The organism is Paenibacillus validus NBRC 15382, from assembly GCF_004000985.1.
In the GTDB taxonomy this organism is placed as follows: Bacteria; Bacillota; Bacilli; order Paenibacillales; family NBRC-103111; genus Paenibacillus_G; species Paenibacillus_G validus.
The window spans coordinates 1-40,465 of the sequence record NZ_BIMH01000042.1 but is presented as its reverse complement, the minus strand read 5'-3'; the positions used below and the strand labels follow the sequence as shown (position 1 = coordinate 40,465).

36 protein-coding genes and 2 pseudogenes are annotated in these 40,465 nt (G+C 45.7%); 6 read left to right on the top strand and 32 right to left on the bottom strand.

Features of this window, described 5'->3' with window-relative positions; translation table 11 throughout:
• Positions 1-43: 43 nt before the first annotated feature.
• Entirely contained in the window at positions 44-1,564 is a 1,521-nt protein-coding gene (locus PVA01S_RS20970; RefSeq protein WP_280531826.1) for a carboxypeptidase M32, read from the bottom strand.
• A 112-nt stretch (positions 1,565-1,676) separates the two neighbouring features.
• Between PVA01S_RS20970 and PVA01S_RS20965 the strand changes: the two genes are divergently transcribed.
• Complete coding sequence (locus tag PVA01S_RS20965; RefSeq protein WP_054797646.1) at positions 1,677-2,006, top strand: iron-sulfur cluster biosynthesis family protein; 330 nt, start codon at positions 1,677-1,679, stop codon at positions 2,004-2,006.
• Between the two features lies 1 nt (position 2,007).
• Here PVA01S_RS20965 and PVA01S_RS20960 read toward each other — a convergent pair whose 3' ends face one another.
• A complete protein-coding gene (locus PVA01S_RS20960) occupies positions 2,008-2,562 on the bottom strand; it encodes a beta-class carbonic anhydrase (protein WP_054797645.1) in 555 nt (184 codons plus the stop codon).
• A gap of 101 nt (positions 2,563-2,663) precedes the next feature.
• The gene (locus PVA01S_RS20955) at positions 2,664-3,200 is read right to left on the bottom strand and encodes a DUF309 domain-containing protein (RefSeq protein ID WP_127609259.1); all 537 of its coding nucleotides are present in this window, start codon (positions 3,198-3,200) and stop codon (positions 2,664-2,666) included.
• Positions 3,201-3,342: 142 nt separating this feature from the next.
• Between PVA01S_RS20955 and PVA01S_RS20950 the strand changes: the two genes are divergently transcribed.
• The 3 genes from PVA01S_RS20950 to PVA01S_RS20940 all read left to right on the top strand — a co-directional run bounded on the left by PVA01S_RS20950 (position 3,343) and on the right by PVA01S_RS20940 (position 6,173).
• The gene (locus PVA01S_RS20950) at positions 3,343-3,795 is read left to right on the top strand and encodes a hypothetical protein (protein WP_054797643.1); all 453 of its coding nucleotides are present in this window, start codon (positions 3,343-3,345) and stop codon (positions 3,793-3,795) included.
• 24 nt (positions 3,796-3,819) lie between these two features.
• On the top strand, positions 3,820-4,095 hold the full coding sequence (locus PVA01S_RS20945; protein WP_054800019.1) for a YxcD family protein: 276 nt from the start codon (positions 3,820-3,822) through the stop codon (positions 4,093-4,095).
• Positions 4,096-4,238: 143 nt separating this feature from the next.
• A complete protein-coding gene (locus tag PVA01S_RS20940) occupies positions 4,239-6,173 on the top strand; it encodes a glycosyl hydrolase family 18 protein (protein WP_174817604.1) in 1,935 nt (644 codons plus the stop codon).
• A 208-nt stretch (positions 6,174-6,381) separates the two neighbouring features.
• On the opposite strand, the pseudogene PVA01S_RS27775 reads toward PVA01S_RS20940, so the two are convergent.
• The 23 genes and pseudogenes from PVA01S_RS27775 to PVA01S_RS20830 form a co-directional block, all read right to left on the bottom strand.
• Positions 6,382-6,553: pseudogene (locus PVA01S_RS27775) on the bottom strand (transposase); the annotation flags it as partial.
• A gap of 127 nt (positions 6,554-6,680) precedes the next feature.
• Entirely contained in the window at positions 6,681-7,400 is a 720-nt protein-coding gene (locus tag PVA01S_RS20935) for a YebC/PmpR family DNA-binding transcriptional regulator (protein ID WP_127609257.1), read from the bottom strand.
• A 237-nt stretch (positions 7,401-7,637) separates the two neighbouring features.
• Complete coding sequence (locus PVA01S_RS27770) at positions 7,638-8,057, bottom strand: tripartite tricarboxylate transporter permease (RefSeq protein WP_164751919.1); 420 nt, start codon at positions 8,055-8,057, stop codon at positions 7,638-7,640.
• Positions 8,058-8,083: 26 nt separating this feature from the next.
• A complete protein-coding gene (locus PVA01S_RS20925; protein WP_127609253.1) occupies positions 8,084-8,392 on the bottom strand; it encodes a tripartite tricarboxylate transporter substrate-binding protein in 309 nt (102 codons plus the stop codon).
• Positions 8,393-8,683: 291 nt separating this feature from the next.
• Positions 8,684-8,878: pseudogene (locus PVA01S_RS20920) on the bottom strand (alcohol dehydrogenase catalytic domain-containing protein); the annotation flags it as partial.
• A gap of 66 nt (positions 8,879-8,944) precedes the next feature.
• The gene (locus tag PVA01S_RS20915; protein WP_127609250.1) at positions 8,945-9,787 is read right to left on the bottom strand and encodes an aldo/keto reductase; all 843 of its coding nucleotides are present in this window, start codon (positions 9,785-9,787) and stop codon (positions 8,945-8,947) included.
• 24 nt (positions 9,788-9,811) lie between these two features.
• Complete coding sequence (locus PVA01S_RS20910; protein ID WP_244933004.1) at positions 9,812-9,979, bottom strand: DUF255 domain-containing protein; 168 nt, start codon at positions 9,977-9,979, stop codon at positions 9,812-9,814.
• A 52-nt stretch (positions 9,980-10,031) separates the two neighbouring features.
• The gene (locus PVA01S_RS20905; RefSeq protein WP_127609248.1) at positions 10,032-11,420 is read right to left on the bottom strand and encodes an aldehyde dehydrogenase; all 1,389 of its coding nucleotides are present in this window, start codon (positions 11,418-11,420) and stop codon (positions 10,032-10,034) included.
• A gap of 19 nt (positions 11,421-11,439) precedes the next feature.
• Positions 11,440-12,795, bottom strand: coding sequence for an LLM class flavin-dependent oxidoreductase (locus PVA01S_RS20900; protein ID WP_127609246.1), 1,356 nt, complete (start codon positions 12,793-12,795; stop codon positions 11,440-11,442).
• A 31-nt stretch (positions 12,796-12,826) separates the two neighbouring features.
• On the bottom strand, positions 12,827-14,086 hold the full coding sequence (locus PVA01S_RS20895; RefSeq protein ID WP_218029652.1) for an MFS transporter: 1,260 nt from the start codon (positions 14,084-14,086) through the stop codon (positions 12,827-12,829).
• 609 nt (positions 14,087-14,695) lie between these two features.
• Positions 14,696-16,009: a methyl-accepting chemotaxis protein gene (locus tag PVA01S_RS20890; protein WP_164751918.1), complete on the bottom strand. Its 1,314-nt coding sequence runs from the start codon at positions 16,007-16,009 to the stop codon at positions 14,696-14,698.
• A gap of 591 nt (positions 16,010-16,600) precedes the next feature.
• Positions 16,601-18,499, bottom strand: coding sequence for a XylR N-terminal domain-containing protein (locus PVA01S_RS20885; protein WP_127609242.1), 1,899 nt, complete (start codon positions 18,497-18,499; stop codon positions 16,601-16,603).
• Between the two features lie 129 nt (positions 18,500-18,628).
• Positions 18,629-18,823, bottom strand: coding sequence for a 2-hydroxymuconate tautomerase (locus tag PVA01S_RS20880; protein WP_054799906.1), 195 nt, complete (start codon positions 18,821-18,823; stop codon positions 18,629-18,631).
• Between the two features lie 77 nt (positions 18,824-18,900).
• On the bottom strand, positions 18,901-19,719 hold the full coding sequence (locus PVA01S_RS20875) for an alpha/beta fold hydrolase (RefSeq protein ID WP_127609240.1): 819 nt from the start codon (positions 19,717-19,719) through the stop codon (positions 18,901-18,903).
• Positions 19,720-19,866: 147 nt separating this feature from the next.
• Positions 19,867-20,835 carry a catechol 2,3-dioxygenase gene (locus PVA01S_RS20870; RefSeq protein ID WP_127609238.1) on the bottom strand — a complete coding sequence of 323 codons (969 nt, stop codon included), beginning with the start codon at positions 20,833-20,835 and terminating at the stop codon, positions 19,867-19,869.
• A 191-nt stretch (positions 20,836-21,026) separates the two neighbouring features.
• The gene (locus PVA01S_RS20865; RefSeq protein WP_054797428.1) at positions 21,027-21,488 is read right to left on the bottom strand and encodes a flavin reductase family protein; all 462 of its coding nucleotides are present in this window, start codon (positions 21,486-21,488) and stop codon (positions 21,027-21,029) included.
• Positions 21,488-22,996 (bottom strand): 4-hydroxyphenylacetate 3-hydroxylase family protein, encoded by a 1,509-nt coding sequence (locus tag PVA01S_RS20860; protein WP_127609236.1) that lies wholly within the window; start codon positions 22,994-22,996, stop codon positions 21,488-21,490. The genes PVA01S_RS20865 and PVA01S_RS20860 overlap by 1 nt, the downstream gene beginning before the upstream one ends.
• Positions 22,997-23,198: 202 nt before the next feature.
• Complete coding sequence (locus tag PVA01S_RS20855) at positions 23,199-24,128, bottom strand: ketopantoate reductase family protein (RefSeq protein WP_127609234.1); 930 nt, start codon at positions 24,126-24,128, stop codon at positions 23,199-23,201.
• A 142-nt stretch (positions 24,129-24,270) separates the two neighbouring features.
• A complete protein-coding gene (locus tag PVA01S_RS20850; RefSeq protein WP_127609232.1) occupies positions 24,271-24,633 on the bottom strand; it encodes a DUF779 domain-containing protein in 363 nt (120 codons plus the stop codon).
• 13 nt (positions 24,634-24,646) lie between these two features.
• On the bottom strand, positions 24,647-26,167 hold the full coding sequence (gene adh / locus PVA01S_RS20845) for an aldehyde dehydrogenase (protein WP_127609229.1): 1,521 nt from the start codon (positions 26,165-26,167) through the stop codon (positions 24,647-24,649).
• Positions 26,168-26,351: 184 nt separating this feature from the next.
• Entirely contained in the window at positions 26,352-27,782 is a 1,431-nt protein-coding gene (locus PVA01S_RS20840; protein ID WP_127609261.1) for a sigma-54-dependent transcriptional regulator, read from the bottom strand.
• On the bottom strand, positions 27,757-29,067 hold the full coding sequence (locus PVA01S_RS20835; RefSeq protein ID WP_127609227.1) for a sensor histidine kinase: 1,311 nt from the start codon (positions 29,065-29,067) through the stop codon (positions 27,757-27,759). The genes PVA01S_RS20840 and PVA01S_RS20835 overlap by 26 nt, the downstream gene beginning before the upstream one ends.
• Entirely contained in the window at positions 29,067-30,227 is a 1,161-nt protein-coding gene (locus tag PVA01S_RS20830) for an iron-containing alcohol dehydrogenase (RefSeq protein WP_127609225.1), read from the bottom strand. Before PVA01S_RS20830 ends, PVA01S_RS20835 begins: the two co-directional genes overlap by 1 nt.
• Positions 30,228-30,463: 236 nt before the next feature.
• Between PVA01S_RS20830 and adhP the strand changes: the two genes are divergently transcribed.
• Both adhP and PVA01S_RS20820 read left to right on the top strand, forming a co-directional pair.
• Complete coding sequence (gene adhP, locus PVA01S_RS20825; RefSeq protein WP_127609223.1) at positions 30,464-31,474, top strand: alcohol dehydrogenase AdhP; 1,011 nt, start codon at positions 30,464-30,466, stop codon at positions 31,472-31,474.
• A gap of 400 nt (positions 31,475-31,874) precedes the next feature.
• Positions 31,875-33,557: a sigma-54-dependent Fis family transcriptional regulator gene (locus PVA01S_RS20820; RefSeq protein WP_230876256.1), complete on the top strand. Its 1,683-nt coding sequence runs from the start codon at positions 31,875-31,877 to the stop codon at positions 33,555-33,557.
• Between the two features lie 106 nt (positions 33,558-33,663).
• Here the strand turns inward: PVA01S_RS20820 and PVA01S_RS20815 are convergent, their stop codons facing one another.
• From PVA01S_RS20815 to PVA01S_RS20790, 6 genes are all read right to left on the bottom strand, one after another.
• Positions 33,664-34,359: a DUF7002 family protein gene (locus PVA01S_RS20815; protein ID WP_127609219.1), complete on the bottom strand. Its 696-nt coding sequence runs from the start codon at positions 34,357-34,359 to the stop codon at positions 33,664-33,666.
• Positions 34,360-34,453: 94 nt separating this feature from the next.
• Positions 34,454-35,494 (bottom strand): FecCD family ABC transporter permease, encoded by a 1,041-nt coding sequence (locus PVA01S_RS20810; protein WP_127609217.1) that lies wholly within the window; start codon positions 35,492-35,494, stop codon positions 34,454-34,456.
• Positions 35,491-36,516: a FecCD family ABC transporter permease gene (locus PVA01S_RS20805; RefSeq protein ID WP_127609215.1), complete on the bottom strand. Its 1,026-nt coding sequence runs from the start codon at positions 36,514-36,516 to the stop codon at positions 35,491-35,493. Before PVA01S_RS20805 ends, PVA01S_RS20810 begins: the two co-directional genes overlap by 4 nt.
• A gap of 126 nt (positions 36,517-36,642) precedes the next feature.
• On the bottom strand, positions 36,643-37,617 hold the full coding sequence (locus tag PVA01S_RS20800) for an ABC transporter substrate-binding protein (protein ID WP_127609213.1): 975 nt from the start codon (positions 37,615-37,617) through the stop codon (positions 36,643-36,645).
• A gap of 153 nt (positions 37,618-37,770) precedes the next feature.
• Positions 37,771-39,390, bottom strand: coding sequence for a helix-turn-helix domain-containing protein (locus PVA01S_RS20795; RefSeq protein WP_127609211.1), 1,620 nt, complete (start codon positions 39,388-39,390; stop codon positions 37,771-37,773).
• Between the two features lie 257 nt (positions 39,391-39,647).
• Positions 39,648-40,465, bottom strand: an 818-nt coding sequence (locus tag PVA01S_RS20790) for an IucA/IucC family C-terminal-domain containing protein (RefSeq protein ID WP_218029651.1), incomplete at its 5' end; no start/stop codon positions are given.

Below are 40,465 nucleotides of genomic sequence, written 5' to 3'. Positions count from 1 at the left end.
GGAAGCTTCTCCCATTCGGTGAGAAGCTTCCGGTTTATGAACGCTATAGCTTATATATATCGCTGTACTTCGCACGCAAGTATTCCACTAAATAGGAAGGATTTAACTCCTCGCCGGTTACTTGCATGATGATTTCGGATGGCGTCAAGCTTTTGCCGTATTGATAAATTTTATCGGACAGCCACTCCTTGATCGGCAGCAGACGGCCTTCGGCTACAAGCGCGTCCGTTCCGCCAAGCTCGCGATCCAGCGTACGGGCGATTTGCGCCGCATACATGTTGCCCAGCGCGTACGACGGGAAGTAGCCGAATGCCCCGCCGGACCAGTGCACGTCCTGAAGCACGCCTTCACCGTTATGCGACGGAACGACGCCGAGATAGTCCCGGTACTTTTCGTTCCACACCTCCGGCAAATCGGACACGCGCACCGAACCGTCAAACAGCGCCTTCTCGATCTCATACCGCACCATGATGTGCAAGTTATACGTCAGCTCGTCAGCCTCGATCCGAATCAAGGACGGCTTCACCTCGTTCGTGGCGCGGTAGAACGCCTCCGCCTCGACCCTATCGAATTGACCCGGATAGTGCTGCTGCAAATCGCTGTAATACCGGCTCCAGAAGGCGCGGCTGCGGCCGATCGTATTCTCCCAGAAGCGCGACTGCGATTCGTGGATGCCCATGGAAGTACCGGTGCAAAGCGGCGTGCCTACCAGCTCCAGCGAGATGTTCTGCTCATACAACGCATGACCTCCCTCGTGGATGGTGCCGAACAGCGCGCTGTTCACATCGTCCGGCAAGTAACGCGTCGTAATACGGACGTCCCCCGGGTTCAAGCCGGTGGCGAACGGATGAACCGTTTCGTCGAGCCTTCCGGCCGCGAAATCATAGCCCATCTGTTCCAGAATGAACAAGCTGAATTTCTTTTGCTTCTCCTTTTCGAACTGCTGCTTCAGGAAGCTCGTATCCGGTCGGTGCGGGGAAGCCTGAATGGCGGACAGCAGCGGCACGACCTGCTCGCGCAGCGCGCCGAACACTTGATCGAGCTTCGCCACGGTCATGCCCGGCTCGTACATGTCGAGCAGCGTGTTGTACTTATGCCCCTCATACCCCCACAGGTCGATAAATTCGTGATTCATCGCTACGATTTTCTCCAGATACGGCTGGAACGAAGCAAAATCGGCCTTATCCTTTGCTTCTTCCCAAGCGGCTTCCGCTTGCGAGGTCAGGACGACGTACTCTTGATATCGTTGCGGCGGTATTTTTTTGCTGCGGTCGAATTCTTTTTTGCATTCGCTTACGATTTTACGATCGGTCCGGCTTAATTGCCCGTGGTTGTCTTCCTGCAAGAAATAGTCGAGGAACGCGCCCATCTCGTCGGAAACCGACATCCGGAACAACTCGCCCGATAACTCTCCCACGACTTCGGAACGCTGAGCGATGCCTTTCTTAGGCGCACCGGTCCGCATATCCCAATAAATGAGGCCGATGGCTTCTTCATAGCTTTTCATTTTTTTCAGATACGATTTGAATAACGCCCACTTGGCATCCCTTTGCTCGTTTCCCACAGGTTTTCCCCTTCCTTATCATGGATTCTATACTCGATCATACTTTTTCTTGAAAAGAGAAGCAAATTCCGGCAAAATAAAGATCACTGCACATCATGAGGAGGCATTATCGATGCACATTACATTTTCCGAACAAGCCGCAGAGGCCGCGATGCAGAAGCTGGGAACGGATCGGCCCGGCCTAATGAAGCTCGCTTATGATAATGAAGGATGCGGTTGTGCCGTCAGTGGCGTGCCGACATTGTGGATTATAGAGAAACCGGAGCCGGGCGACTTTGAAGTGGACGGGCAGCCGTTCCCCTTATGGATGGACCGCAAGCACGAGGTGTTCTTCGAGGAACGCATGACGGTGGATTATACAAGCAAAGACCGCTGCTTCGTGTTGAAAAGCAGCGGCCAAATCTACAATGCATTTATGAAAATCATCGATAAGCGCGCCTGACTCAGCCTTCTTCGATGACGTCGAGCTTTCCGGTTGTCGGGTCGATCACGAGACCGTGAATCGGAATGTCCGGGACGAGCGGGTGATTGCGGATCATTTTCACGCTGCTGCGCACGCTCTCCCTCACGTCGTCGAACCCCCGCAGCCAGCGCTCCAGGTTCATCCCGGAGTACTCGATCGTTTGAATCGTCTCCTCTTTAATACCGTGATTGAGAAATTTTTGTTTGATTTTCTCCGGATTTACATTGCTCATCCCGCAATCGTAATGACCGATGACGAACACTTCTTCGGCTCCCAACTCATAGATGGCGACGATGATGCTGCGCATAATGCCGCCGAACGGCGAGGTGACGATGCCTCCCGCGGCCTTAATGATCTTAACGTCCCCGTTCTTGATGTTCATGCTGGCAGGCAGCAGCTCGAGCAATCGGGTGTCCATACAAGAGAGAATGACGAACTTCTTGTCCGGAAACTTCGACGTGATATAAGGCTCATACTTGCGCTGCTCGACAAAGCTTTGGTTATACTCCAAAATTTGCTTTAATGAATTGTTCATGAACTCTCCTCCTTCTCCACATGCTAGCTCTTCGATGTGTCTATGGTTATCTATCACTATCCCCTTAAGATTTTACCTTATAATGACATCAATCGACAAGTTCAAATGACACTTCCGCCGGAGCGCCGTGAAGCTTTAATTTGACGTTGTTTCTCCCGTTCCTCCACAACGCCGCTTCGATCCCGCATCGTATGTTTATGGAGCAGGAACGTGTCGCCGGCCTCGCTAGACGTCCCCCATCTGTCCGGGTCGGAACAGCTTTGCTTACAGCGTTCTAACAACTGCGTATCCGTTATGGGCAAATTGATATCCGAAAAAGGCGTCCCCCGTTCCAACTCCTGCAGTCTGCCCGCCAGCATCGACTTGAGCGCCGTCCCGTCCAGTCCGAGCGTTTGCACGCTCGTTCGAGCCAGCCGTTCCAACGCCGCGTTGAACATTTTGACGGCGCCGCGCAGATTGCCCCGCCGCTGATGATAGGAAGCGACGGCAATCTGAATAAGCGCCACATACGCCTCGGCCTGCGGATCGTCGGGATGCTCCTTCCAGAACTCCTCCAATACTTCGTGGCATTCGAAATAATCCCGCTCCACATGAAAATGATTCAAATACCGCACATAGGCATCCGCATAATCGTTCATGTTCCTACTGTTCCCCTTTGCTCGACTCGTTATTTTATTTATTTTAACAATTTAAATATAATTGTGAAACCATCAGCCCAGTTGGAACGTATGAATCCCTTGTACGCAAAAACTATACTTGTATGTGGAGGATGTTCTCACCATGTGGAAAAAGCTATCTTTACTCGTTCTGGCAGCTACGATCGCCTTCTCGTTCAGCGCGCCGCAGCACGCCGATGCCAAAGGCTACAAATCGTCGAAGAAAAGCTTCACCCCAAGCAACAATTCAACGAATTCTACAAACCAAACACCGAACAGCGGGGTCAACAATAACGCCCCTGCCGCTACCAAATCGCCGGCAGCGTCTACGACGACTCCGGCTCAGAAACCCGGCTTTTTCAGCGGTGGCTTGATGAAGGGCTTGTTGATCGGCGGTCTGGCCGGCATGTTGTTCGGAGGCTTGTTCGGAGGCTTGGGCGCCCTGGGCAACATTCTCGGCCTGCTGGTGAACGTACTTGCACTGGTCGCTCTGTTCATGGTCATTCGCAAAGTATACGTATACTTCCGCGATCGTAAGAAGATCAACCAAAACCCGCAAAACCCGCGCGGTTATTAATCCGGAATTAAGGAGTAAGGCCGCATGAAATTAATGGAGCAGGACATTATTAACGCGATTTGCTTGAACATCGCCGAACGCAAGCAGCTTCAGCCGACGCAGGTCGAGGTTGAGCTGATGTGGGACGAAGACCTCGGCTTCTCCGCCGAAGTCTTTGCCGAAGGGCGCAGCCAAATCCTTATTGCGGCGAACATGCTGGAGGCCATTGAGCGCTACATGTTTACCCAGCATGGCATGCGGGTGTTCCGCGAACAAATCCGGCTTGAGCTGGAAGAGGAAATCGTGGCGTACGTCGCCTAACCTTATCGCCTATCACGAGCATTACCTGAAAGCTTACCGCGAGGTAAGCTTTTTCTTCATTTATTTTCCTTGCAACTTTCAGGCCTCTTGCCGCGTTTAATAGAGTGGTAGTTTTGTAGACTCGAGCAGAAAGAGGCTGATGCATGTTGAAGCGTAAGACCCTGCTGTCGCTTGCCGCCATAACCTTGTTCTTATCTGTCGCCGGCAACGCCGCGGCAGCCGATAAGACGTCGAAATACCGCGTATATCAAGACACGAAACTCATTTTGGAAACTAGCGATTACAAGACAGCGGAAAATTACGCGCGTTGGTTCGCTGATTCCCATGTCGAAGAAATCGGCACACGCAACTGGCTCTGGGACAATTATCCCCGGTACAAAGTGTATCAGCACGGCTACAGCGCCCCCGATTGGGAATTTGCGACCTTGGACGAAGCCGTCCGCGAAGCGTCCAAGTGGGGCAGCGCAAGCGTGCGCGACCTGCAGTCGGGCGGCTGGGTGTGGAACAATTATCCCCGTTACCGGCTGTATCAAGGCGATAACACGTTGGACGGCTGGACGTTCGTTACGCTTAACGACGCGATTGCCGAAGCGACGAAATGGGCGAACGCACACATTGTCGACCTCAGCACGCATCGTTGGGTGTGGGACAATGTGGCTGCCGCCAAGAAGACAGAGCTTCGCCAAACCGGCGCCAAGACGTATCAGGTGTACCAGGGAAAATACACGACGGATAGCTGGAAGTTCGCTTATTTGGAAGATGCGATCGCCGAATCGCTGCGCTGGAGCAATTCGACGATCGTGAATACGTCCACCGGTAAGGTCGTGTTCTCGAACGTCAAATCGTTCAAGGTCTACCAGAACAACAATTACCTGGACGCATTCTTAAGCGTGGACGATGCGATTGCTTATGCCAAGTGGTATGACCATACCCGGATCGTCAATGAAGAAGCGCCGAAATTGGCGGGAAGCAACCAAACCGTCTGGTCTAATTATCCGTATTATCAAGTTTTCCAAAACAACAACTTGATTGCCGACTTCAACACCATACCAGCGGCGTTGAATTATGCCAAAGGCTACAGCAATGCCTCCATTCGTTTATATGACGGAGGGACCGCCATTTGGGACAACTTGCGCAAGCTTCAATACTGGGGATGGAACGGCACATCCAGCGACGGCACTATCCGCAGCCATGTCAATACGACATCCGGACTTGACGTCGTCTCTCCGACCTATTTTAATCTCGAGGATAGCGCGGGCAATGTGACGGACACGTCCAACAAAGATACGGTTGCCTGGTTGAAGAAACAAGGCTACGCCGTTCACCCGCTCGTTCACAACCAATTCGATCCGAAGCTGACGACGGCCTTCCTCGCCTCCAAGGAAGCGCGGGGCAAGTTTATCGGCACGCTCGTCAATAAAGCGGCCCAGCTCGGCGTCGACGGCTTGAATATCGACTTCGAAAGCCTATCTGGCAGCGACCGCGCCAATTTCACCGCGTTCATGGAAGAGCTCACCGCCGCCGCCCACGCCCGGAACTTGCTCATCTCCGTCGATCTGCCGCGCGGCAGCGCGAAGTGGAATGCGCAAACCGCCTTCGATCACGAGAAGCTGGGAGGCATCGTCGACTACATCATCACGATGACCTACGACCAATACTGGAAAGGCAGTACTGAGCCGGGCTCCGTAGCCGGATTGCCTTGGGTCGAGGAAGGCATCAAAGAATTTTTGTCGTACGGCATTCCTCGCGACAAGCTGATCATGGGCGTGCCATTCTACGTTCGCGAATGGAAAGTCGACAGCGCGGGCAATCTGGAGAGCAACCGCGCCCTGTTGATGAAGGACCTTGAACCGCTCATTCAAGAGAAAAAGGCTACGAAAACGTGGGACGCCCGCTTCCAGCAGTACAAAGTCGAATATATGCAGGACGGGTACAAGAACGTCTTCTGGCTTGAGAACGAAGCGACCATCAAGGCGCGCATCGACCTCGCCAAGAAGTACGAGCTGGCCGGTGTAGCGGCCTGGCGTCTCGGCTATGACAACGCCAATGTATGGCAAACGATGATTCAGCAAAAGTAGATAAAAGGCCTGAAGCGTGACAAAGGACCGTTCGGACAAATTGCCGAACGGTCCTTCCGTTTATCCGGTTAGCTCTGACGGATCGTCTCGTCCCTCTTGTGATCATCGTCGTCATCATGGGTATCTTCATCTTCGCATGCATCGACTTGTGGTGCAGTTAATGCATCTTCTGTGATTTCCAAGGTTAGCTGTTCATCAGCAAGCCAAGCAACTCAATGAAGTACTGCAAGTAGAGGTTCTCAACGAAATGCTGCACACGTTTCTCGATCCGTGAACCCACAACGCTGCTAAATGATTAAAGAACCGAGTGTAACGCGGATCGACTCTGCTTTTTGACCGCGATCCAAGGCCCTAAAGGATTTGGCATATTTCTCTTCCGCGGCAAGTCCTAAGTAAAATGCAACCAAATCAGGCTATGAATCGACATGACTTAAATGAGGATCCTAATCGTTCAGGTTTATGTCGTAAGACAAAACCTTTCAGATATTCGATGTTTCGGTAATTCGGTTAATCCTCCGCATCCACATTGTGGTAAACTCGCTGTACGTCTTCCAAATCCTCTAACGCATCAATCAACTTTTCGAATTGTGCCTGCGCGTCTTCCGCAAGAGTAACATAATTTTGCGCGAGCATCGTAATCTCAGCAACCGTGAAATCCGTTATTCCGGCATTTTTGAATACTTCTTGCACGGCATGGAACTGATCAGGTTCAGCATAAACAATGGTGGCTTCATCTTCTTCAAAAATGTCACGTACGTCTACATCTGCTTCCATTAATAACTCAAATACTTCATCTGATGTTTTACCCACTAGACCTATGACTGCCGTTGAATCAAACATATATGATACGGACCCGCTTACACCCATGCTTCCGCCATTTTTATTAAAACAGGAGCGTACGTCCGAAGCAGTACGATTCACGTTATTTGTCAGTGCGTCTACGATGACCATAGACCCATTGGGGCCAAAACCTTCATAACGAAGCTCTACATAGTTATCTTCTGAGCTTCCTTTTGCTTTTTCAATCGCCCGGTCAATGATTGCTTTCGGTACATTGTACGTTTTTGCCCGTTCGAGTACGAATTTTAGGGCGCCATTAGATTCCGGATTTGGTTCACCTTTCTTAGCAGCAACATAAATTTCAATTCCAAACTTTGCATAAATACGACTCGTGCTTGCGTCTTTTGAGGCTTTTTTTTCCTTAATATTGTTCCACTTACGTCCCATACTTATCCCGCTTTCTTATTGTACTTGAAATTTGGTTAGAGCCATGTTCTTCTGCAGTCTTCAATTTTCTTTACTTTGTTCATTATAAATCTTTAAGCATCACTTGAACAAGTTCCTATCAAGAATTATCAGAATCTCAAAGTACACAAAAGAACTTCTCCTGACATGGAGAAGTTTTTAAGTGACCAAACCAGATATTGAGTACCGCCTTCATAACTGAATGACAGATTTGTCAACCTATCGTTCAGCTGCATTATTTGATTGGACTCTCTTACGAAAAAACATTCGAATCAATTTTGACAATAGTGGATACATCGTGACAATTGATGTCAAGACTAGAAGGGAGCACGCGATGGGCTGGTTGATAAAAATGGTAAGGCTACCATGGGATAGCAGCAAGGACTGCTGCAACGCGTCTTCCAACATGGGGCCGATGACCACGGCAAGAATAAGGGGGGCCGTTGAGAAACCTAATTTTTCCAAAAAGTATCCAACCACTCCTGCGATCATCATAATCCACAAATCGGTAACGGAATTATTAACAGCATAAGCTCCTACGATACACAGTACTAGAATTATGGGCATCAACAGGTTTTTAGGCGTTCGCAGAATATTGATAAATAGGCCTACCAAAGGAAGATTCAGAACCAAAAGCATGATATTCCCAATATACATGCTAGCAATTAAGGGGTAGCAGCTGTTGTCCCTACCAGGAAATCAAAATTATCCTGCTTGTAGCCTAAATTTTTCTGAAGGATGGGCTGGATCGAAAACAGGCCGTCTCCCGCAAACTGTAGATTATAGCCGTCCGGCTTTTGTCTAACAAGGTCCGTCATTGCAGTGATCCCCCCAGCGTCATCCTTGTTTTCGACAACAACGGGCTGATTCAGGTACTTACTCATCAGTTTGGCAGTGGCTCGGGCATTCACATCTGTTGAGCCTCCAGAAGCCAATGGGACGACTAAAGTAATCTCCTTCTCAGGGTATTTCACCTGATTAGTCGCTTGGCATGTAAATTCCTCCCCTAATATGACTTCATTCCCCCTTACGGGTTCCACTAATCTTCTTAAATGCTATTTTATTTTCGTTTAAAGCGCTTCCAATAATTCTCTCTAGAATGACCTTAGGCGAAAGGCACCTCATCAAATGTCTAAAGCCTAACAATGAAAAGTCGTGCCAATTGGTCATAACCCTGTCAAGTAGACACGAATAAAAAGACACTTATTCGCTGCGACCGTTTCCCGAAATTCCACCGGGGAACGGTCGTTAGTTTCTTCTCGATCCCCAATAGGAACGGCGGCGGCATCCTCATCGGTCATATTGGCCGGTTTTATTGCCACTCCCCCGTCTTCAGGCAGACATTTGTACTTGGCATAAGCGCCATAACCAATACCGCAAGATGCAAAAACTTGGTCGCCTTTCTCAAATCGTTTTACATCATTGCCTACTGCTTCAACTAGCCCTGCTAGCTCATACCCTCCTACAAAAAGAAAAACCCATGTCTAGTTAGACATGAGTTTTGGATTTTCGGGATAATTTCCGGTTTAAAATTCTTCATATGTGGCAGGATCTTGATTATTAATCCTTCCATCAGAGCGAGTTAATCCTGAAATAATGCTCATTTCTGTTTCATCTAGGGAAAAGTCGAAAATGGATATATTTTCAAGCTGCCGTTCGGGAGATGAAGATTTAGGAATTCCAATGGCTCCAAGTTGATAATGCCAGCGTAAAATTACTTGTGAAATTGACTTGTTATGACGCTCGGCAATCTTTTGAATAGTGTCATTTTGTAAGAGTACACTTGCTCGGGCTAGTGGACTCCATGATTCTGTCTTAATGTTGTTCTCTTCATGCCATTTTCTTTGTTGTGCTTGATTGAAAAATGGATGTAATTCTATTTGGTTTACGCTTGGCTTAACGCCCGTTTCTTTTTCTAAACGCTCAATATGTTCAGGCAAGAAATTACTGACACCAATAGAGCGAATAAGACCCCATTTTTTAGCGTCAATTAATGCTTGCCATGCTTCCACATATTTATCCTGTTTAGGGTTAGGCCAATGAATAAGATATAAATCAAAATAATCCAGATTTGCACGGTATAAAGATTCTTGAATGGTAGTAACAGCTTTATCATACGCTTGGTAGCGACCCGGTAATTTAGATGTAATTCTTAATTCTTCTCTTGGAACGCCAGTGCGTTTAACGGCCTCGCCTACTGTTCCTTCATTTTCATAATTATAAGCAGTATCAATTAGTCGATAGCCTATATCAATTGCACCTACTATAGCATTGACACCTTCATTACCCTTAAGTGTATATGTACCCAAACCTATAACCGGTAAAGTAACTTCATCATTAAGTGTGACCTGTGGAATAGAATTACCCATAACTAATCACTCCTTCCAGTAATACTAGAAAATAGGTTTATTATCGCGCTTTGCAATTTCAAAAGCCTCATCCGACCAAGGGAACCCATCTGCCGGATTGTAAGCATGTTGCAGCAAATACGGTGACGTTGTCTTGGGGCAGCACCTACTTTTTTCTTGGAATTTCTTGTATTTCACATTCAAATATAGCATACCTCAATAGAATGAAAAAAACTATACCGTGTCCGACGCCGCTGGACATCCTTTATTTAATAATCTTTCTCACAAGCTTTACCTTTTCTTTATAGGGCGGATATGATAAGTCACTCGCTAGCTTGGTCGAGCGTTTTAAAATGGATTTCGGATGTGTGAAGCTTTCATAACTAGCCTTTCCGTGATACACATTCATTCCTGAAGAACCAACTCCACCGAAGGGTAAATAAACATTACCCACGTGAGACATGGTGTCGTTAATACTACCTCCACCAAAAGGAAGCTCTTGAAGGAAGAATTGGACGGCTTGCTCATTTTCAGAGAATAAATAAGCTGCTAATGGTTTGGTTAACTGTCGAATTTCATGAATGGCCTGTGTTATGTCTGTATATTTCATAATCGGTAAGATAGGTCCAAAAATCTCCGATTCCATCACTTTGCTTTCCCAAGTGACACCTTCTAATAAAGTAGGAGCCATGTATAAATCCGAGATATCTTTTTGACCTCCAAATGTAATAAGATGTGCATCTGCTTCTAATACTTGTTCAATCCTTTGAAAATGACGTTCATTAATAATCCGCCCGAAATCAGGGCTCTTTTGTGGGTTTTCTCCATAATATTGTTCAATTGTTTTTTTCAGCTTTTCAATGAATTTTTCATAAATGGACGCATGGACGAACAAGTAATCAGGTGCTACACAGGACTGCCCGGCATTGGTGAATTTCCCCCAAATAATTCGTTTCGCTGCGATACCTAAATTTGCTGTTTCGTCAACAATCACAGGGCTTTTACCACCTAACTCCAATGAAATCGGGGTTAAACGCTCGGCCGCCGCGCGCATCACAATTTTGCCAACCTCAATACTGCCTGTGAAAAAGATGTAGTCAAATGGTGCATGAATTAATTGTTGAACGAGTTCTTTTTCACCTTCGACTATTCGTATATACTTTTCTTCAAAGATCTCTTCTACAATTTTTTTAATAATAGCAGTTGTGTGAATCGATAATTCCGATGGTTTAATAATTGCCGTATTTCCGCCAATGATGGCCCCTAATAAAGGTTCAATCACAAGTTGGAAAGGATAATTAAAGGGTCCGATAATTAATACGGCCCCGTATGGATCTCGTACAATAAAACTTTTTCCCGGTTGGAACTGCAGGGGTGTCTTTACCTGGACAGGTTTGACCCATTTATCTATATGCTTAATCATATGACTTATACTATTTAAAACCAAACCAACTTCTGTTGCATACGCTTCAAATTCACTTTTTCGCAAATCCTTATATAAGGCGTCAATGATTTCCTTCTCATTTGTTTGAATAGCAGTTTTTAATTTTATTAGCTGTTCTTTGCGAAATTCAATATCTTTTGTAGCGCCGCTATAGAAATATTTTTTTTGTTCTAATATCATTTGTTCAACAGATTGTACGTTCAAAACCATATATTTCCCCCTTGATCATTTATTGAAAACTAGGCGCTACTTGTTGATTTTTATGTTTTTTTGTATTAGGGTTTTCCGGAATTTTTAGTCCTAAATGACTGCGCAGCGTATCTCCCTCATACTCTTCTCTAAATAGACCTCGTCTTTGTAACTCTGGTATGACATAATCGACAATAAGATTTAAGTCTTCCGGGAAGGTTGGCGGGATAATATTGAATCCGTCTGCCCCCCCTTTAACAAACCACTCTTCTAACTGATCTGCAATTTGTTCAGGTGTTCCTATTACTTCAAAATGTCCACGCGCTGAAGAAATGCGTTCATATATATCACGCAGCGTTTTTAATCCCTCATGTTTGGCAATATCGCAAATAATTTTATAACGAACTCGTGGATTTGTAGGATCCGCATATGTATCATAATCTGGGAATGGATCATCTGGATTAAATCCTCTAAAGTCGATTTGTGTAAATTCGGATAAAAACAGAAGCCCAGCACCTGGCATAATCAATTTATTTAGCTCTTCACGCTTTTGACGTGCCTCTTCTTCAGACTTTGCAACCGTAATATATACCCCCGGCATAATCTTTACGTCATCACGCTCACGATTATATTTAGCTAGACGACCTTTCAGATCTTCATAAAATGCTTGTGCATGCTGCAAGGATTGGCAGGCTGTAAATATAACTTCAGCTGTTCTGGCAGCGAGTTCTTTACCTGCCTCTGATGATCCAGCTTGAATGATTACCGGATGTCCTTGCGGTGGTGCCGGTGCATCTAATAATCCACTTACTTTAAACCATTTACCTTCATGTTTGACGGGATGAACTTTGGATACTTCAATGAATTGACCGGTTTCTTTATTTGCAACAACCGCATCCCCTTCAATGGAGAACCAAAATTTCTTCACTACATCTAGAAATTCTTCAGCGCGTTCATATCGATCAGCATGTGACAAATGTTCTTCTTTTCCATAGACAGTCGCTTCTAAATCGTTGGCAGATGTAACGACATTCCAACCTGCTCGTCCTTTTGATATATGATCCAGAGAACCAAATTTCCTTGCGATATGAAACGGCTCATTGTAAGTCGTTGATGCTGTAACGGTAAGCCCGATTTTTTTCGTAGCACTTGAGACAGCTGCCAAAATCATTAATGGATCTAGTTTTAATTCGGAATACGAATTTTCATGAATGGGACGAGCTACCGAATCGGCAATAAATAACATATCAAATTTACCACGCTCTGCTATTTGTGCAATTTCAATAAAATAATCGATATCATAATTACGATGTGACTGTGATGACGGATGTCTCCAACTTGCTAAATGTTGCCCAGGTAACTGAATGAATAATCCTAAACTCATTTTTTTACTCATTTTTGCTTGCTCCTTTAATCTCTTTATATAGTCAGCTATTTTCCGTTATTCCCTTATTTTCGAGAGGCTTATTTATGGATTTCTTACCCGTATCCTGTAAGAAAACCAGGATAAGAATAAGGGAAATGATCGGTAAGCTTACAGCTAGGGCAGCGGCATTCCCTAAGCCGAGCGATAGGGCGATTGTTGTAACAACAGTAGGGACTAAGATTTGCCCTAAGCGGCCAACGATGTTATTTGCCCAGGCCATTGCACTCGCACGAATTTCAGTGGGAAAGAGCTCATTGGTCAGCGTTGATCCGACAATGAGGTAAGAGTTCACGAAACCAGCTGAGATAATGCTACAGATGAGCACAGCGTAAAAATTATGAAGGGTGAACATTAAAACACTACATATACATCCAACGATGATAATGATCGTCGCGGCACGCTTGCGTCCGATACGATCCATCAGCTTGCCATTCAAAGCAATGACAAGCATTGCCGTAATGGTTTGAGTCAATAAGCCGATGCTCACCATGTTTGGGGTCCAGTTCAATTCGTTTACAACCCTTAAGGTAAAGAAATTTAAAGTACCTTTGATTCCGAAATAGAGAAATACCCATACGATGGACATGACCACCGTGTATTTGATATAAGGGCTTTTCCAAGGTCCGAAAAAGTCTCCTTTCGGGAGCTTTTTACCGAGTTTCTTCTCCTCTTGCAATTGCAGGAAAGCCTCTGTTTCAGGCAGTCTCTTTCTAAGCAGGAATACAGGAATCATCGGAAATGCTCCAACAATGTAAAGTACTCGCCAACTTAGCCCAAGCTTCGTTATGATGGGAAGCAGGATTCCAATCAACAAAGCACCAAAAACCGCTGTAAGCTGGAATCGTCCAACAGCACTTCCTCGATGTTCTGTTGAAAACTCCTCACAGAGAATGACATACCCGACAGACCAGCAACCGATTAAGAAAATACGTGCAACAAACTGCAGGAAAATAAAAACCTCAATATTAGGTGCGAAAGCTGTGACTAGACTACAAATTGAATACATATAAACACTTGATAAAAAAACCTGGCGACGTCCGATCGTGTCTGCCATTCGAGATACGAAGAATGCAACCATCGTTCCAACGGCAATGATGGAAAGGGCATACCCGGACATCTGTGTCGTTATTCCAAAATCTTTCATTATATACGGCAGAGCTATATTAATTACCGCATCATCGAAGCCTTCAAAAAAAGCTCCCAATATGAGAATGGGCCACATCCTTTTTTGACGTGAGTTCATCATAAACTTTGTGCCCACATTAACTTCCTCCCAGTAAAAAGCTTTGAACGACCCATTAACAATTTCAAATACGAATATACTTATTTAAAAAATAATAAAAAGAGGCCTCATTCCCCCTTTAAGAAAATGAGACCTCCATTTGTATGTTCGATCCACATTAACTTCGAGAGAATGAGACCTCCAGTTGAATGGTCGGTCCGCATTAGGAAGCCTTATTATTTATTTGTAAAGAATCATAACATAATTAATTTTAATGATGCAATACTTTTTTCATTCTTTTCCGATTTTATTACTAGGATTATTCACATTCCTGATTACGAGTACAATTATAATGAGCACGCGAAGAAAGGAGGTGACATTGACTCTCTTTTGGGAGGAATGTTGTGGAACACGTTGGCATTCGAACAATTTTTCTCCTTGAGGTTCCCGTCCCCATCCTTGTATGGCTAATCGTTGCTTCTACACCAGCAAGAGTTCCCTGGCCGAATCGGATCTCGGTGACGTTGCCTTTTTGCATAGTCTCCGGAATGCGGGCCACATTCTCTGTATAGGGGTCGGACATTAACCGATACAAAACAGCCCTGATCATCCAAATTAACGACAGGGCGTGCATTTGATATCACGATATTATTTAATATGAGAACGGGATGTCCTGTTGTTGAAACGGACCTTATTAAACACGAAAGCGATTCTAGAATCTCCACGAAAGCTTGTTCCACATCGCGGGCGGCCTTCATGCCGCTTCCCACTTCCCGGACGCCGGAATGCATCTCGCATCCGAGACTTTTCCGGATCGAAGCGAAATATCCTCCAAAATCGCTGCCACGGCTTGTGCCGATTGCTCGTATTGGTTCGCCAATTCTTCACTTCTCCCGCAACCGCGGCAAACCCTTGTCCAGCCTCTCCTGCTCTCGCTGCTTCAATGGAAGCGTTAAGCGAAAGCAATTGGGTCTGGGCTGCGATTTCCCGCAGCAGGTCAACAATGTTTCCGATTTCGATTAACCGTTCGTGCAAGTTGTCCATTAGACCGGATGATTCAATTACGGCTTGCTGGACAGCTTCCATATGATCGGACAAACGCCGCAGCAGTTGACTTCCCGATTCTGCTTTCGCGGCTGTTTGCAGAGACGATACATGCATAACTTCCGTCGATTCGGCCAAACTTTGAATCGCCGACGACAACTCTCCAACCGCTCTGGAATTCGATTCGGCTCCTTTGGCCTGACTTTCCGCCCCGAAAGCAATTTCCTGAATCGTTTGAGTGATTTGCTGGGCCGCCTGCGTCGATTGTTCAGCGCTTGCTGCAAGTTCCTGGGAGCTTGCGGATACTCCTTCCGCACTAAAAGAAACCGTCCGGATCAATGAACGTAAATTTGCCGCCATCTGTTGAAACGCCGCAGACATGCTTCCCATTTCATCACGGCTGCGAATGACCGGAATGTCTTTGGTCAAATCCCCGTCTGCAATCAGTCGCGCGACAGCGGTCATCTCGACAAGCGGTTTAGAAAGGCGTGAAGCAATAAAGAGCGCCATTCCGATCGCTGCGGCAAGCGAAACGATCAACACAAGAAGAACCACATTTTGCGCCTTTTCGAGTGTATCCGTATTTTCTAGACTTGCTTCCTCCATTTGACTTTGTTGAAATGAAGCAAGTTCGTCACTTTTCTCCCGGATATCACGGCTAAGTGGAAAAAAGTTCTCTGTCGCGTAACGCAACGATTGTTCGGGAGACGCCTGCACTAAACGGACAAATTCCGCTTTGATTTGTTCCATTTTTTGAAGGTTACCCTCCATATACTGCAACAAACGCTTGTTATCGTCCGAATGCACCATAGAGGACGCTTCCCTAGTCAAGTTTAACAATTGGTTCTGGGCCGCATCCATTTTATCCAAAGCAACCGAATCTCGCGTAATCATGTAATCACGTACGCTACTATTCATTTGGGTCGCCTGAACCTGCATTTCTTTCGCTATAAAGCAGAATCGACGCCCTCCGATTTACAAGATCCGAATAACTGCGGTCTACAATTTGCATGTACACGTAAGCAATACTGCCTGCAACACCAAGCATGGCTGATATCACTAGAAAGCTGGCAAGCAATTTGATACGGATTGGCAATGTCATACGGTGTTGCTTCATAGCTCCTACCTGCAATTTTTTTTTGGTATCTTGCTTATCGTAGCAAAATGAACGAACTTTTTCACTTTCAGCTTCTCGCCTTTTGAGTGTCAAGCTAGCGTGGGCAGTCATTTAAAGCCCTAGGAACGCCGCGCATCTTCTTACCAATTCCCGACTATCCTAAGTCATAAACGTTAGACGTATAATTTTCTTCTGTTGAATAGCGTTTAGAACCCAAAATTCGGTTATTATACGAAAAATGTCATATCGTATGTTTTGGGTAAAATGTTGGCGGGACCCCAGACTGTTCGAATAACCGGCTATGCTTCCTGATTCCTCAACATCATAGAAAATAGGCCGCCGCATCAGCCCTCTCATTTCTATTCATTTTTCAACTAACAATCCCATGTATATTAAATTGCGATTTCGCCTATCACAAGTAACGCCTGGAGTATGAGATACAGTTGATAATTGAAGGCCGGATTACGCAATTCTTGTTCAAGAAGAGTCTCGATCTTATGAATACGATAGCGGAGTCCACTCATGGATAGACAAAGCTCATTTGCTGTTTGTTCGAGATTTCCGCCGTTTGACAAAAATATGTAGAGTGTTTTAATCAATTCCGGATTTTTATTGCAATCAGTCGAATAGAGTGGTCCTAGCAGCTGCCGCGCAGCTTTTTTGATAGCGCTCTCATTTTTATTGTTAATCAACAGCCCTACTATACCGAGAGATTCGAATAAAACCACTTTTTTTGTGCTGGGCATACTCATTCGCAAGGCGACAATAGCTTCATCATAATAGTCTATGGAGCGATCGATTTGTTCCCCTTTCGAACTGACGCCGATCTGAAAGGTGTATTTTCTGAATATATGGGCTAAGTGCTCGATAACACCGTTACATAAGGCTGAAATATCCAAATTAGCTAATGATTCCGTTTGAACAAGCAACACAATGTTATTCCCACGTTGACACATTAATACATTCCACATCTTATTTTTAAAGTATTGCAAGGTCGTTTCTATTATTTCTTCATATATTAGCATTTCATTCTCAAAATACCCATGCTGATTTTGATACTTGAGGATAACGATGTAAAACGGCTGCTCCAGATCAAAATTAATATAACTGCCGTGATTAAGAATATCTTGCTTTGAAGAAAACTGCCCTTGTAAAATTCGCTCCAAGAAATGTCCTTTCATCCGTTCCGCCGATTCTAAGCTTGTCTTTTCATTTAACAGATAAAGCGAACAAACGGAGGCAATCCGCTCTAAAGTAACGAGGTCGAATTCCGGATATTCTTTCACTTTTTGAGATATAAATGAACAATAACCCGATATTTTTCCCCGAATGAAAATCGGCGTGATCAAACGAGAATGGCAGGATGCATTGATCGATGTCGAATGCAAAAAAGAACCGTTAGGCGTCACATTCGGATCATGAACGGGTTTCTTGTTTTTTTGGATATAGTCTTTAAAATCTTCATTTGCCTCTTTAAAAAATTGTGGCGTTAAACCTGAATAGGCGAAAGCGCGAAAATTGACATCTTCAATGATCAAGGGAATGCCCGTTGTTTCATAAACGATATGGGCGATCGATTGCAGATCATTCCCGTTGATAATTTCTTCCGTTAATTTTTTATGAATGTTAGATATTCGGGATAGATTGTTGCGCTCTTCCAATAGTTTTTCATAGGTTATTTCCAATTCTTTAACAATGGGTGTGTCTTCATAATAGCGTAGGAAGTCATACACTTCCCCGTCCCATAAGTCAAGGGATTTTCCCACCCATCTACATTCCTTATGCCCCATTCCTTCACAAGTTAATTCCTTTACAATCACAATGTGGTTGCAAATAGCAGACAAATACCCACTAGCGTAGCCGACTAACGTGTAACAACCCGGGGAGCCCAACCGCGACACGTAGTCTTCAGCTTCATACGAGTTATACCAGATACCTTCCATGTGAATGGATTTCACAGTTTTATCCGGGAGATATTCAATTTTCAACATTGTTGTGTTAACGCCGGTAAATCCCTTAATCATGTGAATGTCCGGTCCCATGATAATGGATTCTTCAACCGAGGATAAATTCATAGCGAGAACATTTTTCGCATCTTTTACCCCCAGATCCCTGCCATAACGGATCAGGAATCCCTTCATTCTGTCCATTCCAATATTTTCAATCAAGTCCTTTCGAAACGTTCCGAAAGCGGATGATGATAATAAAATGATTCTCTCGTTGTTCATGTGAATAGTTCCGTTATGGTCTGATACAATATGATGATCGAATAAAAGCTTGTTATTTGTCATCTATCTTCACACCTTTTTTGGTATTAATACCCACACTATGACGTTTCTCCCGTAAATGAAATGAGGCCCATCCCAGGGGCGTGGTCATGCATTCCCCAGCAGAGTCCACTCCACAGCCATCACTCCCGGTTATTTGGATTGAAGCTTTTTCACAGACTCTCCGGCAATTCCCCAATGTTCCGGGGGCATTTCGTTAATCATGACCCGGACAGTCTCAATTGGTGCGTCCAAAACGTTAGCTACAGTATGGGAGACTTCGTGAATCAGCTTCTCTTTTTTTTCGGGGGTACGTCCCGCTATCATATTGATTTGAATAAATGGCATGCTAACCGCCCCTTTATTATTTGATAAAGACGGCCGAGGCAGAGCCAAGTCCGTCAAGACTGCGATAAGTCTGTCATTCACCGGCTTAAGAACTGAATGACCTGCTCACAGAACGGTTCGGTCTTTTCAATCTGCGTCCAGTGTCCACACTTTGAAAACACATGCAGTTCTGCATTGGGCATCAACAACTCCATTTTCAAGCTGGTTTGCTCAAAAGGGATTACCCGGTCTTCTCTGCCGTGAATCAACAAAGTAGGTTTGGTAATACTTTTTAACGCTTCTTCGTTTAAGGCAAGCGCATCAACATGCCGCTGGCGAGGTGCGGGAAACATGGAAGCAAACGCTTCTTGAAAACCTTCTTGGATGCTCGCTTGATAACGCAGTTGGACAAGGTTATCGTTTTTAACCATCGTTTGGTCGTAGGAAAAAGTACTCATCAGACGTTTCATGTTTTCGAAACCAGGTGAATACCCCCAGACCAAATCCAATTCCTCTGTAATCGGAAAAGACAATCCGACGCTGCCCATCAGAATCAGTTTGTTTACCAAGTCCGGCCTTCTATAGGCAATATGGAGTGCCAATGCGCCACCCATCGAATTCCCAATCATAGATAGATTATGGAGCTTATTCGTTTCGATAAACGAAATCATATGGTCTACCCATACATCAACGGAGTAATGGATTCCCTCAGGTCGTTTGGTATATCCAAAACCTACAACATCAGGCGCGTATAATCGAAAATGCTTGGAGAGAGCGGGAAACACCAAACGCCAATTGGCCCAAGCAGACACTCCCGGTCCTGATCCGTGAATTAACAGAAGCGGGTCTCCCTGCCCATCCTCATGAAAATGCGTCATGATGCCCCCGGTTTCCATGTATTTTCCGTGTTCACTCATGCGATCACCTCCTGATATTTCTTTGATGAGTGGAGAATAAACAGAAGATGAGACTGCTTAATCTCCACTCCTACTTGATTGCGGAAACCAACTTACCGGCTCAAGCGGGTATCCCTTGACGCGACGGTGTCGTTTCAATAGCCGTCTTTACACCTTGGCCGGTTGGATAACTGGCGTGCCGTACATGAAAAACTCGGCAGGAAGCGGAGAACCATACCAGATAATGCCTTTCTCCAATTGTTCCTCTTTCCATTGAATCGGTTGCCATTCCGGATCAAAGATTAAATAACCTGCATCTCCGAATAGCTCTACGCGATTTCCTCCAGGTTCTACCACATAAAGGAAGTAAGCTTGACTTACGCCATGTTTGCCAGGGCCAGCCTCAATTTTGATATTATTCTCTGTGAAAATATCGGAAATGTCGGACAAATGCTGCGGATAACCATACCAATAGCAAACATGATGTAAACGACCACGGCCACCCATTCGATCACCCATGACGGCAACTTCGTGGACCAATGGACTCACACTCAACCAAGCGGCAGCTTCATTGCCATCGTTTAACATAATGTGTTCCCGCAACCGGAATCCAAGTTCATCCATGAGAAAGTTCTTGTTTGACGTGACATCGCTGGCAAGCAGGTTGACATGATCTAAACGACGGACAGGCACACCGTGTAATGGTCTTTTTTGCGGCCGGCTCAAAAGAGCAGATCTTTTCTCTTCAGGAGCCTTATAGTACTCGACATCCCATAAAATTTCCATACTATGACCGTCAGGTGTCTGAAACTGATAAGCATCTCCATGACCAAGATCCCCGTCAATCCACTGATTTCCGTAACCACTTGCTTCAATCGCTTTCACACGACGCTCCAGAGCTGGCTTTGAACTCGCGCGCCAGGCGACATGACCCAGACCGGCATCTTTTGCTTCCGTTACCTTCAATGTGTGGTGATAATGGTCTTCGTAGGCACGAAGATATACCGATTGGCCCTCTCTAGTTGTTTCTTCCATGCCAAGAAGATCTTTAAAAAACCATAGTGTTTCCTCTGGCTTTGGTGAATAAATTTCAACATGGGCAAGTTGTGCAACATCAAAATTCGGTTCTTTGGACATTTTTCATTCCTCCATTATTTAATAAAATAAATACCGTTCTCCATATTTTTGAATGCAACCGCTTACAATACGCGAAGAGAAACTTCTACACATGCACAGTTTTTGCTTGGTTCGCCACATTTCATATGAGTATTTTAAATTAATTGTATGCTATTTTCATTACTATGCAACCCTTTTTTACCTGTTTATGGTTATTTTATCATTTGACCGTATTTTCCTTGTGAAAACAGCAGTGGCTCACCGTCCTGCAGGCGAATATCCGTGACTTCACCGATAAACAAAGTGTGATCACCCACTAAGTATTCAGCCGTAACGTTGCATGTCATGGTTGCAATCGTGTCTTCTAACACAGGAATCCCATCCAACGTTGCGAATCTAACTTCTGTTCCGTCTTTCTTCTGACCGGCAAAAAGCGCTGACAGATCTTGCTGGTGCTCGCTTAATATGTTGACGGCATACCTTTTCGATTCCTTGATTCTGTTGTGCATATGTGCATGTATCCCTACGGAGACGAGCACTAGTTTCGGATTCAAGGAGACAGATACAAACGCGTTTGCCGTCATGCCATAAGGCTTACCCTCTAATTCTGTGGTAATGACTGTAACGCCTGTCGCGAATTTCCCCATTGCGCTGCGAAATAAACGGTCGTCCATTAGCGTACCAGCTCTTCTTTCTTTACATTAATCCAGTTGTTATTCGTCCAGCCGGTAAGGTCGTAATCACTCATCGCATGGTCTACAAAAGATTTAAACCTAGTTGATTGACCCGTAGCATCGGCTATTTTCAGTGTCTCTAAACGAATGTTTTCGGTATTGCCAGCGTAGTTTACTTCGTACAGCTCGTGTCGGCCGCCAAACTCTGTGCCAATGGCATCCCAAACCAACTTCATTAACTTCACGCGTTCTTCAGCAGTTACTCCCGATCCCCGATAGTAAGTATCCAGGTACTGGCGGATTTCAGGATTATTGAAGTCTTCTGCGCTTGACGGCAATTGAATCAATCCGCCCGCGATCACTTGCTCGAAAATGCTCTTTATCTTCAACCATGCCATTGGCGCCAGCACGCGATAGGCTGCTCCCGAATCCATACCCGGCATTACGATGCCATTAGGTCCAGGTACCGCTTCGTGACACATGGCTGTGGAGAGCGCCCAGAACATATTGCGCCAGGCCAACACTTCACCGATATTGACTTGTACACCTCTGAATTGTTGGGTTCCGGACATCTCAGTTGCCTTCAGCAGCATTCCTGCCAGGAAATCAAGTTTTACGGCAAAACGCGTGCAGCCGTGGAGGCAAAAGCGGTTGAAGAATCCCGTTTGTACGAAGAAGTTATTCGTTATTTCTAAATTCTTGTACGTCAGCACGTCCTCCCAGGGGATAAATACGTTATCAAGCACGATAACCGCATCATTCTCATCAAAGCGACTGGATAGCGGATAATCAAACGGCGTACCATTTGTGGCCGCTGCCAATTCATAAGACTGGCGGCTGATCATTTTTAGCCCCGGTGCATTCATCGGAACAAAGAAGATTAATGCGTTGCTTTGATCGCCATCCCCAAGATCAGTAGCTCCATAATTGGATACGAAGTTATAGTGAGTGAGCGCTGCGGCTGTTCCCACCAATTTGGCACCGCTTACAATAATTCCGTCATCACGCTCATCGACAGCACGTACGAAGACATCTTTATTCTCATGCAGCGGTTTGGAACGGTCAACTTGCGGATTGACAAGCGTGTGGTTACAAAACGTATTTTCTCTTACCGTCTTGTCGTACCATCTCTGCGCATTTCCTTCGAAACCTTTATAAAAATCAGAAAACGCGCCCAGGTGTGCAGTAAATGAAGCTTTGTAGTCAGGCGTCCGACCCATAAATCCGAAGCTTAGTCTTGACCATTCAGCAACCGCATTTCTGGATTCTAACAGTTCCTGGGCACTCGTAGGCGCTTTAAAAAACTTCTGGGTTACGTATCCCTCTTCGGTTTTTGTCGTCAAAATGGAAGCTTTTTCCGGATCGTGCAGCGAATCATACATGCGTTTAATCGATCTTGCGGAATTCTGGTATGCAGGATGAGTGGTTACATCTTCAATCTTCTTACCGTTCAGGTAAACGACGCGACCATCATTCAAACTTTCCAAATACTCTTTGCCATTCATCATTTCTTTATCAACCTCCCATGAATATTAGTCTTTCATACATGTTTATAGTAACGGACTGCTGGTTAAATCAACAACGACACCAATAGTCTGAAAATTATGTTTTTTTAGACAATCTTTGTTAGTCTCTATCGACGGAGTGAGATAAAAATAGAAGCCTTTCATCAAAAGGATGAAAAGGCTTCTATTCGTCCGGAACATCAAATTACCCCCTGCCGTTGACTTGCTCAAGCACACGAATCATTCTAAACAGCATTTCGTTGACAGGAGTAGGCACGCCATACCGGCGCCCCAGCTGACATACCGTTCCTGCGAAATATTCCACTTCGGTCTTCCGACCTGCTTCGATATCTTGAAGCATCGACGTTTTGCCTTCAGGCGAAAGCGACTGTCTTAAGATGAGATCAAACGCAGCCAAATCCCCTTCGTTTAAATGTACACCTGCTTTCTTCGATAATTCAATGACTTCCTGCATCGCCGTTACCATTAAATCATGCGCCTCTCGTATCTCTTGAAACACTCGGTACGGCGCTTTGAGCACAGCCGATGTCTGATTAATCCCGACATTGATCATGAATTTCCACCACATCGCGTGCTCCATATTTTCCGGAATTTCATAAGGAATTCCGGCTTGTTCAAATAATTGTTTGACTGACCGTACTTTTGGCGAATGAGACGGATTCCTCTTCTCTCCGAAACAAATTCTGCCTATACTCGAAAAGGAGATGTCCGTTCCTTCTCTTCCTGCATCGATCGCGACACACATCGCGTAATGCAGATTCTCGCTTCCATAGGTATGGGCAATGATTTCTTCGCTAGAAATTCCGTTCATCAGCGACATAATCACGGTTTCCGGTCCGACATGATATTTAATATCGGCTATAGCCTGTTGAAGCCCCTGGTATTTGACCGCCACCAATACAAGGTCCGCCGGTCCGGCTTCCACTTCCGGCGTCAAATAATTGAAATCGCAGCGTCTGCCGTTGATCCATAGTCCGTCCGATTTGTAACGCCGAATCCGTTCTTCATCAGCAATAACCTGAACGCAGTTCGGGTTCAAATCGTGCAGTTTACTTGCATAAGCAGCTCCGATTGCCCCGAGTCCGATAACCGATACTTTGTTGATTCTTTTCATTTTAAACACTACCTTCGATAGAATCGGTTGAGTGATCTAGCTCGAATTCGCACCAATAAACGGCTGCAGCCCAAGCGATTTCCTGACTACAGCCGCCTAATCGTTCAGTTTCCATTCATATCTGTCTACTTGACAGGGGTGCTTATAATTGAAGCGCCTTCAACTCTTCATCTGTGAAAACGCGAGAGCGTGTCAAGAACCGGCGTCCTTCCGGTCCCTCCAGCGAGAACATGCCTCCCCTGCCGGGAACGACATCAATGAACAGTTGGGTATACTTCCAGTACTCATATTGAGCCTGGCTCATATAAAAGCTGGCTCCGCCGATTTCCCCCAATAACACGTCATAATCGCCGATCAGAAATTCGCCATCTCGATAGCACATCGGAGAGCTGCCATCGCAGCACCCTCCCGATTGATGAAACATGACAGGGCCGTACTTGGCTTTCAAAAACTCGATCAGCTCCAGGGCGGCGTCAGTGGCCAGAACTTTTCGGACTTCTTCCATGGCGCCGGCCTTCTTAGAAGAACCCTAGAGCGTCCGGGCTGTAGCTGACAAGCAGGTTTTTCGTCTGCTGGTAATGGGAAAGCATCATCTTATGCGTTTCGCGGCCAATCCCCGAAACTTTGTAGCCCCCGAATGCGGCGTGCGCCGGATAAGCGTGGTAGCAGTTGGTCCATACGCGCCCGGCCTGAATGCCTCTTCCGAAACGGTAAGCTGTATTCATATCGCGGGTCCATACCCCTGCTCCCAACCCATACAGGGTGTCATTGGCGATGGATAAAGCTTCCTCCTGATCTTTAAAGGTCGTCACAGAAACGACGGGCCCAAAAATTTCTTCCTGGAAGATCCGCATTTTATTGTGCCCTTTGAATACGGTCGGCTCAATATAATACCCGCCTTCCAAGTCGCCTTTCAGCTCCGCTTTGTTTCCGCCGATCAGACATTCCGCTCCTTCCTGCTTTCCAATGCTGATATAGGACAAAATTTTCTCCACCTGCTCCGAAGATGCTTGAGCTCCGATCATCGTTTCCGTATCGAGCGGATTGCCTTGCTTGATCGATGCCACGCGCTTTAATGCCCGTTCCATGAAGGGTTCGTAAATCGATTCTTGAATAAGGGCGCGGGACGGGCAGGTGCAAACCTCGCCTTGGTTCAGAGCGAACAGCACAAACCCTTCGATGGCCTTATTCAAGAACGCGTCATCTTTGGCGTAAACGTCGTCAAAAAAGAGGTTGGGAGACTTGCCGCCCAATTCCAGCGTAACCGGAATAATGTTCTGTGACGCGTATTGCATAATCAAGCGGCCTGTCGTCGTTTCTCCTGTAAAAGCGATCTTGGCGATACGGTTGCTAGAAGCAAGAGGCTTACCTGCTTCCAGCCCGAAGCCGTTGACGATATTCAACACTCCTGGAGGCAGCAAATCGCCGATCAGCTCCGCCAAAACCATGATGGAAGCAGGCGTTTGCTCCGCTGGCTTCAGCACGATGCAGTTGCCCGCAGCGAGCGCCGGCGCAATCTTCCAAGTAGCCATCAACAGCGGGAAATTCCAGGGGATGATTTGCCCGACGACGCCTAACGGTTCATGGAAATGATAGGCAACCGTATCGCCGTCCACTTCGCCGAGCGTTCCTTCCTGGGCACGAATGCAGCCCGCAAAATAACGGAAATGATCGATCGCCAGAGGAATGTCGGCGGCCAACGTTTCCCGGACCGGCTTCCCGTTATCCCAGGTTTCGGCTACGGCAAGCAGCTCCAAATTGGCTTCCATGCGATCGGCGATTTGGTGAAGAATCAAGGCGCGCTGGGCTGCCGATGTACGTCCCCAAGCCTCTTTGACGGCATGGGCCGCATCCAGGGCCAATTCGATATCTTCCGAAGTCGAACGGGCCACTTCACAAAAAGGCTGACCTTTTACCGGCGTGATGTTCTCAAAATATTGCCCATTGACAGGCGCTACCCATTTTCCTCCGATAAAATTGTCGTAGCGCTTTTTAAAAGTAACTTTGGAGCCAGTTTGCCCCGGTTGTGCATAAATCATTTGTCCAGCCTCCTTATGCCCAATTATTTTTTTGGCAATCAAAAATAGAGCAAAAGTCGTGCCAATCGAAAATTAACGGCTGCGCAAGCTTTTTTGTAAGCGCTTGTATCGCTTTGCATACATTATGAAACAGATCAGGTGTTTCATCTTGTTCAAAATAGAACAATCGCAGCAACGGCTCTCGTTACTTCTCATTTAAAATATATCGGAGTGTCCTTATTGAGATATTTAATTTCTTACTCAACAATTGCCTGTCTCTATTTGTCTCGGACAACCTTCTTTCAATCACTTTTCTCCCGATTTCCCTTTCCATCTTTCTGATTCTGTCCATTACTTTTTTTAAATGGATCTGCTCGACATGGCTTAAGCCATTTACCAGACTTTGCACAAATTGCTCGGCTTCCCGTTCAATAAAATCTTCGATTTGCCGATCAATCGGCATTTGGTTGACGGGATGCTCCGCTCTTTGCAGCAAATATGGCGGAAGATGGTCAGCCTTTAAACACTTGCATTCGTGAATGGCATGCGTCTGATTGAGCACATTGAGGAGTTGTCTCACGTTTCCGGGCCAATCGTACATTTTTAAAATCTCCGCTGCATCCGAATCAAGCCGGCAGTCGCCACCATATTTTTTGTCAAGATAGGACTGCGCAATCAACGGAATATCCCCGGGTCTTTCCCGCAAAGGAGGAATGGACAATTTCACTCCCTCCAACCGGTATAAGAGGTCAGCGCGAAATTGTTTGTTTTCGACCTCGGTTTCCAAATTTCGATTTGTGGCTGAGATGAACCGCACATTGCTCTTTTGGATCTCTTCACTGCCTACCCTCATGAACTCTCCTGTCTCTAACACACGCAACAATTTTACCTGAATGGAAGTCGGTGCCTCTCCGATCTCATCCATGAAGAGAGTTCCGTTGTTAGCAAGCTCGAAATATCCCTTCCTGGTCTTGATCGCTCCGGTAAATGCCCCTTTTTCATGACCGAACAATTCACTCTCCATCAGGCTTTCCGGCACCGCCCCGCAATTGATACCGACAAACGGATATGGGGCCCTCAGACTGGAGCCGTGAATGAATCGGGCCATCAATTCCTTGCCGGTGCCCGTCTCTCCCTCGATCAAAATGTTGATGGCTTTCTTGGCCAACTTTTCCGCTACGGCTATGACTTTCTGCAGTGGACTTGAATTCGTATAAATAATTCCGTATTGCGCAGCTTCCATGTTCAGTTTTTCCGTATTGCCGACGGGGTTCAGTAATACCGAATTGATGATGTTTTCAAGACTCTCCAGGTCATCAAACGGCTTTTCCAAATAGTCTTTCGCCCCCGCCTGTATGGCCAGTACTGCTGATTTGACGGTGCTGTAACCGGTCATGATCATGACTTCGCAGTCCGGGTACTTGGTTTTAATTTTGGCCAACAAATCCAATCCATTGGCATCAGGCAGCTTCAGATCCACAAGAGCCAGGTGAAACGGAGATGGATGCCGGTGAAGCAGCTCATCTACCTCCCTCCCTGAATTCGCAATCGCCACGTCACAGCTTTTATCTTCCAAAAAATATCGAAAAAAAGAGGTCACTTCGATTTCATCATCGACTACTAGCACCCTTCTCATATTCTTCACCTCCTTCATTTTCCTGGATCGGCAGCAGAAGGGAAAACCGGGTGTACTCGCCCACCCTGCTGTCTACCAGAAGCTTTCCTCCATGGGACTCGGCAATGCCTAGGCTCACAGAAAGTCCCAGACCGGTACCCTTCATGCTTTCCTTCGTTGTAAAAAAAGGATTGAATATTTGAGATACATAGTCTTCTTCAATGCCAACTCCGTTGTCGAGCACATAGATGGAAACGAATGGCCGGTCCTCTGAACCGGCGAGGCAAGTTCCAATGATCACTTCCGGGTTGCTTTTTCCTTGAACGGCGTCTCTCGCATTAAGAAAGAGGTTAATCAACACCTGTTCGATTTGATTGCGGCTCCCTCTGACAGGAGGAAGTGTCGGATCTATTTCTTTCCGTATCGAAATACCGGAAACTGCCAGTTGATACCCCACCAGCCCTAATACGTCTTCTATCAAACTGGAAAGGTGCATGGTTTCTAATTGATATTCTTCTTGTCTAGAGAATGTCAATAAATTTTGTATTATTTTTTTGCTGCGCAGGCCGCACTGATAAATATCCTCCAGCATTTTGCCCGGACGCCCGTCTTTCATGTCGCGCATCAGAAGCTGGACATTTCCAAGAATGGCGGTTAGCGGACTGTTCAATTCATGGGCGATCCCCGCAGCCATCTCTCCCAAAGCAGCCATCTTTGCAGACTGGATCAGCTGCGCTTCCATGTTGACTTTCTCGCTCACATCTTTAAACAAGTGGATGTTTTCAATGGAGATTCGCACATGTTCTCCCATACGCCTATAAAGCTCAAGCTCCTCTTGGGGGTACTCTACTTTCTCCTGATTCAAAAGAGTAAGAAATCCATAGATGTTTCCGGCTTGATATTGCAAACAAACGGATGTGCCGTAATGATCCGGTATTTCCTTTTTAAGCAGCTTTTTAAATTCTTCAATCGACATGGCCGTCTTCGTCACCATTCGCCTTTTGACAAAACGGCAAGACCAGTTCGCCGCTTCCGGCTCCGAAATATAAAACAACAGATCGGAATGGTCGATAAGTGTCAAGACAAACCGGTCGAAAGAAAGAATTTGTGATAATTGGGCTGCCAGATAGCTGCTGACTTCCTCCCAGGATTTGTCCACATGGATCTGCGTTAACCGGTTAATGACTTCCAGCTGCTTGTTCTTTTTCTTCATTTCTTCGACGATAGCGTTTAATTCACTGTAGTAACTTTTTCGTGAAGATTTAATTCCTGTTAACTTGTCAATCAACTCTTGTTTGCCCGACATCAGAAGGCACTCCCCAGAGCAAGGCGGAACAACATTTTCACATCCGCCGCCTTCATATCCCGCGGGTTCGTAGTCATGCAGGCATCATGAACCGCATTATGGCTCATAAAATCAATCTGTTCCTCTTTCAGGTTCAAACTGGACAAAGAATCAGAGATGCCGAGATCGCCGGCCAATTCTTTAACGGCTCCAATCGCCTTTCTGGCGGCTGCAGTCAGGCTGAGACCGTCCACGTTCTCACCGAAAGCCTCGGAAATGTTTTTAAATTTCTCGGGACAAGAGATCAAATTATACTCCAATACATAAGGCAGCAAAATAGAATTTACCTCCCCATGCGGCAGATCCAGCAAACCGCCTAGTTGATGTGACATGGCATGAACCGCTCCCAAAATCGAGTTGGAGAAAGCGATACCTGCCTGAAGGCTTGCCATCGCCATAGCTTCTTTCGCTTCACGATTGTGTTGGCTTGCCACGGAAGGCCGAAGGTAATTGGCAATTAAGCGAATCGCTTGCAAGGAATACCCTTCAGTCATCGGGGTAGCCGCTAGAGAAATATAAGATTCAATGGCATGTGATAAAACGTCCATACCCGTATGCGCCGTTAAACGCGCATCTTTCGTCATCAAGGTCTGCGGGTCAATGATCGCAATATCGGGAATTAACGATTTGGAAATAATGGTCATTTTCACCTTGTGTTTGGAATTGCGGATAATGGAGAACTGGGAAACTTCCGATCCCGACCCTGCAGTCGTCGGCACCATGACCATTGGCGGAAGCGGCCTGGTTACGAGATCGACACCTTCATATTGTTGGATCGTCCCGCTATTGGTTGCAAGTAAGGCAACTGATTTTGCGGCATCAATTGCACTTCCTCCTCCGATCCCGACAACCGAATTACAACCGCTTTCCATATAGGTTCGAACGCCTTTTTCCACTTCATAGTCCTTGGGGTTGGGGGTAAGTTCCGTCCATAAGCAGTAGTCCAGTTTACATTCTTTCAAATAGCGGACGGCAAGTTCCACCCAACCGGAATTCAGAACGCCTTTATCGGAGACAACAAAAACCTTTTTCGCTCCCAATCGAAGCAGGCTTTCCCCGATTTGACTCAGAGCATTCGTACCGAAAATAATTTCGGGTGTCATGAATTTGAAAATACCCATGGATCTTCCTCCTTCATTGCTATTGTACTTTGTTATTTTACTTTTTGGAAAATATTTTATAAAATGCCGAAAAAATGATAGGTCAGCCGTTTTTTCGGCTTAACGGCCGAATTTTCGTCATTTCAATGATAAAAACATAGCGTTTCTGCGTTTTTGGGGTTGGCATGGGTTTTGCGTATGTATGAAAGTGTTGCATGCCAAGCAACCATATTCGTTCATTTTGAAGGAGGATTCAAATGAAAGCTGCTATTGTAAATCAATTTCATCAAAAGCTGGAAATCAAAGAAGTACCGACTCCGGATGTCGGACAAGGAGAAGTACTGGTAAGAATCACAGCTTGCGGAGTTTGCCATACCGACCTGCATGCCGCTCATGGGGATTGGCCCGTGAAACCTAAACTTCCTTTGATCCCTGGTCATGAAGGCGTTGGCTATGTAGAAAAAGTCGGTCCGGGAGTAAGTTCCATAAACATCGGGGACAGGGTTGGAATTCCGTGGCTGTTCTCCGCTTGCGGCGAATGTGAGTATTGCTTGACCGGTTGGGAAACGTTATGCAAAAGCCAATTAAATGGCGGCTATTCGGTCGATGGGGGATACGCGGAATATTGCGTCGCACCTGCTGCCTATGTCGCGAGAATCCCGGACGGCGTATCGGATGAAGAAATTGCCCCGATCTTATGCGCAGGCGTAACCACCTATAAAGCCCTGAAGGTGACGGGTGCAAAGCCGGGAGAATGGGTGGCGATCTATGGCATTGGAGGTCTCGGACATATTGCGCTCCAATATGCGAAGGCTATGGGATTTAACGTCATTGCAGTCGATATCAGCGACGATAAATTGGAACTTGCCAAGAAGCTGGGAGCCGATCTTACCATAAACGGCAAGTCGGTAAATCCGGTAGAGGAAATCGAGAACAAAGTCGGCGGCGCTCATGCTGCAGTGAGCGTGGCAGTGACTCCGAAAGCGTTTGAACAAGCGTATCGTTCTGTAAGACGCGGCGGCACACTGGTGGTAGTCGGTCTTCCGAGCGGCGAATTGCCGATCCCGATTTTCGATACGGTTCTCAACGGCGTTACAGTAACAGGTTCGATTGTCGGTACAAGAAAAGACATGCAAGAAGCTTTGGATTTCGCTGCCCGCGGCAAAGTGAAAGCGATCATCGAAACACAGCCACTGGAAAAAATCAATGAAATTTTTGAACGTATGGAAAAAGGAAACATTAACGGACGGATCGTCTTGACATTTTAATAATGTAAGCGCTTGCCGCTGAATTTATTGTGCCAGTGACACACAAAACACCGTTACGTTATTGGATTTAGCTGAATCACCACTCCACTGAAATCCAATGCGTAATGGTGTTTTTTTCTGATTTGCCGAATAGAATTGTTGCGAAGCAGTGCTCCTATGTGAAACGGAAACGGTGTCTCTCGGTGTCCGAATTTGATCAAATCGTACCGTCGGTAAGGTGTAACATTTTGAAACAATCTTGTTTAAATGGGCACATCTGGATATCCATTATGTTATACTACAATCAATATCACACATGTTGTGTGTGGAGGTGCTTACGTTGTCATCTCTGGAAATAAGGAAGCATTCAGAAGTTGTGGCGAGCTCTTGGAAGCGTTGTCAACAATATGGATTGAAACAGATGGATCCTGTGGATGATCAATTGGTTACAGGAAAGCAAATTCATGAAATCCTTAAAGAGAATGAGGCTCTGATTAAGCATACCTCACATATTTTCGGGAAAATGGAGCACTTCATTAAGCAATCGAGACAAGTGGCCCTTCTTATCGATGCTCAAGGCAATATTATTTATTCCGTCGGAGATCCTGAATTCTCCAAACGGGCGGCTGCGGTTCAGCTCCAGGTGGGCGCCAATTGGGCTGAAAACAGAAAGGGAACGAATGCCATCGGGGTTGCCATTAACGAAAGAATACCTGTCCGCGTTCATGCCGAAGAACACTACTGCCAGTTGAATCATTTCCTTACTTGCGCATCGTCGCCTGTGTTCAGTCCGACCGGGGAGTTGTTGGGCGCCATCAATTTCAGCAGCAAACAGGAAAACTATAATGCGCTTAGTCTTTCTCTCTCAACGATGGCCGCGGATTCATTGCAGAACCAACTTCTCATCGAAGAATCCAGGAAGGAACATCTCATCACTTTGAAGGAATTGGAATATTCGATGAAAAACAATCCGCTTCCGCTCCTTTCGCTGGATCACGAAAACAGAATCATTCGCGCCAATCAAGCCGCTCTCCGGATTTTAGGCAAGGATGCCATCGGCCATGAATTCTCCGGCATCGAAGGATTTTTTATCGAAGAAATACACGATCATCAACAAAAAGTTTGGCGTTCCATAGCGATTCAAAAAAAAGTGATCAGCGTAAATCGCATGTATACTTTTTCCGATATCGCCGGATCGTGCCCAAGCCTCATACAGAAAAAAGAACTGGCCTACAAAGCGGCTCTCACCGACTTTCCGGTTCTGTTGTTGGGAGAAAGCGGCACCGGAAAAGAATTGTTTGCGCAATCCATTCATTCGGCCAGTTTGCGTTCGAATCAACCCTTCATAGCCGTTAATTGCAGCGCAATACCCGACAGCCTGGTGGAAAGCGAATTGTTCGGTTATGAGCGGGGCGCATTTACGGGAGCCAATCGGGAAGGAAATGCCGGGAAATTCGAGGCTGCCCATAAGGGTACGATTTTGTTGGATGAAATCGGCGATATGTCTTTGCGCGCACAGGCGGCTCTATTGAGGGTTTTGCAGGAACGCACCATCACCCCCGTCGGAAGTGCCAAAAGTAAGCCCATTGATATAAGAATCATTGCAGCGACTCATAAAAATTTGCAAAATGAAATCAAGGAAGGACGGTTTCGCGCCGATCTTTATTACCGTTTGAAAGGAATTCAAATTACATTGCCTTCACTCCGCGAAAGAAGCGATATCGTTGAGCTTGCCATACATTTGCTGCGCAGCCATAACGATCCGAACCCTCATTTATCGAAAGAAACGGCAAATAAGCTCTTGCAGTATGCTTGGCCCGGAAACATTCGCGAATTAAACAGCGTCCTTATTCAGGCCGCTTTTCTGGCCGAGGGAAGTCCCATTCGCCCCGAACATCTGCAGTTCGAAACCGACTGTCAAACCGGGCGGCGGGAGGCTCAGGCTGCCGATGATCCCGTCCCTTCGCTTAAAGAGGCGGAAATCGAGGCAATCAAAAGGGCATTGCAGGCAACGGGCTGGAATTTGAGCAAGGCCGCAGCTCTATTGGAAATCGGAAGAACGACGTTGTACAGAAAAATTGAAGAATACGATATTACAATCTAAAAAAAGCTGCAGGATCTATTGAGATCCACCAGCTTTTTTTGCAGTTCTCCGCTCGATATGAGGTTTTATGAGGTTATGGATTAAGCAACTTCTGTAAGCGATGCATTCATCTTGATTTCATGACTTGCAAATCCGCCAAAGGCTTCGCCCGATCTCTCCAGCACTCAGGTATAACTTTACAATTATCGACGTAAACAGCCCGTAAATACTTTGACACGTTGATAACCTGATCTTCGATGAGTATCTCCCGTATTTCGGACGCTTTTGTCGGCACGATGTTATTCAGTATGATCTTGAAGCCATTTAATGGTAGAAACATATCTGGACTCTTCTTGTAAGAACAGAGAGTCGGAAACCGCGGCGAGCTCCCCGAGTCGTATTTAGATAACTTCACTGCTGAATAATGCTCCAATAATAAGAAATACGCATCGAATTCCAGAATGGCAAACCTTTCATCCGGTTCTCTCCGCGTATAAGTGTCCATCATTTTCTGACAATCCTTTAATGTGGGCCAAAAAAATACATGCCGATCCAGACAAGCCCGAAATTGTTCCTGTGTGGTTTCAGCATCTATCATACTGTCAGGAATCCTTAAATGAGCATTTATTGTAACCGAATATTCATGATAGTTCACTTCCTTGGCCTCTGATCGGCGCTCACCTGCACCGTGGGGATTTAGGTTATAACTGGACAATAGAGCATCAAAATGAGCAATAGCCGGCAAATTCCTTACTCTTGTAAAATGATAAAGGGATTTTCTGCTTGTTGCTTTTGTTATTGCAGTGATAACAGCCTCTTTCATCACCTCACTCCTTCACGTCTATCTTGATAGGAGTAGGATTCCAAAAAAGGCTGCATTTCAAACCCTGTCATTTTTCCGTACGAATAGTGCAACTCTATTTATTGCGATTTCTATAAAGCAGATAAATAAAGAAAGGAGCACCTACACCTGCAGTAAACACACCCGCAGGAATATCGAGTGGAAGAAAGGCCGTTCTAGCAAACGTATCGGCAATCAAAAGCATAAGACTGCCAATAAGAGCCGCAACCGGAATTAAGCCGCCAAAAGAAGGACCTACGAGCTTTCTGGCGATATGCGGAGCAATTAAGCCGATAAACCCGATCGCTCCAGCAATAGCCACGGCTGAACCCGCCAACGCCACACTGATGATCAGCAGCAGGAATCGGTGAAGTTGAACAGAAGCTCCTACACCTTTCGCGACATCGTCGCCTAGTTCTTGAACATTGATGTTTCTCGAATAAATGAGTGCCAAAGGAATAAAAACAATCACCCAGGGCAGCAAGGCATACACATTATCCCACGATGCACCGTAAATACTTCCAGTTAACCAAATATAGGCTTGACTGGCTGCTTTAATAGGGCTGAGAACAATCATTAACATCGTTAAAGAACTGGTCGCCGCTGAAATCCCAATTCCGATCAACACCAGCCTCGTTGATGTAACCCCTTTATTCCATGCCAACAAATAAATCACGATCGAAACGAAGCCAGCCCCCAAAAAGGCTGCTACCGGGAGCCACTGGATACTGACCGTACCGGCAAAATAGGTAAAAAAAGCCACTGCCGCAAACGCGGCTCCCCCTGTAATCCCAATAATATCCGGCGAGGCTAGCGGATTGCGGATAATTCCCTGAAGGATCGATCCGGAAACACTCAGAGCCGCTCCAACCAGAACAGCAACTATTATACGAGGAAGCCTTAAAGTGCCAATAATCAACGAATTTACGGCTGTTCCTTGCCCAAGTAACGTTTTGAGCACGTCCACTGGTGAAGTACCCTTGTTGCCCAGCCCCAGACTCATAACAAATACAACGATCAACATTGCCGTTAACACCGAGAGCTGAATCACCGTTCTTTTCTGCACAAGAAAAGAAAACTGTCCCTTTTTGCTTCGAACAACGATTAACTGCTTCATGGCGAAACCCCTTTCGAGCGAAACCCCTTCCTCGCAGTGTAAATAAAAAATGGCACTCCGATTAAAGCCGTCATCACTCCGATCGGAATCTCTCCAGGCATAATCACAAACCGAGCAATGATATCTGCAAGTAACAACAAGATAGCCCCCAGTACGGCACTGTAAGGAATAACCCAGCGATAATCAATACCCACCAGGAAACGGGCAATGTGCGGAATAACGAGACCTACAAATCCGATGGAGCCGGCAACCGCAACAGAGCTTCCCGCCAATAAAATGACCGCAACCGCAATTGAAATTTTCACAAGGCCCGTTCTTTGCCCCAATCCCTTGGCGACATCCTCTCCCGAAGTCAGGATGTTGACAGGCTGTGCCAGTACCAATGCGGTGATCCCGGCGAATACCATATACGGTAAGACCGGAATTAATCCCTCAGCCGATTTGCCGGCGACAGAACCCGCTAACCAAAACAAAACATTTTGTAAGCTGGCTTCATTAACAACCAGCATGCCTTGAGTAAACGAGGTAAACAAGGCCGTCATAGCTGCACCGGCTAACACAATTTTCAGTGGAGTTAATCCGTCCCTGCCCAGGGAACCGAGGAAATAAACGGTCAAAGCGCCAATACCCGCTCCCAAAAAGGCGACCCATACCAATTGATCCAGGGAAGAGACGGGGAAAAACGTTAACGCCAATATAACAAAAAAAACGGCACCCGAATTAATCCCGAAAATACTTGGAGAAGCTAAAGGATTTCGAGTCAACGCCTGCATCAGAGCCCCTGCAACGGCTAAATTCCCCCCGATCAGAGCTGCAAATATGGCGCGGGGGAACCGGGTCGTTTGGATAATCACATGTTCGTTCGATGACATATCATAATGGGTAAATGACTCGACAGCCGTTAGAAAGCTTATCTCCGTTGTTCCAAGGACGATACTTAGTATAAAAGAGATCATAAGTATAAAAAAACCAAACACCAAACCCAGCGCTCTTAAAGGTGTCTGGTGTAATAATGGATTCACAAAGACCCTCCTCTTTGAGGTTCATTCCCTCCATAGCCTTCATAACACGAAGCGGTATGAAACGAGTGAACTCATTGGAGGCTGTTGACACCAGCGCTCGTCAACAGCCTCTTTAATTTAACTATATTATTTCAATCCATAGAAAGCATAGAGATCATCCAGCATCTCCATAGCTGCTAACGGACCAGAGCCGTTATTCCATACCGCCGTATCTACCTCGAATACTCTATTGTTTTGAACGGCTTTCAAATTTTTCCACAGCGGATGCTCGCTCCATGCTTTTCTCAAATCCAGTCGACCGTCATTTCTTGTCGTACTCGTTTGATCAAATATGATATCTGCATCCATTTGCGGAATATTTTCTTTGGATGAGAGCTGAACTCCCCATTCTGTTCCCCTCTGACTAGCAGGACGGGCAATTCCCAACTCATCCAAAACGAGAGCTGAGAACCCGGTATAAACAATTCGGGCATGATCCACTCGAAAGTCAACAATGCCCACTTCCAATTTTAATTTATCACCCATTTTCCCCTTGAAATCAGTTACTTTTCGCTCCCACTCTGTCAGAAATTGTTTCTCTTCTTCCTTTTTGTTTAGAGCTTCTGCTGACAGTTTCAACGTATCCTTCCACAGATGTACCTCTTCTGTCATGACGGTTGGCGCAATGGCCGATAATTGCTGATAAATTTTCTCGTGGCGTGTTTTGGAAGCGATAATCAAGTCCGGTTGAAGTGAAACCAATTTTTCCAAGTCGGGCTGGTTTTCCGAGCCCAAGTTGGTTGCCCCTTCCATCTGGGCTCTGATGTAATTGTACCAAGGTTGTTCTATCCAGGATTCAACGGCTCCCACAGGCTTAACTTTCAGCACTAAGGCAGCGTCCGTAGCTCCTTGAAACAGCGTGACCACTTTCTTAGGTGTACCTTTAACTTCCGTAGTACCCATGGCATGTTGAATGACTCTGGCCTCTTGATTCTCAGTTTCTTGTACTTGTGTCGGCTGAGAAACTGCTCCCCCTTGCTGATTCCCCCCGCAACCAGCGATCACGAACATAAATAGAAAAATCGCTGCTAGTACTAATCCATATTTGTTACTTCTAACCATCCTTGTACCTCTCCTTTTTCTTGTTGAACGTATGGTATTGATATTGATTCTTATTCTCATTATAAGAGAGTAATCTATAAAGAACATGGATATTAATGATTACTTTTTGGACTTTTCCGATATTTCAGCAGTTCATGGCGGATGTCCGCTTTTTTACTCCTCATCCGACATCAGCAGCTGATGCACTTTGTCCAGAAATAAGTCATGAGACAGCGCATTATAGCTCGTATAGAGATGCTGGCTGTCATACATACAATAAACTTTTCTGTTCCTGACTGCTTTTAAAGCATGCCATTGTTTGTTGTCATATAACGCACCTACTTCATTTCGGATCGCCTGATCCATCTGTGCAGTCCCATTGTGCCTATAGCTAGTTAATAGGATCCGATCCGCTTCAAACTCAAACAAATCCTCCAGCGTTACCTCCTTATAGTGGGCAATACCCGGCACCCCTTGGGGAGCGGTCAACTTTAAATCGCCATACAGCACCGTCCCCATGTTTCGTAGACCATACACACACATTTTCCCTTCGCCAATACCAACGATTAAGAAGGTTTCATCTCCGATTTTGCTTTTTATTTGTTTTCGAATCGTTTCCGCTTTTCGCTCATAACGCTCCAGCCAACCGTTTGCTTCCTTTTCTTTGCCAACGATCTTAGCTATGGTCTGAAAATGAACTCTCCAGTCATTAGAATAATGAAGAGTGATCGTCGGGGCGATTTGATTAAATATTCTCTCTTTTTGAGATTTTTCCACATGGCGAGAACCGCTCGCCACAATTAAGTCTGGCTTGGCAGTCACCAGTCTTTCCAAATCAGGATTGGAGTGGCCGACAGCAATTGTGTTGCGCAACCGGGCGGTGATCGGATAAGCGTTATTGATGACAGCGGCATAAGGCTCGATGCCCAGCGCAATCAAATGACCTGTTGTTTGATGATTAAGTGAAGCAATTTTGCTGGAATATTTGATTTTTTTCACATAAGACATCGGCGAGTAACCTGTCTCTGCTTTAAACTTGCGACTGAAATAAAATTCATCGCTAAAGCCGACGCTGTGGGCAATCGAACGAAACGATCCGTCAGACTGAACCAGCAATTGCTTGGCTTGGCTAATCCGAATTTCAGTCAAATATTCCATCGGGCTTTTTTCGACTTGTTTCTTGAATGCCCGTGAGTAATAATCCGCACTCAAACCTGCGATTTCAGCAAGCTTCTCTCGGGTAATATGTAATGGATAGTATTGTTCCATATATTCCAAGGTGAGATGAATCGCTTGTTTCAAATCTGACTTCTGTTCATGAATGGTATCCTTGAATAGCGCGACTATCATTTCTTGAAACATCATATTCGCTTTCATGACATCCCAGCTACTGTCACTGCGATGTTTTTTCTCCATCTCTTGAACCATGTCGGCCAGAAACTGAAAATGAGCAGTATATAGTTCATCCGGACATTTCAGTTCCGCAAGTACAAAATGACCCGGATCCGCAGGTTGCAGCGCATAAAACTTTATGTAATAATAATCTGCTTGGCTACTTGGGTGAATGGACAGTTTTACATAGGCACCGGGAGATACGATGAAAATCTTTTGCCGCTGTAAGGGATAGCTCCGTCCGTCGATGACAATGTCTCCTTCAGCTTCCATAAACAACAACATTCCATACAACGAATTATCATGCTGAAATAAGGTTTCATTCGAAATTACGTGTTGACTATCTTCCAGTTTATACAGGCAAGCAGCGAGTCGCGTTGAAAGATGTGAGCTGTTATTCATTTGCACTCGTCCTTTTCTGTGAATAATAATCATTCTCATTACATGTTATTTCGACAAATCTATCGCGAATTCCTTGTTCGGATACGATTTTATCCTTCCTTCAGAACAGTTGCAGCGGCAAATAAGACCCGACCATATCCGTACTTCTTCCGGATCAGTGAGTCCACGTTTCCACAATAACAACACGGTCCTCTCTTAAAAAAACTCACTTTCATTATAGTAAAGCGGAGCGTTCTTGCAAGCTTCTCCCTATCAAGTCATTCGTGTTTCTTAACTACTTTCGGACAGGTTGAACAGTAGCTTTCGTTCGCGGAAACTTTATAATAGAAACAACAAGTCTTTCGAATACGAACCGGTTGATTTGCAGAAGAAGTCATACATGCAGGAAAGTAAAACTTTTCCATGGGATTGTCCGTTTCCCCGAATACGGTCCCTGGCGCTTTACTTATCAGATATTCGAAGTCCTCCTGTATGCGCTTGTTTTCTTGTGAATTGGCCCCTTCCCCCATTCGTTTCTCATACAGCGAATATAAACGAACTGCGGTATTTTCCCATAAAATAGCCACTGGAATGTTGGCGGTTTCAGAAATGGAACGCCACAGTTTTGCCAAATGCCCTGCGAAGAGATTTCTTATCGTTTCATTACGCCATTCATCCCGTTTCCCAGCCGCAGGTTCGGTAACATGCAAATCTGGCGCACATATCCTGGTCGACCAAGATTTATTGTGGGTTACGGACGATTCAAGAAGGCTATTTTCGATACCTAAATCCAATCCTTTATTGTACATCGTCATGGCATATAAACCGGTAGTCAGGGTTAGAAAGGCGTACCTCTTGGAGAACTGCGAAGCGGTAATCATTCTTGACGGAGACCGGAGAACACTTGATAATTCATCCAAATACGACGCACATTTTTTACCGTCAAGCAAATCGACAGATCGAATACAATCCGTTGAATATGGCAATGGCTTGATGGATAAATGAAAATTTTTTGTTAAGTAATCCAATTCTTCCACTTCAAGCCGGGATTGCATATTCACCAAATTTCCTCCCTTTGATTGATTATTATTATTAT

What these genes read in the sequence shown, in the direction of transcription:
- PVA01S_RS20965 (WP_054797646.1), top strand. Translation starts at nt 1,677, where the DNA reads ATGCACATTACATTTTCCGAACAAGCCGCAGAGGCCGCGATGCAGAAG.
- PVA01S_RS20960 (WP_054797645.1), bottom strand. Translation starts at nt 2,562, where the DNA reads ATGAACAATTCATTAAAGCAAATTTTGGAGTATAACCAAAGCTTTGTC.
- PVA01S_RS20955 (WP_127609259.1), bottom strand. Translation starts at nt 3,200, where the DNA reads ATGAACGATTATGCGGATGCCTATGTGCGGTATTTGAATCATTTTCAT.
- PVA01S_RS20950 (WP_054797643.1), top strand. Translation starts at nt 3,343, where the DNA reads ATGTGGAAAAAGCTATCTTTACTCGTTCTGGCAGCTACGATCGCCTTC.
- PVA01S_RS20945 (WP_054800019.1), top strand. Translation starts at nt 3,820, where the DNA reads ATGAAATTAATGGAGCAGGACATTATTAACGCGATTTGCTTGAACATC.
- PVA01S_RS20940 (WP_174817604.1), top strand. Translation starts at nt 4,239, where the DNA reads ATGTTGAAGCGTAAGACCCTGCTGTCGCTTGCCGCCATAACCTTGTTC.
- PVA01S_RS20935 (WP_127609257.1), bottom strand. Translation starts at nt 7,400, where the DNA reads ATGGGACGTAAGTGGAACAATATTAAGGAAAAAAAAGCCTCAAAAGAC.
- PVA01S_RS27770 (WP_164751919.1), bottom strand. Translation starts at nt 8,057, where the DNA reads ATGCTTTTGGTTCTGAATCTTCCTTTGGTAGGCCTATTTATCAATATT.
- PVA01S_RS20915 (WP_127609250.1), bottom strand. Translation starts at nt 9,787, where the DNA reads ATGGGTAATTCTATTCCACAGGTCACACTTAATGATGAAGTTACTTTA.
- PVA01S_RS20910 (WP_244933004.1), bottom strand. Translation starts at nt 9,979, where the DNA reads ATGCTATATTTGAATGTGAAATACAAGAAATTCCAAGAAAAAAGTAGG.
- PVA01S_RS20905 (WP_127609248.1), bottom strand. Translation starts at nt 11,420, where the DNA reads ATGGTTTTGAACGTACAATCTGTTGAACAAATGATATTAGAACAAAAA.
- PVA01S_RS20900 (WP_127609246.1), bottom strand. Translation starts at nt 12,795, where the DNA reads ATGAGTAAAAAAATGAGTTTAGGATTATTCATTCAGTTACCTGGGCAA.
- PVA01S_RS20890 (WP_164751918.1), bottom strand. Translation starts at nt 16,009, where the DNA reads ATGAATAGTAGCGTACGTGATTACATGATTACGCGAGATTCGGTTGCT.
- PVA01S_RS20885 (WP_127609242.1), bottom strand. Translation starts at nt 18,499, where the DNA reads ATGACAAATAACAAGCTTTTATTCGATCATCATATTGTATCAGACCAT.
- PVA01S_RS20880 (WP_054799906.1), bottom strand. Translation starts at nt 18,823, where the DNA reads ATGCCATTTATTCAAATCAATATGATAGCGGGACGTACCCCCGAAAAA.
- PVA01S_RS20875 (WP_127609240.1), bottom strand. Translation starts at nt 19,719, where the DNA reads ATGAGTGAACACGGAAAATACATGGAAACCGGGGGCATCATGACGCAT.
- PVA01S_RS20870 (WP_127609238.1), bottom strand. Translation starts at nt 20,835, where the DNA reads ATGTCCAAAGAACCGAATTTTGATGTTGCACAACTTGCCCATGTTGAA.
- PVA01S_RS20865 (WP_054797428.1), bottom strand. Translation starts at nt 21,488, where the DNA reads ATGGACGACCGTTTATTTCGCAGCGCAATGGGGAAATTCGCGACAGGC.
- PVA01S_RS20860 (WP_127609236.1), bottom strand. Translation starts at nt 22,996, where the DNA reads ATGATGAATGGCAAAGAGTATTTGGAAAGTTTGAATGATGGTCGCGTC.
- PVA01S_RS20855 (WP_127609234.1), bottom strand. Translation starts at nt 24,128, where the DNA reads ATGAAAAGAATCAACAAAGTATCGGTTATCGGACTCGGGGCAATCGGA.
- PVA01S_RS20850 (WP_127609232.1), bottom strand. Translation starts at nt 24,633, where the DNA reads ATGGAAGAAGTCCGAAAAGTTCTGGCCACTGACGCCGCCCTGGAGCTG.
- adh (WP_127609229.1), bottom strand. Translation starts at nt 26,167, where the DNA reads ATGATTTATGCACAACCGGGGCAAACTGGCTCCAAAGTTACTTTTAAA.
- PVA01S_RS20840 (WP_127609261.1), bottom strand. Translation starts at nt 27,782, where the DNA reads ATGAGAAGGGTGCTAGTAGTCGATGATGAAATCGAAGTGACCTCTTTT.
- PVA01S_RS20835 (WP_127609227.1), bottom strand. Translation starts at nt 29,067, where the DNA reads ATGTCGGGCAAACAAGAGTTGATTGACAAGTTAACAGGAATTAAATCT.
- PVA01S_RS20830 (WP_127609225.1), bottom strand. Translation starts at nt 30,227, where the DNA reads ATGGGTATTTTCAAATTCATGACACCCGAAATTATTTTCGGTACGAAT.
- adhP (WP_127609223.1), top strand. Translation starts at nt 30,464, where the DNA reads ATGAAAGCTGCTATTGTAAATCAATTTCATCAAAAGCTGGAAATCAAA.
- PVA01S_RS20820 (WP_230876256.1), top strand. Translation starts at nt 31,875, where the DNA reads ATGGATCCTGTGGATGATCAATTGGTTACAGGAAAGCAAATTCATGAA.
- PVA01S_RS20815 (WP_127609219.1), bottom strand. Translation starts at nt 34,359, where the DNA reads ATGAAAGAGGCTGTTATCACTGCAATAACAAAAGCAACAAGCAGAAAA.
- PVA01S_RS20810 (WP_127609217.1), bottom strand. Translation starts at nt 35,494, where the DNA reads ATGAAGCAGTTAATCGTTGTTCGAAGCAAAAAGGGACAGTTTTCTTTT.
- PVA01S_RS20800 (WP_127609213.1), bottom strand. Translation starts at nt 37,617, where the DNA reads ATGGTTAGAAGTAACAAATATGGATTAGTACTAGCAGCGATTTTTCTA.
- PVA01S_RS20795 (WP_127609211.1), bottom strand. Translation starts at nt 39,390, where the DNA reads ATGAATAACAGCTCACATCTTTCAACGCGACTCGCTGCTTGCCTGTAT.